At 63.6% G+C, this 57,671-nt stretch carries 49 protein-coding genes (1 of these 49 running past the window's edge); 24 read left to right on the top strand and 25 right to left on the bottom strand.

Going from position 1 to position 57,671, the window contains the following annotated elements; translation table 11 throughout:
* Nucleotides 1–584: 584 nt before the first annotated feature.
* The 5 genes from ACVJNE_RS12465 to ACVJNE_RS12485 all read left to right on the top strand — a co-directional run bounded on the left by ACVJNE_RS12465 (nucleotide 585) and on the right by ACVJNE_RS12485 (nucleotide 6,347).
* On the top strand, nucleotides 585–1,544 hold the full coding sequence (locus ACVJNE_RS12465; protein WP_499566471.1) for a GlxA family transcriptional regulator: 960 nt from the start codon (nucleotides 585–587) through the stop codon (nucleotides 1,542–1,544).
* Between the two features lie 99 nt (nucleotides 1,545–1,643).
* A complete protein-coding gene (locus ACVJNE_RS12470) occupies nucleotides 1,644–2,951 on the top strand; it encodes a M24 family metallopeptidase (RefSeq protein WP_499565973.1) in 1,308 nt (435 codons plus the stop codon).
* A complete protein-coding gene (locus ACVJNE_RS12475; protein ID WP_499565975.1) occupies nucleotides 2,948–3,631 on the top strand; it encodes an isochorismatase family protein in 684 nt (227 codons plus the stop codon). Before ACVJNE_RS12470 ends, ACVJNE_RS12475 begins: the two co-directional genes overlap by 4 nt.
* A gap of 18 nt (nucleotides 3,632–3,649) precedes the next feature.
* A complete protein-coding gene (locus tag ACVJNE_RS12480; protein ID WP_499565977.1) occupies nucleotides 3,650–4,588 on the top strand; it encodes an alpha/beta hydrolase fold domain-containing protein in 939 nt (312 codons plus the stop codon).
* A gap of 115 nt (nucleotides 4,589–4,703) precedes the next feature.
* Nucleotides 4,704–6,347: an ABC transporter substrate-binding protein gene (locus ACVJNE_RS12485; protein ID WP_499565979.1), complete on the top strand. Its 1,644-nt coding sequence runs from the start codon at nucleotides 4,704–4,706 to the stop codon at nucleotides 6,345–6,347.
* A gap of 18 nt (nucleotides 6,348–6,365) precedes the next feature.
* On the opposite strand, the gene ACVJNE_RS12490 is transcribed toward ACVJNE_RS12485, so the two are convergent.
* Both ACVJNE_RS12490 and wecC read right to left on the bottom strand, forming a co-directional pair.
* Nucleotides 6,366–7,730 (bottom strand): nucleotide sugar dehydrogenase, encoded by a 1,365-nt coding sequence (locus ACVJNE_RS12490; RefSeq protein WP_499566473.1) that lies wholly within the window; start codon nucleotides 7,728–7,730, stop codon nucleotides 6,366–6,368.
* 88 nt (nucleotides 7,731–7,818) lie between these two features.
* Entirely contained in the window at nucleotides 7,819–9,090 is a 1,272-nt protein-coding gene (gene wecC, locus ACVJNE_RS12495) for a UDP-N-acetyl-D-mannosamine dehydrogenase (protein WP_499565981.1), read from the bottom strand.
* A gap of 51 nt (nucleotides 9,091–9,141) precedes the next feature.
* Between wecC and ACVJNE_RS12500 the strand changes: the two genes are divergently transcribed.
* From ACVJNE_RS12500 to ACVJNE_RS12535, 8 genes are all read left to right on the top strand, one after another.
* Nucleotides 9,142–9,456 carry a hypothetical protein gene (locus ACVJNE_RS12500; RefSeq protein ID WP_499565983.1) on the top strand — a complete coding sequence of 105 codons (315 nt, stop codon included), beginning with the start codon at nucleotides 9,142–9,144 and terminating at the stop codon, nucleotides 9,454–9,456.
* A 42-nt stretch (nucleotides 9,457–9,498) separates the two neighbouring features.
* Nucleotides 9,499–10,524: a porin gene (locus ACVJNE_RS12505; protein WP_421929286.1), complete on the top strand. Its 1,026-nt coding sequence runs from the start codon at nucleotides 9,499–9,501 to the stop codon at nucleotides 10,522–10,524.
* Nucleotides 10,525–10,646: 122 nt separating this feature from the next.
* A complete protein-coding gene (locus ACVJNE_RS12510) occupies nucleotides 10,647–11,822 on the top strand; it encodes a serine hydrolase domain-containing protein (protein WP_499565985.1) in 1,176 nt (391 codons plus the stop codon).
* Between the two features lie 33 nt (nucleotides 11,823–11,855).
* A complete protein-coding gene (locus ACVJNE_RS12515; protein WP_499566474.1) occupies nucleotides 11,856–12,965 on the top strand; it encodes a pyridoxal phosphate-dependent aminotransferase in 1,110 nt (369 codons plus the stop codon).
* Between the two features lie 118 nt (nucleotides 12,966–13,083).
* Nucleotides 13,084–13,683: a TetR/AcrR family transcriptional regulator gene (locus tag ACVJNE_RS12520; RefSeq protein WP_499565987.1), complete on the top strand. Its 600-nt coding sequence runs from the start codon at nucleotides 13,084–13,086 to the stop codon at nucleotides 13,681–13,683.
* An 11-nt stretch (nucleotides 13,684–13,694) separates the two neighbouring features.
* The gene (locus ACVJNE_RS12525) at nucleotides 13,695–14,858 is read left to right on the top strand and encodes an isovaleryl-CoA dehydrogenase (RefSeq protein ID WP_499565989.1); all 1,164 of its coding nucleotides are present in this window, start codon (nucleotides 13,695–13,697) and stop codon (nucleotides 14,856–14,858) included.
* Nucleotides 14,859–14,910: 52 nt separating this feature from the next.
* The gene (locus ACVJNE_RS12530; RefSeq protein ID WP_499565991.1) at nucleotides 14,911–15,630 is read left to right on the top strand and encodes a flavodoxin family protein; all 720 of its coding nucleotides are present in this window, start codon (nucleotides 14,911–14,913) and stop codon (nucleotides 15,628–15,630) included.
* Nucleotides 15,631–15,649: 19 nt separating this feature from the next.
* Entirely contained in the window at nucleotides 15,650–17,257 is a 1,608-nt protein-coding gene (locus ACVJNE_RS12535) for a carboxyl transferase domain-containing protein (RefSeq protein WP_499565992.1), read from the top strand.
* A 50-nt stretch (nucleotides 17,258–17,307) separates the two neighbouring features.
* On the opposite strand, the gene ACVJNE_RS12540 is transcribed toward ACVJNE_RS12535, so the two are convergent.
* The gene (locus tag ACVJNE_RS12540; protein WP_499565994.1) at nucleotides 17,308–17,907 is read right to left on the bottom strand and encodes a DUF922 domain-containing Zn-dependent protease; all 600 of its coding nucleotides are present in this window, start codon (nucleotides 17,905–17,907) and stop codon (nucleotides 17,308–17,310) included.
* Between the two features lie 131 nt (nucleotides 17,908–18,038).
* Between ACVJNE_RS12540 and ACVJNE_RS12545 the strand changes: the two genes are divergently transcribed.
* Nucleotides 18,039–19,985, top strand: coding sequence for an acetyl/propionyl/methylcrotonyl-CoA carboxylase subunit alpha (locus ACVJNE_RS12545; RefSeq protein ID WP_499565996.1), 1,947 nt, complete (start codon nucleotides 18,039–18,041; stop codon nucleotides 19,983–19,985).
* Nucleotides 19,986–20,120: 135 nt separating this feature from the next.
* Here the strand turns inward: ACVJNE_RS12545 and ACVJNE_RS12550 are convergent, their stop codons facing one another.
* Nucleotides 20,121–20,378 (bottom strand): SEL1-like repeat protein, encoded by a 258-nt coding sequence (locus tag ACVJNE_RS12550; protein ID WP_173190324.1) that lies wholly within the window; start codon nucleotides 20,376–20,378, stop codon nucleotides 20,121–20,123.
* Nucleotides 20,379–20,793: 415 nt separating this feature from the next.
* Here ACVJNE_RS12550 and ACVJNE_RS12555 point away from each other — a divergent pair, with 415 nt between their 5' ends.
* The 5 genes from ACVJNE_RS12555 to ACVJNE_RS12575 all read left to right on the top strand — a co-directional run bounded on the left by ACVJNE_RS12555 (nucleotide 20,794) and on the right by ACVJNE_RS12575 (nucleotide 24,410).
* Nucleotides 20,794–21,135 carry a DUF2147 domain-containing protein gene (locus ACVJNE_RS12555; protein WP_499565999.1) on the top strand — a complete coding sequence of 114 codons (342 nt, stop codon included), beginning with the start codon at nucleotides 20,794–20,796 and terminating at the stop codon, nucleotides 21,133–21,135.
* A 247-nt stretch (nucleotides 21,136–21,382) separates the two neighbouring features.
* Nucleotides 21,383–21,541: a hypothetical protein gene (locus ACVJNE_RS12560; protein WP_173190320.1), complete on the top strand. Its 159-nt coding sequence runs from the start codon at nucleotides 21,383–21,385 to the stop codon at nucleotides 21,539–21,541.
* A gap of 11 nt (nucleotides 21,542–21,552) precedes the next feature.
* A complete protein-coding gene (locus tag ACVJNE_RS12565) occupies nucleotides 21,553–21,747 on the top strand; it encodes a hypothetical protein (RefSeq protein ID WP_499566001.1) in 195 nt (64 codons plus the stop codon).
* Nucleotides 21,748–21,833: 86 nt separating this feature from the next.
* On the top strand, nucleotides 21,834–23,336 hold the full coding sequence (locus tag ACVJNE_RS12570; protein WP_499566003.1) for an AMP nucleosidase: 1,503 nt from the start codon (nucleotides 21,834–21,836) through the stop codon (nucleotides 23,334–23,336).
* Nucleotides 23,337–23,402: 66 nt separating this feature from the next.
* Complete coding sequence (locus ACVJNE_RS12575; protein WP_499566004.1) at nucleotides 23,403–24,410, top strand: endonuclease/exonuclease/phosphatase family protein; 1,008 nt, start codon at nucleotides 23,403–23,405, stop codon at nucleotides 24,408–24,410.
* A 59-nt stretch (nucleotides 24,411–24,469) separates the two neighbouring features.
* Here the strand turns inward: ACVJNE_RS12575 and ACVJNE_RS12580 are convergent, their stop codons facing one another.
* The gene (locus tag ACVJNE_RS12580) at nucleotides 24,470–26,149 is read right to left on the bottom strand and encodes an electron transfer flavoprotein-ubiquinone oxidoreductase (protein ID WP_499566006.1); all 1,680 of its coding nucleotides are present in this window, start codon (nucleotides 26,147–26,149) and stop codon (nucleotides 24,470–24,472) included.
* Between the two features lie 296 nt (nucleotides 26,150–26,445).
* On the opposite strand from ACVJNE_RS12580, the gene ACVJNE_RS12585 reads away from it, so the two are divergent.
* Both ACVJNE_RS12585 and ACVJNE_RS12590 read left to right on the top strand, forming a co-directional pair.
* Nucleotides 26,446–27,042 (top strand): hypothetical protein, encoded by a 597-nt coding sequence (locus tag ACVJNE_RS12585; RefSeq protein WP_499566008.1) that lies wholly within the window; start codon nucleotides 26,446–26,448, stop codon nucleotides 27,040–27,042.
* 29 nt (nucleotides 27,043–27,071) lie between these two features.
* On the top strand, nucleotides 27,072–27,914 hold the full coding sequence (locus tag ACVJNE_RS12590; protein WP_499566010.1) for a uracil-DNA glycosylase: 843 nt from the start codon (nucleotides 27,072–27,074) through the stop codon (nucleotides 27,912–27,914).
* A gap of 2 nt (nucleotides 27,915–27,916) precedes the next feature.
* On the opposite strand, the gene ACVJNE_RS12595 is transcribed toward ACVJNE_RS12590, so the two are convergent.
* Complete coding sequence (locus ACVJNE_RS12595) at nucleotides 27,917–28,315, bottom strand: hypothetical protein (protein WP_499566012.1); 399 nt, start codon at nucleotides 28,313–28,315, stop codon at nucleotides 27,917–27,919.
* Nucleotides 28,316–28,493: 178 nt separating this feature from the next.
* Here ACVJNE_RS12595 and ACVJNE_RS12600 point away from each other — a divergent pair, with 178 nt between their 5' ends.
* Nucleotides 28,494–29,294 (top strand): helix-turn-helix domain-containing protein, encoded by an 801-nt coding sequence (locus tag ACVJNE_RS12600; RefSeq protein WP_499566014.1) that lies wholly within the window; start codon nucleotides 28,494–28,496, stop codon nucleotides 29,292–29,294.
* A gap of 9 nt (nucleotides 29,295–29,303) precedes the next feature.
* Here the strand turns inward: ACVJNE_RS12600 and ACVJNE_RS12605 are convergent, their stop codons facing one another.
* On the bottom strand, nucleotides 29,304–30,263 hold the full coding sequence (locus tag ACVJNE_RS12605) for a DMT family transporter (RefSeq protein WP_499566016.1): 960 nt from the start codon (nucleotides 30,261–30,263) through the stop codon (nucleotides 29,304–29,306).
* 58 nt (nucleotides 30,264–30,321) lie between these two features.
* Nucleotides 30,322–32,634 (bottom strand): xanthine dehydrogenase family protein molybdopterin-binding subunit, encoded by a 2,313-nt coding sequence (locus tag ACVJNE_RS12610; RefSeq protein WP_499566018.1) that lies wholly within the window; start codon nucleotides 32,632–32,634, stop codon nucleotides 30,322–30,324.
* Nucleotides 32,635–32,772: 138 nt separating this feature from the next.
* On the opposite strand from ACVJNE_RS12610, the gene pepN reads away from it, so the two are divergent.
* Together pepN and ACVJNE_RS12620 are read left to right on the top strand one after the other, a co-directional pair.
* The gene (gene pepN, locus ACVJNE_RS12615) at nucleotides 32,773–35,418 is read left to right on the top strand and encodes an aminopeptidase N (RefSeq protein ID WP_499566020.1); all 2,646 of its coding nucleotides are present in this window, start codon (nucleotides 32,773–32,775) and stop codon (nucleotides 35,416–35,418) included.
* A 171-nt stretch (nucleotides 35,419–35,589) separates the two neighbouring features.
* Nucleotides 35,590–37,920 (top strand): PAS domain-containing sensor histidine kinase, encoded by a 2,331-nt coding sequence (locus tag ACVJNE_RS12620; RefSeq protein WP_499566022.1) that lies wholly within the window; start codon nucleotides 35,590–35,592, stop codon nucleotides 37,918–37,920.
* Between the two features lie 30 nt (nucleotides 37,921–37,950).
* On the opposite strand, the gene ACVJNE_RS12625 is transcribed toward ACVJNE_RS12620, so the two are convergent.
* From ACVJNE_RS12625 to ACVJNE_RS12705, 17 genes are all read right to left on the bottom strand, one after another.
* Nucleotides 37,951–40,902, bottom strand: coding sequence for a bifunctional [glutamine synthetase] adenylyltransferase/[glutamine synthetase]-adenylyl-L-tyrosine phosphorylase (locus ACVJNE_RS12625; protein WP_499566024.1), 2,952 nt, complete (start codon nucleotides 40,900–40,902; stop codon nucleotides 37,951–37,953).
* Entirely contained in the window at nucleotides 40,899–42,308 is a 1,410-nt protein-coding gene (locus ACVJNE_RS12630) for a sensor histidine kinase (protein ID WP_499566476.1), read from the bottom strand. Before ACVJNE_RS12630 ends, ACVJNE_RS12625 begins: the two co-directional genes overlap by 4 nt.
* A 22-nt stretch (nucleotides 42,309–42,330) precedes the next feature.
* A complete protein-coding gene (locus ACVJNE_RS12635; protein ID WP_173190302.1) occupies nucleotides 42,331–43,005 on the bottom strand; it encodes a response regulator transcription factor in 675 nt (224 codons plus the stop codon).
* A 166-nt stretch (nucleotides 43,006–43,171) separates the two neighbouring features.
* The gene (locus ACVJNE_RS12640; protein ID WP_499566026.1) at nucleotides 43,172–44,722 is read right to left on the bottom strand and encodes a Do family serine endopeptidase; all 1,551 of its coding nucleotides are present in this window, start codon (nucleotides 44,720–44,722) and stop codon (nucleotides 43,172–43,174) included.
* A gap of 141 nt (nucleotides 44,723–44,863) precedes the next feature.
* Nucleotides 44,864–45,322 carry a cytochrome c-type biogenesis protein gene (locus tag ACVJNE_RS12645; RefSeq protein WP_499566028.1) on the bottom strand — a complete coding sequence of 153 codons (459 nt, stop codon included), beginning with the start codon at nucleotides 45,320–45,322 and terminating at the stop codon, nucleotides 44,864–44,866.
* A complete protein-coding gene (locus ACVJNE_RS12650; protein WP_499566478.1) occupies nucleotides 45,323–47,311 on the bottom strand; it encodes a heme lyase CcmF/NrfE family subunit in 1,989 nt (662 codons plus the stop codon).
* 18 nt (nucleotides 47,312–47,329) lie between these two features.
* A complete protein-coding gene (ccmE, locus tag ACVJNE_RS12655) occupies nucleotides 47,330–47,767 on the bottom strand; it encodes a cytochrome c maturation protein CcmE (protein WP_499566480.1) in 438 nt (145 codons plus the stop codon).
* Entirely contained in the window at nucleotides 47,767–48,894 is a 1,128-nt protein-coding gene (gene ccmI / locus ACVJNE_RS12660) for a c-type cytochrome biogenesis protein CcmI (RefSeq protein WP_499566030.1), read from the bottom strand. The genes ccmE and ccmI overlap by 1 nt, the downstream gene beginning before the upstream one ends.
* Nucleotides 48,895–48,982: 88 nt before the next feature.
* Nucleotides 48,983–49,429 carry an RT0821/Lpp0805 family surface protein gene (locus ACVJNE_RS12665; RefSeq protein WP_499566032.1) on the bottom strand — a complete coding sequence of 149 codons (447 nt, stop codon included), beginning with the start codon at nucleotides 49,427–49,429 and terminating at the stop codon, nucleotides 48,983–48,985.
* Nucleotides 49,430–49,543: 114 nt separating this feature from the next.
* On the bottom strand, nucleotides 49,544–50,926 hold the full coding sequence (locus ACVJNE_RS12670) for an ATP-binding protein (RefSeq protein ID WP_499566034.1): 1,383 nt from the start codon (nucleotides 50,924–50,926) through the stop codon (nucleotides 49,544–49,546).
* Between the two features lie 39 nt (nucleotides 50,927–50,965).
* Nucleotides 50,966–51,631, bottom strand: coding sequence for a response regulator transcription factor (locus tag ACVJNE_RS12675; RefSeq protein ID WP_421929257.1), 666 nt, complete (start codon nucleotides 51,629–51,631; stop codon nucleotides 50,966–50,968).
* 84 nt (nucleotides 51,632–51,715) lie between these two features.
* Complete coding sequence (locus ACVJNE_RS12680; RefSeq protein WP_499566036.1) at nucleotides 51,716–52,024, bottom strand: hypothetical protein; 309 nt, start codon at nucleotides 52,022–52,024, stop codon at nucleotides 51,716–51,718.
* A 58-nt stretch (nucleotides 52,025–52,082) separates the two neighbouring features.
* On the bottom strand, nucleotides 52,083–52,289 hold the full coding sequence (locus ACVJNE_RS12685) for a hypothetical protein (RefSeq protein WP_444725165.1): 207 nt from the start codon (nucleotides 52,287–52,289) through the stop codon (nucleotides 52,083–52,085).
* A gap of 40 nt (nucleotides 52,290–52,329) precedes the next feature.
* Nucleotides 52,330–56,232 (bottom strand): baseplate multidomain protein megatron, encoded by a 3,903-nt coding sequence (locus ACVJNE_RS12690; protein ID WP_499566038.1) that lies wholly within the window; start codon nucleotides 56,230–56,232, stop codon nucleotides 52,330–52,332.
* A 15-nt stretch (nucleotides 56,233–56,247) separates the two neighbouring features.
* On the bottom strand, nucleotides 56,248–56,706 hold the full coding sequence (locus tag ACVJNE_RS12695; RefSeq protein WP_499566040.1) for an NlpC/P60 family protein: 459 nt from the start codon (nucleotides 56,704–56,706) through the stop codon (nucleotides 56,248–56,250).
* Nucleotides 56,703–57,590, bottom strand: a complete 888-nt coding sequence (locus ACVJNE_RS12700) for a phage/gene transfer agent baseplate hub protein (RefSeq protein WP_499566042.1) — start codon at nucleotides 57,588–57,590, stop codon at nucleotides 56,703–56,705. Before ACVJNE_RS12700 ends, ACVJNE_RS12695 begins: the two co-directional genes overlap by 4 nt.
* On the bottom strand, nucleotides 57,587–57,671 hold the 3' portion of the coding sequence (locus tag ACVJNE_RS12705; protein ID WP_499566043.1) for a phage distal tail protein, Rcc01695 family. The gene runs 557 nt beyond the window's last position; 85 of the gene's 642 nt are visible here — the last part of the coding sequence; its start codon lies beyond the right edge, outside the window; its stop codon occupies nucleotides 57,587–57,589. Before ACVJNE_RS12705 ends, ACVJNE_RS12700 begins: the two co-directional genes overlap by 4 nt.

A 57,671-nucleotide genomic window follows, 5' to 3' on the forward strand; every position in this document is an offset into this window, starting at 1 on the left:
GCGCTTGAACTCGTCACTGAAATTGCCGGTCCCCATCATGGCCTCCTTGCCTCAAATTTAGGGAAGAAGGCGTCCACAAATCTAGGGGCTATTCAACCTGGCCTCGTAGAAGGCCATCGACTTACATCTTATATTGAGATCGCGTCCTTCTTTCGAAAGTGGCTCTTCCGTCGCCATCCGCAATGCCTCTGCCAAGTTCAATCAATGCCAACCTCGCGTTGGCAAGCTTGCTGTTCTCCAAGCACGGCGCGACCGAATCATCAACCCATGTGGAGTTGGATAGCGCCGGCTAAATGCCATCCTCGAACGGTGGATAGGTGGGCACCGTTCCATATCGTTGGACGGGCGACCATCGTGCCGAGCGTCTGAGCGAAGCGGCGAGCGCTATGCAAGTGGATAGATAACGGTGCCGTCATTCTATACGATCCATATGACTGACGGGATCTGCCAGCCTGCGCCGTAATGCCTTGACCAGCTTGCGGCAACGCATTTCCCGTGGCGTCCTCCGACACCGAAATTTACAAGCCATCGCGCGGCATAGCTATATGACACGTCCACTCCAGAACCCGAGCATGCCCGAAAGCATGGCAGCGGCGAGCGGGGAGACTACACTGCTGGTCGCCGCGTTCGTGTTTCCGGCATTTCCGATGATGGCGTTCAGCTCGGTCATCGAGCCGCTTCGCGCGGCCAATGTGCTGGCCAAACGTCAGCTTTATCGGTGGATCGTGGTCGGCCCTTCGAGCAAGCCGGTGAGAGCGTCGAACGGAATTCTGATCGCGCCCGACCATGGCGTGGCGGACGCTCCTATCGTCGACCGGGTCGTCGTCTGCTCGGGCGGCGATGCGGATCAGGTGGTATCGAAGGAGGCCACCGCATGGATCCGGCGCTGCCTTCGTCGCGGTGCCGCGATTGGGGCCGTGGCCGATGGCGCGTTCTTCCTGGCGCGCGCCGGCCTGCTCGACGGCCACGCCTGCACTTTGCACTGGACCAGCCAGGCGGCATTCCACGAGGCGTTTCCGGAACTCGACCTGAAGCGCGATCTCTATGTGGTCGACCGCAACCGCTTTACCTCGGCCGGCGGTGTCGGCAGCCTCGACATGATGCTCGAGATCATTTCCGGCGATCACGGTGCCGAACTTGCCGCCGGCGTTGCTGAATGGTTCGTGCATTCGCCGCTGCGCTCCAGCGTCGACCGACGGCTGATGCCTGTTCGGCTGCGGACCGGCGTGCGCGACGAACTGGTTCTCTCGGCAATCGCGATCATGGAGGAGGAGGTGGAGGGCCGGCTTGCGATCGCGGCGCTGGCCCATCGGCTGGGGGTCTCGAACGACAGGCTCGAGCGCGCGTTCCAGACGGAACTCTCCGTCGCGCCGAGCGCCTATTACCGGCAATTGCGTCTGCGCCGCGCCGCCGACCTGCTGGCGCATTCCTCGTTACCGATACGGGAGGTAGCGCTGGCCTGCGGCTTTGCCAGCATGTCCAGCTTCGCCCGCGCATTCCGCGAAACGCATGGCGCAACTCCCGGTGCCTATCGCCGCGCATGACTCCCGATCCGTCTCGCGGTTTCAGGGCTTTCTTTTGCGGAATCTGGCACAAACCAGCGAGCTGACCGGTATCATCATCGCCGCCTACAGGAGGCATGAATGAGCATCGTCGTATTTGATCCGGACAGCACCGAAGACGTCGACTTCAGGGACCGCATGCGCCATCCGGCGGCTGCGGACCCGGCGGGCGGCATGTGGCTCTCCGACACCGAACCCTCCTTCATTGACGCGAATGCCCTGCGCAAGGGACGGCTGACGAAGCTGCGCGCCTGGATGAAGGATGCGGGCTATGGCGCGCTGGTGCTGTTCGACCCGTACAACCAGCGCTACGCGACCGGTTCGCGCAACATGTTCGGCTATTTCCTGCGCAATTCGACACGCTATTTCTTCGTGCCTGCCGAGGGGCCGATCGTGCTGTTCGAATACCCCCAGAGCTACCATGTCTCCATGGTGCTCGACACCGTCGACGAGGCGCGGCCGTCGAAGCTGGTATGGTCGTCGGTCTCCGGACGAGACGACGAAACCGCCGGTCCCTTCGCCGATGAAATCGCCGAGTTGCTGAAGGCTCACGGCGGCGGCTCGATGAAGCTGGGGCTAGACCGCTGCAGCCACCTCCAGGCTCTGGCACTGGAAAAGCGCGGCTGCGAAGTGAAGGACTGCCAGGGCGAGATACTCGCCGTGCGCGCCATCAAGACGCCGGAGGAGGTCAAATGCCTCGTCGCTTCGATGGCGGGTGCGGAAGCCGCGGTCTGCGCGGTTCGCGAGGCGATCAAGCCGGGCGTGTCGGAGAACGAGTTGTTCGCCATCATGTATGGCGAGGTCATCCGCCAGGGCGGCGAGTTCATCGAGACGCGCCTGCTCACCTCCGGCCAGCGCACCAACCCGTGGTTCAACGAGGCGAGCGGCCGCAAGATCAGGCCGGGCGAACTGGTCGCGCTCGATACCGACACGATCGGCTGCTACGGCTACTACTCCGACTTCTCGCGCACCTTCCGCTGTGGTCCCGGCAAGCCGAGCGACTACCAGAAGATGCTCTACCGCATGGCCCACGATCAGGTTCAGCACAATATCTCGATCGTAAAGCCCGGCATGGCGTTTCGCGAGATAGCCGAAAAGGCGTGGAAGATTCCCGACCGGTTCGTCGATCAGCGCTACACCTCGGTCATGCACGGCGTCGGTATGCATGGCGAAACGCCCTTCATCGCCCATTCAATGGACTACGAAACCTACGGTCGCGATGGCATCATCCAGCCGGGCATGGTCGTGTCCGTCGAAAGCTATATCGGTGAGAAGGGCGGGAGCGAAGGCGTCAAGCTCGAGGATGAGATACTGATCACCGAGACCGGCACCGAGCTTCTGTCGCGGTTCCCCTATGAGGACGAGTTTCTGGCAGGTGGTGCAGCTTGAGAAAGCCGTTGACGATCGACCCCGCACAAAGTGCGCTTTTGTGCGTGGATCTGCAGGAAGAGCACCGCCAGGACAGCCGCTATCTGGTCGACGGCTTCGACCGCGTGCTCGAAAACGTCCAGCGCCTGCAGGCGACGGCGCGGGAGCGCGCCATCGCCGTTCACCACTCGGCCTATGTGGTGGATGCCGGTGCCGGAACGCACCGGCCCTTTCATCCGATGATGGAAGACGGCCGCTCTGCCTTCAGCGATGTGAACGATCCGCTGTCGGCAATCTGCCCGGAAGTCGGGCCGGCCGGCGACGAACTCGTGCTCGTCAAGACTGACGCCAGCAGCCTCGCGCAGGGCGATGTGCCTCTGCTTTTCCGCGCTCACGGCCTGCAATGGATTTTCGTGTGCGGTGTTTGGACCGAGGCCTGCATCGCCGCGACCGTCAAGGACGCCGTGGACCAGGGCTTTCGCGCAATCCTGGTCAAGGATGCCTGTTCGAGCGGCAGCCGCGCCATGCACGAGACGGCGGTCCTCAACATCGCCAACCGGCTTTATGGCGGCGCCGTCACTGACACCGATGGTGCTTGCAGGCTGATGGCCGGCGAGACGGTCTCCGCCTGGCAGGTAGTTGGCTCGGTGCCGCTGCGCTTCGCGTATGATGATGCTGCGGCACTTTACGATGCGTTGTAGGCAGCCCTGAGCCTCTCGATGTCCGCACTCGACCGATACCGTCACCTGCTGGATGCAGACCTCGCTGCATTCATAGAGGCGCACGAGCGGGGGTTCCCGCCTGATCTGGACGCGCAGCCGCTGGATCGCCAGAGGGCTGTCTACGAGGAGATGTGCCGCACCTTCCACGCGCCCACGCCTGCCGACATCGAAATCCTCGATACCGCACTCGAGTTTCCGGACCGGGCCATACGATTGCGCATCTACCGACCGCTCGGCCGGAAAGGCGTGGCCACGGTCCTCTATTTCCACGGAGGCGGGTTTGTCTTCGGCGACCTGGACAGCCACGGCGACATGTGCGCCGAACTGTGCAGCCGCGCCGATGTCGACGTGATCTCGGTCGACTATCGGCTCGCACCGGAACACCTTCACCCTGCGGCCTTCGATGACGCGATGGCCGCCTTTGCGTGGGCGGCGCGGACGTTTAGGCGGTCTCCGATATTGTTCGGTGAAAGCGCTGGTGGCTCGCTGGCCGCGGCGGTTGCTGCAGCGACGAGACGCCATTCGGAAAGGCCATGCGGGCTTGTGCTCGTCTATCCCGGTCTGGGTAGTCACGGCGACCTGCCGTCATTCAGCGAGCACGCCGAGGCGCCACTGCTTTCTGCCGCCGAAATCGGCCACTATCAGGCGATCCGTCTGCGCGAAGCAGGGGATGCGGCTGACCCGGCCGTGAACCCTCTGCGCGATAGCGACTACACGGACCTGCCACCTACCTTTGTATCCGTTCCTGAATTCGATCCGCTTCGGGACGAGGGGGAGCTCTATTGCAAACTGATCCGTGCAGCCGGCGGGAATGCAACTTGTGTGGTCGAGCCCCGACTGGTTCACAGCTTCTTGCGGGCGCGAACCCGTGTAGTCCGCGCGGCCAGCGCTTTCGACCGCATAGTCGACGCCGTGAAATCCATGAGTGCGTCCTAACGCGCGGCTGGACGCATATCATTTGCGGATTCATGCACACTCATGCTGCCACGATACCTCTACGATCCGCCGTGATAGCCATCCGGCCCCACCAACCAGATCGACGGAGAGCGACATGAGCAGGTACATGCTGACGAAACGACCCCTTCACCCTATGGCTGAAGCCGTTACCGGCAGCTTTCGCTCGGGCCGCATCGGCCGGCGCGAGTTCCTTGCTTCGCTAGCCGCTCTCGGCGTCAGCGCTTCAGGCGCGCGTGCGCTTGGCGGCCTGGCAGTCACTCCCGCCGCCGCGCAGGAGCCGCAAACGGGCGGAACGCTGCGCGTTTCAATGACCGTCAAGAACTGGCGCGACCCGCGCACCTTCGACGGGGTCGAGATGTCCAATATCGCGCGCCAGTGCAACGAGTATCTGGTGCGATGGAACAGCGATTTCACGTTCGAGCCCTGGCTGTTAGAGGCATGGGAAGTGAGCGATGACGCCCGCGTCATAACCTTGAAGGTCCGTTCCGGCATCACATGGTCCAATGGCGATGATTTCAACGCCGACGATCTCGTCCACAACCTGACCCGCTGGTGCGACAGCGCCGCCGAAGGCAATTCGATGGCGAACCGCATGTCCGTTCTGATCGACCCGGACTCGAAGCAGGCGATCGAGGGTGCGATCGAGAAGCTGGACGACATGACTGTCCGCCTGAACCTGCCCAAGCCGGACATCTCGCTGATAGCCGGCATGGCCGATTATCCCGGGCTCATCATGCACCGCAGCTACGACGGGAGCGAAGACCCGATTGAGGCACTGGCGATTACCACCGGCCCATGCGAACTGGTGTCGTGGAACACCGGCGAGAGCGCGGAGGTCCGCCGCAAGGATGCGCCCTGGTGGCGCGGTGACTTCCACCTCGACGGGATTCGCTGGATCGACTACGGCACCGATCCGAATGCGGCGCTGTCCGCCTTCGAGGCGGGCGAAGTCGATGTCAACCACGAGACGGCGGCCGAGCAGGTGGATCAGGTGGAGGGGATCGGCCTGACGACCTCGGAGATTGCCACCGGTTCCACAATCGTCGCCCGCTTCAGCGCTCGCGCGGAACCCTATGGCGACGCGCGCGTTCGTCGCGCCGCACAGCTGGCAGTCGGCAATGAGGCCGTGCTTCTTCTGGGCATCGACGGTCGCGGCAAGCAGGGCGAGAACCACCACGTCGGTCCGATGCATGAGGAATACGCCGACATTGGCCCCCACGTCCGCGATGTCGAGCAGGCCAAGGCGTTGCTTGCCGAAGCAGGCATGGAAAATCACGAATACGAACTGATCTCGGTGGATGTCGACTGGCAGAAAGCGACCGCCGACGCGATCGCCGGGCAGATGCGCGAAGCCGGTCTCAACACGAGGCGCACCGTGCTGCCGGAAGCGACGTTCTGGAACGACTGGACGAAATTCCCATTCTCGTGCACCGAATGGCTCGGCCGTCCGCTAGGCGTGCAGGTGCTGGCGCTCGCCTATCGCTCGGGCGGCGCCTGGAACGAAAGCGGCTACTCCGACGCTGAGTTCGACACCCTTATGGACGAGGCGCTGGCGACGCCCGACCCGGACGAGCGCCGCGCAATCATGGAAAAGATCGAATCCAACCTGCGCAACTCGGGCATCATCATCCAGCCCTACTGGCGTTCGGTCTTCCGTTCGTTCCAGGCCAGCGTGAAAGGCTGCGAGCAACATCAGTCGCTCGAACAGCATTTCGAAAACGTCTGGCTCGAAGCTTAGCCGGCAGCCCTGAGAGTCTTAAGCCTTGACGACGTTGGTGTTCGGCAGGTCCCGCCTGGCGCATGCGTTCCTGGTGTCGACGACGAGCTTTGCGTTATCGACAACGAGGGCGTAGTCGACGGTATCGTGATCGGTGGCGATCAGCACGGCGTCATAGCCCGCCACCTCCTGCGCCGTCAGCGCCACGGAGCGGCGTCCGGTCAGTGGCGCATGCTCGCGCGTCGGCGGGATCTGGGCAATGTGAGGATCGTGGTAGGCGGTCACCGCCCCGCGCTCCTCCAGAAGCTCGATCAGCCGCAGCGACGGGCTCTCGCGCATGTCGTCGACATTCTTCTTGTAGGCAATGCCAAGCACCAGAATCCGCGCGCCGTTGAGGCCGCGCTTGAGCCTTGAATCCATGGCCCTTGCCAACTGGCTGACCACGCGCTGCGGCATGGCCGTGTTGATCTCGCCGGCAAGCTCCACGAAGCGGGTGGAGATCTCGTATTCGCGCGCCTTCCACGTCAGGTAGAAGGGGTCGATCGGGATGCAGTGACCGCCAAGCCCCGGCCCCGGATAGAACGGCATGAAGCCGAACGGCTTGGTCTTGGCCGCGTCGATCACTTCCCACACGTCGATTCCCATCGCCTCGTAGACGACCTTGAGTTCGTTCACGAGCGCGATGTTGACGGCGCGGAAGATGTTCTCCGTCAGCTTCACCGCCTCGGCCGTCGCGGCGGACGACACCGGCACGGTCTTCGTCACCAGAGCACCGTAAAGCGTATTGGCCAGTTCCAGCGCGTGTGCGCCGTCGCCGCCCACCACCTTCGGGATCGTGGAGGTGCCGAAATCCGGATTACCCGGATCCTCGCGCTCCGGCGAGAAGGCGAGGAAGAAGTCCTGGCCGCTTTTCAGGCCGCCTTCTTCCAGGATCGGCCGCAGCACCTCGTCGGTGGTGCCGGGATAGGTGGTCGATTCCAGAACCACGAGCTGGCCGGCCCGCAGGCTGCCCGCGACAGAGCGCGCCGTGGCCACCACGAAGGAGAGGTCCGGTTCGCGATGGCGCGTCAGCGGCGTCGGCACGCAGATCAGGATCGCATCGACCTCTGCCAGCCGCGCGAAGTCGGCTGTAGCCTCGAACTTGCCCTTGGCGATGGCATCGCCCAGGAGCGCACCGTCGATATGCTTGATGACCGTCTCGCCGCGGTTCACCTTGGCAACGCGCTGCGCGTCGATGTCGAACCCGATCACGCCATAGCCGGCATTCGTCGCCGTCACCGCCAGCGGAAGCCCGACATAGCCGAGCCCCACGATGCCGACGCGCGCATCACGCGAGCCGATGGAAGACAGAAGCTTCTCATAAATCGCGCTGTCGGCCACTGCGGCCGCCGATCCCTTGTTCATTTCGTTCAAAACAAATCTCCTCAATAGAACCACGCGCTCGACAGCCTCCAGGCTGCAACGCAAGCTCGCTTGCGTTCCCGAACGCGCATCATGCCTTCCATATTCCCCTGGTGTCGACGATCCTGACGCGGTCGCGATCCGGCGTGCCGCCGAACTTGAACGCGTCGTGGTCCACCAGGAGCACGCAGATATCAGCCTTCGCGAAAGCGTCCTGCGGGGTCACGAGTGTGGCCTCGCCCAACCCTTCGGGCAGTTTCGCGATATGTGGCTCGACCACCATCAGGCGATCTCGCACTTTCTCGGCCAGCGCGCGAGCAATACCGAGCGCAGGGCTCTCGCGCAGGTCGTCTATGTTCGGCTTGAATGCCAGGCCGAAGCAGGCAACCATTGGTTTCAAGCCGGGATTTTCGGCCGTCCAGGCCTCGATTTCGGCATCCACCCTGGACAGGACCCAGCGCGGCTTCGAATCGTTGACTTCGCGCGCCTGGCGTATCAGCCGCGCCTGCTCGGGGGCAGCGCTGACGATGAACCACGGATCGACGGCAATGCAATGCCCTCCCACACCGGGGCCGGGCTGAAGGATATTGACGCGCGGATGGCGGTTGGCCATGCGGATCAACTCCCACACGTCGATGCCCAAGCGGTCGCAGATCAGCGACAGCTCGTTGGCGAAAGCAATATTGACGTCGCGAAAGCTGTTTTCGGTGAGCTTCGTCATTTCCGCCGTCCGGCAATCGGTGACGAAGCACTCGCCCTTGACGAACTGGCGGTAGAGTTCGACGGCGCTTGCCGAGCAACGCGGTGTCATGCCGCCGATCACCCGATCGTTCTCGACCAGTTCGCGCAGAACCTGGCCCGGCAGCACGCGTTCGGGGCAATGAGCGATCCGGACGTCCGATGCCTCGCCATGCGTCTGCGGAAACGTCAGGTCCGGCCGTTCCTCGGCAAACCACGCGGCCATCTGCTCGGTAGCTCCGACCGGCGAGGTGGATTCGAGCACCACGAGATTGCCCGGCCGCAGCACGGGCGCGATCATGCGGCTGACGGCTTCTATGTAGCTGAGATCCGGCTCGGGCACCTGCGACACGGTCGCGTCGCGGAACGGTGTCGGCACGGCGACCACGAAGGCGTCGGCCTCCTCCGGCGTCAGCGTGGCATGGAAGAAACCGTCCTTCACCACACGATGCACCAGAGCATCAAGATCGGGCTCCACGAAATGGGTCCCGCCGGCATTTATGGTGTCGACCACATGCGGGGCAACATCAACACCGATGACCTTCTTGTTGCGGCTGGCAAACACCGCCGCGGTGGGAAGTCCGATATATCCCAGCCCCACCACGGAGATACGTTCAAACGGCATCAATACCACTCTGCTGAAGCTTCCGCTCGCGGATCGGTCGCCAGAAGCCGGTTGAAGCCCCGCCGCCCCTTCGAAGTGCGTGCAGATAACAGCATTGACGCTGTTCATCAATCGACAGGAACCGAGCTAGAAGCTTTTTCATGGAAGGTCGCCCGGACCTTGCGCCGCAGGCGCCTCGGCATGCGGATTCAGCATCTGCCTATTCTTGCGCCATCGATTCGTAGCATTTCTGCAACACGCAACTTTCCCTCTGCAGTTGAAATCGATCCGTTCGATATTTCTGTTGTCCAGCCGGCCAAATTTCTGAAATCTCCACTTCATGACAAGCCTGAGCAGAGTCGTTTTATTTCCCACATCAGGCCATGACCAAAGAAACAGATACACCTTGTTCCGATTCGGAGATAATTCATGAAATTCCGCGGCGCCATCCTTGCATCTCTTGCGTCCCTTTCCGGTATCTCGGCAGTACATGCGGCTGACGCCGTTGTATATGCAGAGCCTGAACCTATGGAATATGTTCGCATATGCGACGTTTATGGCGCTGGCTTCTTCTATATCCCCGGAACCGAGACCTGTCTTCAGATCGGCGGCTATATGCGCTACCGGATGGACTATGTGAAGCAGGAAGGGCTGCCATACGTCTTCACGAAGACGGCCCGCTTCGCACCCAGCTTCGATGTTCGCTCCGAGACGGAGTGGGGCACGCTGCGCGGCTTCGCGCATCTCTTCTTCGAATGGAATTCGCTCGACGGCAATGATGTCTACGCCGACCAGCTCTTCATGGAGCTTCAGATGGGCAGCGGCACGCTGCTCGTCGGCAAGACAGACAATCCCTATGCACGGTTCTTCGGCGACTATGGCGCGCCGGGCGAGTTCGAGGGCGACTTCGCAGGCCAGATCTACAATAGCGGCGAGGTGTCCTATACCTACGAGGCGGCCAACGGCTTCTCAGCCGTCATTGCGGCTGTCGAGACCGGAACCGGTCAGTTCGAGCCGAATATCGAAACCGGCGCGATCTACCGCAAGGACTGGGGCTCGATCGGCGGCATGGTCGGCTACGACAATCCCGACGACTCCTGGGGTGCAAAGGCCGTGGGCCGCGTGAACTTCGACCCGTTCGCGCTCGGCGTGCACGTACTTTACAGCAGCAGCGAGAGCGGTACTTACGGGGCGGTCAATCCTGGGAGCGGCGAGACCTCGGAATGGTCGATCCTGGCGCATGCCGAGGTCAAGCTGAACGAGAAGATTGCCGTCAACGGCTATCTGCAGTGGTTCGATGCAACCACCAGCGGCGACAGCGCCTGGCAGGCAAAGGGCGGCCTCGCGCTGACCCCGATCGAGAATCTCGAAGTGCTGCCGGAGGTTCGCTACACGAAGGTTTCCGGCGGGGCCGATAGCTGGGAAGGCGTGCTGCGCGTGACCCGCAGCTTCTGATCCCGACACTCCACGTTCTTGAAAGCCCGGCGGGTGATCGCCGGGCTTTTTTGTTGACTCCGCCTGCCTGCCTGCCGCCAATCGGCGCGCGATTGCAAAGACAGGATTCGGGGGAGTTCGCGATGACCGACAGTTTCAAGCGTTCCGACATCACGCTTGCCGACTGGAGAACGCACCCGTTCAGCCGCTACAGCTTCCAGCACGTGGCCGAGTTCGTTCCAACCGCCGAGATTGCCCCGGCGTCCGGACACGAAGCCCCCTCGCCCGGCCCGGCGGGCCTGCAAGAGCTTTCCCTCGAAGACATCGACGGGGGATCCATCGGAGCACTGGCTCACATGGAACGCTCTCACACGGATCATCTGGTGGTCATGCGCGACGGTGCCGTGATCGCGGAATGGCTTGCGGAGAACGCCGATCCGGCACGGCCACACGTCATCTTCTCGATCAGCAAGTCGGTCACCGGCCTACTCGCCGGGATCGCTGCCGGCGAAGGTCTGCTGGACCCGGATGCGCTGGTTGCGCAATACGTCCCTTCGATGAAGGGCTCCACCTACGGCGATGCGCGCGTCCGCGACCTGCTCGACATGACCGTCGACCTCGATTTCGACGAGGAATACCTCGACGACGGCGGGGCGTTCGACCGCTATCGCCGCGCGATGTTGTGGAACCCGGAGCGCGGCGACAGCCAACCGGAAACGATGGAAGCGTTCCTCGCCACGCTCGGCCGGCGCGGGCACGGTCATGGCAGGCAGTTCTACTACGCCTCCCCTAATACGGACCTGCTCGGCCTCGTCGTCGAGCGCGCGACGGGCGTGCGCTATCATCTTTACCTGGCGAACCGCCTCTGGCGAGCAATGGGCGCGCGGGGCGCCGCCAGCGTCACGGTCGATCGGGTCGGCACCGCGCGGGCTGCGGGTGGCGTCTGCATCACCACACGCGATCTTGCCCGGCTGGGTCAACTCGTGATGAACGATGGTCGCACGGCCGACGGTACGCGCGTCATCCCGCGCGACTGGATCGACGACATGCGCACCAATGGCGACCGGCAAGCCTGGGTGGACGGCAATTTCGCAGACATGTTCGATAACGGGCGCTATCGCTCGTGCTGGTACGATGTCGGCGATGGCCGCGGCACGCTCGCTGCGGTCGGCATACACGGCCAGTGGCTTTGGGCCGATCCGCAAAGCCGCGTGGTCATCGCCAAGACATCGTCACGCCCCGATGCCAGCGACGACGATGCCACCGCGCTCGAAGTCACGATGCTTTCGCAGATCGCCAAAGCCTACGAAACGCTGTAAAGCGCAGCATCCGCAACCTGCTCAAGCCTCCCGATCATGAACCGCCCTGCCCTTACCGCCCTTGCCGCAACATTGCCCGCCACTGTGCCTTTCGTCGGCCCGGAAGCGCAGGAACGCCAGCGCGGGCGCCCTTTCCGCGCGCGCATCGGCGCCAATGAAAGCGGCTTCGGCCCCTCGCCCGCGGTCAAGGCGGCCATTGCCGAGGCGGCGGGCGACGTATGGAAATACGCCGACCCGGAGAACCACGACCTGAAGGCGGCACTGGCCGCTCATCTCGGGGTCGCGGCGGAAAACATCACCGTCGGCGAAGGGATCGACGGGCTGCTCGGGCTGGTCGTGCGGCTGTTCGTCGAGCCGGGGCAGCCGGTGGTGACCTCGCTCGGCGCGTATCCCACCTTCAACTACCACGTGGCGGGCTTCGGCGGCCGCCTGGTCAGCGTTCCCTACCTGGATGACCGCGAACATCTCCAGGGACTTGCCGATGCTGCGCGGCGCGAAAATGCGCCGCTGGTCTATCTCTCCAACCCCGACAACCCGATGGGCACATGGTGGGAGGCTGCGGAAATCTCGCGGCTGATTGAGGCCCTGCCGGAAACGACCCTGCTGGTTCTTGACGAAGCCTATGGCGAAACCGCGCCGGCCTCGGCCATACCGCCGCTCGATGTCGGGCGACCCAACGTCCTGCGGATGCGTACCTTCTCCAAGGCCTATGGCCTTGCCGGCCTACGCTGCGGCTATGCCATAGGCGAAGCGGAGACGATCCGGGCCTTTGACAAGGTTCGCAACCATTTCGGCGTCAACAGGATCGCGCAGACCGCGGCGCTGGCCGCTCTCGCCGATCAGGAATACCTCCACTCCGTGATCGATTCAGTCGCCGCATGCCGTGACCGGATCGCAGCGATCGCGGAGGCCAACGGCCTGAAGCCGCTTCCCTCTGCCACGAACTTCGTCACCTTCGACTGCGGCGGGGACAGTGCTTTCGCGCTCAAGGTCATGCAGGCGCTCATCGCGCGCGACGTGTTCGTGCGCAAGCCGATGGCGCCAGTGCTCGATCGCTGCATCCGGGTTAGCGTCGGCCCGGAGGCCGAGATCGACCTGTTCGAGCAAATGTTGCCGGAAGCACTCGCAGCCTCGCGCGGCTAGGCGAGCAATCCGCATATCCTAAGGTTAGGCTCATCGTGGAACCGAGCGCGGCGGCTTCACACCTGCCCCTTGAATTAATTGAACGTTCGTTTTATTATCTGACCATCCGGAGAAGATGATGGCGCGAACGGCAGGATCGGACGGTGAAAGGACGCAGGCGGCGATCCGCGATGCCGCCGTGAACCTTATCGCGCGCTACGGCTACGAAGCGGTGTCGATGCGCCAGCTCGCCGCCGAGGTGGGCGTACAACCGGCAGCGCTCTATCGCTATTTCCCGACCAAGGAAGACCTGCTCTACGACCTTATGGCGGCGCATATGAACGCGCTCGTCGCAAGCTGGGAAACCGCCCGGCCGGCTTCCGGGAATGCTACCGCCCTGCTTGCCGCCTTCGTGCGCAACCATATCGACTTCCATGTGAAGCGGCGGCACTCGACCCACGTCAACAACATGGAGTTGCGGTCGTTGTCGCGGGATCGCCTGTCTACGATCCTGCGCCTGCGCGCTGGCTATGAAAAGGAACTGCGGCAAATCCTGCGGCAAGGTGCCGATGCCGGGCTCTTCACGGTCGAGGACGTGACGCTGACAGCGATGGCCATCATCCAGATGGTCACCGGCGTGATCGTCTGGTTCCGCCCGGACGAACGCCTTTCCGTCGCCGAAGTGACGGATACCTATCACAAGATGACGATGCGCCTCGTCGGCGCGCGCAACGCATAAGGGGAGAGACGATGTACGACCATTCGATGAATTTCGGCCTCGGCGAGGATATCGACGCGATGCGCGACATGGTGCGCCGCTTCGCCCAGGAGCAGATCGCGCCGATCGCCGGCGAGATCGATCGTTCCAACGAATTTCCGGCCCATCTGTGGGGTGAAATGGGTGCGCTCGGCCTGCTCGGCATGACGGCCGACCCTGACTTCGGCGGCACCGGCATGGGTTATCTCGCTCATGTCATCGCGATGGAGGAGATCAGCCGCGCGTCCGCGTCCGTCGGGCTTTCCTATGGCGCGCACTCCAATCTGTGCGTCAACCAGATCAACCGTTGGGGCACGCAGGAGCAAAAGGAAAAGTATCTGCCTTCGCTCTGTTCGGGCGAGGCTGTCGGCGCGCTGGCGATGTCGGAGACCGGCTCGGGATCGGACGTGGTGTCGATGAAGCTGCGGGCCGACAAGAAGAACGACCGCTACGTGCTCAACGGCTCCAAGATGTGGATCACCAACGGCCCCGCGGCAAACACTCTGGTCGTCTATGCCAAAACTGAGCCGACGATGGGTTCGCGCGGCATTACCGCTTTCCTCATCGAGCGCGAGATGAAGGGGTTCTCGGTCGCTCAGAAGCTCGACAAGCTGGGCATGCGCGGCTCCGACACCGGCGAGCTGGTGTTCGAGGATGTCGAGGTTCCGTTCGAGAATGTGCTTTACGAGGAGGGCAAGGGCGTCGAGGTGCTGATGTCCGGGCTAGACTACGAACGCGTCGTGCTGTCGGGCGGGCCGCTCGGCATCATGGCAGCCGCTCTCGATGTTGCGATCCCCTATACGCAGGAACGGCGCCAGTTCGGCAGCGCGATCGGCGAGTTCCAGCTCGTGCAGGGCAAGCTCGCCGACATGTACACCACGATGAACGCCTGCCGGGCCTATGTCTATGCCGTCGCGGCGGCCTGCGACCGCAAGGAGACCACGCGCAAGGATGCGGCCGGCTGCATCCTCTACGCGGCCGAGAAGGCGACGCAGACCGCGCTCGACGCGATCCAGCTTCTCGGCGGCAACGGCTACATCAACGACTACCCGACCGGCCGCCTGCTGCGCGATGCCAAGCTCTACGAGATCGGCGCGGGCACGAGCGAGATCCGCCGCTGGCTGATCGGCCGGGAGATGATGGGGGAGTCTGCGTGACGTCGGGCCTTGGCGCTCTAGTTCTTCATTTCCAACAAAATGGAGGCACGACATGCCGCTTGAACAACGCCAGAAAGAGCTCATTTCCGGCAACCGGGCCGATTTTTCCGGTCTGCGCGCGCTGTTCATCAACACCACGTTGACACCCACCGAACAAGGCCGGTCGCACACCGAGACGCTCATGCGCGACGCGATCGAGATCATGTCGGGTTGCGGTGTTTCGACCGACTATCTGCGCGCGGCTGACCACCGGATCGCCTTCGGCGTCCAGCCGGACATGCGCAAGCATGGCGCTGAAGTGGACGATTGGCCGGACCGCATCTGGCCGAAGGTGCGCGACAGCCATATCCTCGTTATCGGCACGCCGATCTGGCTCGGAGAGGAAAGTTCCATCTGCCGCATGATCATCGAACGGCTCTACGCGCATTCGGCGCAGAAAAACGACAAATGCCAGTACATCTACTACGGCAAGGTGGGAGGCTGCATGGTCACCGGCAACGAGGACGGCATCAAGGCCGTGTCCAACACGGTGCTCTATTCGCTGCAACATGTGGGCTACACGGTGCCGCCCCAAGCCGATTGCGGCTGGATCGGCGAGGCAGGCCCCGGCCCCTCCTACGGCGACACGATGGACGACGGGAGCCAGGCCGGCTTCGACAACGACTTCACCCGCAAGAATCTGACCACCATGACCTTCAATCTCATGCACTTCGCGCGCATGCTGAACGATGCGGGCGGCGTTCCCGCCTACGGCAACACGACCGCGCAATAAAAAGCTCACGGGAGCCGCAATGCCCATCATCAAGTCCGAACTCTCGCCCTCCTCCGACGCCTTTAGGGCAAATGCCGAGCGGATGCGCGAGCTCGTCGCCGACATCTCCGACAAGGCCGCGACCGTCGAGCTCGGCGGCAGCGAGGAGGCCCGCGAGCGTCACGTCGCCCGTGGCAAGCTCCTGCCGCGCGAACGCCTGGCCCAGCTGCTCGACACCGGCGCGCCTTTCCTCGAGATCGGCCAGTTCACGGCATGGGGCATGTATGGCGAGGACATCGCCTCGGCCGGCATGATCTGCGGCATCGGGCGGATCGAGGGCACCGAGTGCATGGTCGTCGTGAACGACGCGACGGTGAAGGGCGGCACCTATTATCCGCTGACAGTGAAGAAGCATCTGCGCGCACAGGAGATCGCGTTGCAGAACAATCTGCCCTGCATCTACCTCGTCGATTCAGGCGGTGCCAACCTGCCCAACCAGGACGAGGTGTTTCCAGACCGCGAGCATTTCGGCCGCATCTTCTTCAACCAGGCCAACATGTCGGCTGCCGGCATTCCGCAGATCGCCTGCGTGATGGGGTCGTGCACGGCGGGCGGCGCCTATGTCCCTGCAATGTCGGACGAGACGATCATGGTGCGTAAACAGGCGACCATCTTCCTCGGCGGGCCGCCGCTGGTGAAGGCGGCGACAGGCGAGGACGTAACGGCCGAAGAGCTTGGCGGCGCGGACCTGCATACGCGCGAATCCGGTGTCGCCGACCACTACGCCACCGACGACACGCATGCGCTCGCGATCGTCCGGCGCATCGTCAAGAACCTGAATCGGAACAAGCGGATAGGCGTGACGCTGCGCAAACCGATTCAACCGCTTTACGCACCGGAAGAGATCTACGGCGTGGTGCCCACCGATCTGCGCCAGCCCTACGACGTGCGCGAAGTCATCGCACGCCTGGTGGACGGCTCGGAGTTCGACGAGTTCAAGCAGAACTACGGAACCACACTGGTTGCCGGCTTTGCCCACCTGCACGGCATGCCGGTCGGCATCCTCGGCAACAACGGGGTGCTGTTTTCCGAAAGCGCGCTAAAGGGCGCGCATTTCATCGAGCTGTGCTGCCAGCGCAAGATCCCGCTGATCTTCCTGCAGAACATCACCGGCTTCATGGTCGGACGCAAATACGAGGCAGGCGGCATCGCCAAGGACGGCGCCAAGCTGGTGACGGCGGTGGCGACCGCGCAGGTGCCGAAGCTCACCGTCATCATCGGCGGCTCCTTCGGCGCGGGCAATTACGGCATGTGCGGACGCGCCTACTCGCCACGCTTCCTGTGGATGTGGCCCAACGCGCGCATCTCCGTGATGGGCGGCGAACAGGCAGCGACCGTCCTGGCGATGGTCAAGCGCGAGGGTTACGAGCGCAGAGGTGAGGACTGGTCGGCCGAAGACGAGGCGAAATTCCGCAAGCCGATCCTGATGAAGTACGAGCATGAGGGGCACCCGCTCTACTCGTCCGCCCGGCTGTGGGACGACGGCATCATCGATCCGGCGAAGACCCGCGATGTGCTGGCACTGTCGCTGAGCGCGGCGCTCAACGCGCCGGTGCCGGATACGAAGTTCGGCGTGTTCAGGATGTGACGATGCAGGCTGGCATCCCAAAAGCGAGACGGGCTGCGGGTGCGACCGCCCTATCCGCCGTTCACCAGCGCGAGCACCAGCCGGTGGACGTTGCCGCCGTCGGTCAACTCGACCTGGTCGAATTCGCGGCTGCGACGGCGCTGCTCCTGCGACAGCGGGCCGAGACGGCTCTGCAGCTCGGCGCGCACCTTCTGGCAGTCGGGATCGTTGGGCGCGGACAGACCGACCGAGGTGGCCTCGATCGCCTTGACGAGATCGACGATGAACTCGCCATGGACCTTCTCATGCGCGGTCACACCGGTGACGAAGGTTTCCCACAAACGCCGTGTCGCCGCCGGCATGTCGCCGGACGCCTTCGGCAGGCGATAGATGATGGTCAGGCTCGGACGCGCGGATACCAGCGTGCAGGAGCCGTCCGGCTGCGGACGATAGTCGCGCGACCACAACAGCTTGAAGTCGGTGAACGCGATGGCGCGTCCGACGCCGACCTGCGGCCCGTTCTCACCGATGGACCGGTAGAGATCGATGCCCGAGCTGCCCGATACCCGGTAGTGCTCGATCTTCTCCACCGGCTTCCAGTCGGCATGGGCAGCCGCCGGCATCCATACAATCGCTGCCGCCGCGGCCAGCAATCGCAAACCTCTCGTCATGGCATTTCCTCGCCTGCCTCGCTCGCGCGGCAAGGTAGGGGCAAAGCACCAATCTGCACAACCGCATTCGGCATGGCTATCGTCACGGAGGGCCAACGCCGTTGCAGGATTCCCGTTTCCAGGAGAGCTTCATGTTCGACAAGATCCTGATCGCCAATCGCGGCGAGATCGCGTGCCGCGTCATCCGCACCGCGCGCCGAATGGGCATCGCGACCGTCGCCGTCTATTCGGATGCCGACAGCCGCTCGCTGCACGTGGAGATGGCGGACGAAGCCGTGCATATCGGCGCGTCTCCCGTCGGCGAGAGCTATCTGGTGGCGGCGAAGATTATCGAGGCCGCCAAGGCCACCGGAGCGCAGGCGATCCACCCCGGCTACGGCTTCCTGTCGGAAAACCCCGATTTCGTGGAGGCGGTGGAAGCAGCCGGTCTCGTCTTCATCGGTCCATCGGCGGCATCGATCCGTGCCATGGGGCTGAAGGACGCTGCCAAGCGTCTGATGGAGAAGGCCGGCGTGCCGGTGGTGCCCGGCTATCATGGTGAAGGCCAGGAGATCGTGATTCTCGCCTCCAAGGCACGCGAGATCGGCTACCCCGTGCTCATCAAGGCGCGGGCCGGCGGCGGCGGCAAGGGCATGCGCAAGGTCGATGATCCGGACGCCTTTCCCGAGGCGCTGGCTGCGGCAAAACGCGAGGCCAAGGCGGCGTTTGGCGACGACCGGGTTCTGGTCGAGAAATATGTCGAGAAGCCCCGGCACATCGAAGTGCAGGTGTTCGGCGACAACCACGGCAACGTGGTCCACCTCTTCGAGCGCGACTGCTCCGCGCAGCGGCGGCACCAGAAGGTGATCGAGGAAGCCCCCGCCCCCAGCATGCCCCCCGAGATGCGCGCGGCGATGACCGAAGCCGCCGTGACTGCGGCGCAGGCCATCAACTATTCGGGTGCCGGCACGATCGAATTCATCGTCGACGCCTCGGAGGGGCTGCGGCCCGACCGCTTCTGGTTCATGGAGATGAACACGCGACTGCAGGTGGAACATCCGGTGACGGAGATGGTCACCGGCGTCGATCTGGTCGAATGGCAGTTGCGGGTGGCAAGCGGCGAGCGGCTGCCGAAGCTGCAGGACCAGATTTCGCTGTCGGGCCATGCGTTCGAGGCACGGCTTTACGCTGAGGACGCGGCTAAGGGGTTCCTGCCGGCGATCGGCACCCTGCATCATCTGCATTTTCCGCCGGCAACGGCGGCACTTCGCGTCGAAACCGGCGTGCGCGAGGGCGATTCGATCTCGCCTTTCTACGATCCGATGATCGCAAAGCTGGTGGTTCACGGACCCGACCGCGGTGCCGCACTGGAGGCGTTGGGCGAAGCACTCGCCGCCACGGAAATCGCGGGCTCGGTGGTCAACACTGCGTTCCTCGCAGCACTTGCCAGCGACGTGGATTTCGCAGCCGGCGACGTCGATACCGGGCTCATCGAACGCAAGCAGGCGGAACTGACAGCTTCACACGCTCCGACAACAGGCCAGCTTGCAGCCGCTGCCATTGCAGCCGCCGGAGTCGAGACCAACCCGCAGGCGGTGGACCCTTGGGCATCGCTGGCCGGCTACGCGCATTTCCATGCGCCCGTGCGGCAGGTGCGTCTCTCACATGAGGGCAACGAGATCGTCGCAAAGCTCGCCATCGCAGCCAACGGCAACGCGGCCGTCACCATCGACGGCGCCACGACAACGCAGCCGCTCGCGACCGCCAGGCGGGCCGCACGTTGGCCCGGCCATGTTACGGTGTTTGCCGGTGCGGCCAGCCACACCTTCGCGGTGGCCGATCCGTTCGCCGAAGCCGAAGCGGCGGCGGCTGGCGGTGACGCCCTGCGTGCGCCGATGCCGGGGCTGGTCAAAGTGGTGCGGGCGGCTGTGGGCGATGCGGTCGCCAAGGGCCAGCCGCTATTGGTGCTGGAAGCGATGAAGATGGAGCACACCATTTCCGCGCCGCATGATGGCATCGTCGAAGAGATCGCCACCGAAGGCGCACAGGTTACCGACGGGACCGTGCTGGTGCGGTTCCAGGAGGAAGCCGAGGCCTGAGCCGAAAAAAGCGAAGGCCGCGCCGGCTGTTCCCGCCGGTCGCGACCCTCGCTCATGGTCAAGCCCCGGTGCGCCCGCACCCAACTCGCCATCCCTGTTCATTCCATGAGGCGCGAACGCCGCGCCTCGTAAAACTCAGTGCACGGTCATCCATTCACGGGCCGCGCGAAGCGCCCTTGCGATGTCCTGCTTGCTCATGGTCGCGGCAAGTTCGGCCCGCAGCCCGGCAGCACGATCAGAACCCTTGATCGCGGCAATGTTGAACCATTTGTGGGCGGCGACGAGATCGACGTCGCAGTCGCGTCCGGTGGCATACATCATGCCGAGTTCGAAAAGGATTTCAGCCTGTGCGGTGGAGCCGATGCCGGCTTCAAGCATGTCAAAACGTGCCATGTTCCAGTCCCCTGTGTGTCTCCCGAGAGCCCTTGTTTTGTGCGGGTCCCGTCGTGTGATCCGATGGTTTGGAGAATGCAGCGGAGGCTTGAATCCGTCGTTAAATGGCTTGCTTAATTTGCGGAAAACAAAACTAAAACAAGAAGTAAAGCTCGGATTTCGTTAAGGATAGGAAGCGCGGAGTTCTCCGCATTTCGCCGAAAAGTCGTTGAAAATTGTCCTGCGCCCGCGAAAGCTTTCGCTAACCACGCTCCGGCTTCTTTCGACGATTGCGCGACCGCATGGCGCAGAAAGTCGCGCAATCCTGCCGTGCATGCGGGGTCTTTCGCGGCAACACGAATTCGTTTACGTTTACGTTTGCGTAAGTAACAAGCCCGCGCCGGGATATGAGCCCGTCCGGGATGGGAGGAAAAACATGCTTCGCAGAATTACAGCCACAGCCGCACTGACCCTGATGCTCGCGGGCACCGCGCTTGCCGATCCCATCGAGGGGAACTGGAAGACAGACAGCGGCGCCATCGCCCAGATCGCTGCGTCCGGGGGCAGCTTCATGATTACGCTGCGCAGCGGCGAGCATAATGGCAAACGCATCGGCCAGATGCAGCCGGCCGGAAGCGGCAAATATAAGGGGAAGATCACCGACCCCGCGAACGACAAGACCTATTCCGGCAATGCCACGCTGAACGGCAACAGCCTTGCCATGCAGGGCTGCGTAGCGGCCATCTTCTGCCGCACCCAGAACTGGAAGCGGCAGTAGCTCACGCTGCCGCCGGCGGTCCCGCATGACGCTGGACCGCCGGTCGGGCTCGCGTCCAGCAGTACAATCCTTCGACGGCATGGCTAGGAAAACGTTCGTGCTGGCCTCCCAAGCCGGCGCAAAGCCGCACCAATCAATACCTGCAAGCTTTCGTTAAGGTCGCTGAACGGCAGATGAATGCACATCTCAGCCATGGTTCAGCCGGCTTCTGGCATCTTTCGGTCACAAACGAAGGACACCGCCAGAGATGCTCAGCCGCCGCTTCACAATCGTATGCCTGCTCGTCGCCTCGTTCGGCATGGCGCTCTCCATGCTTGTCGCAGAGGACAGCCGCGCCAACCACGTGCGCCCGACGGGCTTCCTGAGCTGCGATGCCAGCGGCTGCGCCATCCCGGCCCGTCACTGAAGAGGCGACCGATGAACCAGATCGCAAACGCTTTCCCAGGCCTGTTCACCGCGGCATTGCGCGTGACCCTGCTTTTCATGCTGCTGTTCACGCCGCTGCTCGCGATACAGTCCGTGCAGGCCGGTTCGGCCAGCATCATCGAAAGCGCCGGCTCGCCGCAGAAGGGCATCGGTTTCGTGCTGGTCACGAGCCTGCGCCGCCTGTGAATGTCAGGCAGACCGCAAAACAGCTTCAAATGGAAATTGGAGGTGGGGACCCTCGAAACGTCATGACCAAGTCTCTATAATAGGTCATGGAAAAGCGAATCTACCCACAACCCATCGAATCGGTCTCCACGCCGGAGCCCTATGCCCGCCAGAGCTTCACCGACGCGCGCGAGGCCGTCGATGCGCTCAAGGCCCTCTACGACCGCAACACGAGCTTCCTGAGGGACTCGTTCGACAAGCTCGGCGAAAGTGTCGACCAGCAGCGCCGCTATCGCGCCTTCTATCCCGAGGTCGGTGTCTCGACCTCCTCCTACACCCAGATCGACACGCGGCTTTCCTACGGGCACATGGCCGCGCCGGGGCACTACTCGACAACCATCACCCGCCCCGATCTGTTCGACAGCTACCTGACCGAGCAGCTTCGGCTGCTGATGCGCAACCACGGCGTGCCGGTGACGGTGGGCGAATCCGAAACACCGATCCCGCTGCATTTCGCGTTCCTCGAAGGCACGCACGTGGATGCCGGCGTGGCCGACCGCATCCAGCGGCCGCTGCGTGACCTCTTCGACGTGCCCGACCTGAACGCCACGGACGACCACATCGCCAACGGCACCTACGAGCCGCTGCCGGGCGAGCCGATGCCGCTGGCGCCGTTTACCGCGCAGCGCATCGACTATTCGCTGCACAGGCTGTCGCACTACACGGCCACCAGCCCGAACCACTTCCAGAATTTCGTGCTGTTCACGAACTACCAGTTCTACATCGACGAGTTCTGCGTGCTGGCGCGCGAGCTGATGGCCAAAGGCGGCGATGGCTACGAGGCCTTCATCGAGCCCGGCAACGTCATCACGCGTGCCGGCGAGACCATGCCGCACGAAGGCTCGACGCTGACCCGTATGCCGCAGATGCCGGCCTACCATCTGTCCAAGCCGGGCCATGGCGGCATCACGATGGTCAATATCGGCGTCGGCCCTTCCAACGCCAAGACGATCACCGACCATATCGCAGTGCTCCGCCCGCATGCCTGGCTGATGCTCGGCCACTGCGCCGGGCTGCGCAACACCCAGGCACTGGGCGACTATGTGCTGGCTCACGCCTATGTGCGCGAGGACCACGTGCTCGACGACGATCTGCCGGTCTGGGTGCCGATCCCGGCGCTGGCCGAAATCCAGGTGGCGGTGCAGGAGGCGGTGGCCGAGGTGACCGGGCTTTCAGGATACGACCTGAAACGCATCATGCGCACGGGAACGGTCGCGACCATCGACAACCGCAACTGGGAACTGCGCGACCAGCGTGGCCCCGTGCAGCGGCTCTCGCAATCGCGCGCCATTGCGCTCGACATGGAATCGGCCACCATCGCGGCCAACGGTTTCCGCTTCCGCGTGCCGTACGGGACATTGCTCTGCGTCTCGGACAAGCCGCTCCACGGCGAACTTAAGCTTCCGGGCATGGCGACGGAATTCTACAAGCGGCAGGTGTCCCAGCACCTGACCATCGGCATCCGCGCCATGGAAAAGCTCGCCGAGATGCCGGCCGAAAGGCTGCATTCGCGCAAACTGCGCAGCTTTTCGGAAACCGCGTTCCTGTAAGTTCGACGCTCAGCAGAGCGGCGCGGCTGTCTTGATCGCGCCTCAATCTTCGACCATCCGAGCGCCATGGACCGCCTGAGGGGATCAATCATATTGCGGCTGCTGGCCGTCACCACGCTGCTTGGCATCGCGGCTGCGCTGGCGTTCGGCTATCTCGGCTGGATCCATTTCGCGTTCGATTCCTTCTCGCACCTGCGCATTCATCTGGCTGCGGGCCTGCTCGTCTGCGGCGTGCCGTTGCTGGTCTTCCTGCGCTACTGGCCGGAGGCGGCCTTCGCTGCGCTTTTCGGCGCGACGGCAATTATTCAGACCATAGGGCTTTCCGGCCATGCGATGAACGTGAACGCCGCTTCGGCCGAACCGGGCGGCAGTGTCTATCGTTTGGTGCAGCTCAACCTGCGCTACGACAATCCGCGGCCCAACGAAGTCCTGTCGATGATCGGGCGGGAAAAGCCGGATGTGATCACGCTCAACGAAGTCTCGGCCTACTGGATCGAAAAGCTGATCGTGCTCAAGGCCGCCTATCCGTATCAGCTCATCTGTCCGCCGCCTGCCTATATCGGCGGCTCGGCCATCCTGTCGCGTCGTCCGTTCGCCGCAGATTTCGAGCCAGACTGTGGCGATCGGGGCTCGTTCGGCCACGTGATCCTCGACATGAACGGACGGCGGCTGGAGGTTGCGGCGGTACATCTCGGCTGGCCGTGGCCATTCAGCCAGCAATGGCAGGTTCCGCTCATCGAGCCGCTGCTCGCCGAGATCGGCAGCACCGCCATCGTCGCCGGCGACCTGAACGCCGTTCCCTGGAGCCAGACCGCCCAGCGCGTGGCAAGGGCCAGCGGCACGGAGATGATGCGCGGGATCGGGCCGACCTATCTGGACCGCCGCCTGCCGGCCTGGATGCGCCCGTCAATGGGGCTGCCGATCGACCATGTCATGGTCAAGGGTGGCGTGGTGCCGGTCAATGTGCGGAAGCTCGAAGCGGTCGGGTCGGATCACCTGCCGCTGCTGTTCGAATTCATGCTGCTGCCGCAGGAACAGCCGGCAGCCGTGTTGCAGGCGTCGCTGAGCGGTTAGCGAACAGGTTGGCGCGCACGCTACGGCCGGCAACCCCCTATTCGCTGTTCCCCATTCGCTCACATATTCGGATAGACCGGCCCCTCGCCGCCCTGCGGCGGCACCCAGTTGATGTTCTGGTTCGGGTCCTTGATGTCGCACGTCTTGCAGTGGACGCAGTTCTGGGCGTTGATGACGAAGCGCACGTCTATGCCCATGCGGTCGGCGGCCGCGTTGCCGTCGGCATCCACCCATTCATAGACGCCGGCCGGGCAGTACCGTGACGATGGTCCGGCATAGACGTCGTGCTCCGACTGCTTCTGCAGTTCCATGTCCTTGACCTGGAGATGGACCGGCTGGTCCTCCTCGTGGTTGGTGTTGGACAGGAACACCGAAGACAGCCTGTCGAAGGTCAGCACGCCATCCGGCTTGGGATATTCGATCTTCTTGTGCTGCGCGGCGGGCTCCAGCGCGGCCGCATCGGTCTTGCCGTGCTTCATGGTGCCGAAGGGCGAGAAGCCGAACAGCGTATTCAGCCACATGTCGAGACCGCCGAGCCCGACGCCCAGCCACAGGCCGAATTTCGACCACAGCGGCTTGACGTTGCGGACCCTCTTCAGGTCCTTGCCGATGTCGGTGGCGCGCCAGGCTTCTTCATATCCAGCCAGTTCGTCATGCGCGCGACCGGCCGCAACCGCCTCGGCGACATGCTCGGCCGCCAGCATTCCCGACAGCACGGCGTTGTGCGAGCCCTTGATGCGCGGCACGTTGACGAGCCCCGCCGAACAGCCGATCAGCGCGCCACCCGGGAACGAGAGCTTCGGCACAGACTGGTAGCCACCCTCGGTGATCGCGCGCGCGCCGTAGGACAGCCGCTTGGCGCCTTCGAACGTGCCGCGGATCGCCGGATGCGTCTTGAAGCGCTGGAACTCTTCGAAGGGCGCGAGGTAGGGGTTCTTGTAGTTGAGGTGGACGACGAAGCCCACCGCGACCTGGTTGTCCTCGAGATGGTAGAGGAAAGAGCCGCCGCCCGTGCTGCCGCCGAGCGGCCAGCCGAACGAGTGCTGCACGAGGCCGGGACGATGGTTCTCCGGCGCGACCTGCCACAGCTCCTTCAGACCGATGCCGAACTTCTGCGGCTCGCGCCCCTCGCCCAGCGCATATTTCGCAATGAGCTGCTTGGCGAGCGAGCCGCGCACGCCCTCGCCGATCAGCACATACTTTCCGAGCAGCGCCATGCCGGGAGCATAGTTCGGCCCGTGCGACCCGTCGCGCTCGACACCCATGTCGCCGGTGGCCACGCCGATCAGCGATCCGGCATCGTCATAAAGAACCTCGGCCGCGGCGAAGCCCGGATAAATCTCGACGCCGAGCGCCTCGGCGTGGCCGGCCAGCCATCGGCAGACATTGCCGAGCGAAACGATGTAGTTGCCGTGATTGTTCATCAGCGGCGGCATCAGGATGTTGGGCAGCCGGACCGAACCCGCAGGCCCGAGGACGAGGAAATGGTCGTCCGTGACCGGGGTCTTGAACGGATGGTCGCTTTCGTCACGCCAGTCCGGCAGCAGGCGGTCGATGCCGATCGGGTCCACGACGGCGCCGGAAAGGATGTGCGCGCCGACTTCTGCGCCTTTTTCGAGGACAACGACCGACAGGTCGGGATTGAGCTGCTTGAGGCGGATCGCTGCGGCAAGACCGGCCGGCCCTGCGCCGACGATCACCACATCGAACTCCATGCTTTCGCGCTCAATCTCGCTCATAAATCAATCCTCCGCGTCCGCCCGTCGGCACTCAAGCTAATACCCTTTGCGCTCATAGCGCATGTTGGAGAGCGGCGAAACCGCCCGCGACCCAAGGTCTCAGCCTGCGATTTGCCGTCACTCGCCGAAATTAAGCGACGTTAACGTAAACGTCAATCATTGTGAGCTGACTGTCAGTGCCCTGACGCGGGTCGCATGCGCGCTTCTCGCGTGACCCGATCGGCGCTAGAATGCCAAAGGGCAGCCAGCTCCAGAACGGCCAAGATGCCGGCGCCGCGCTGCCGTCGGGAGGATGCATGGCAAGACGCTTGCCGATCCTGCTAACCTTGGCTCAGTCGGTCGCTGTGCTTCCAGCGCTTGGCGCCGACGATCTCGGCCGGTGGCACGCGGGGCCCTACTCCTTCTCCGACGAGATGGGCGGCTTCGCGATCCGCGAAATCTCGGGCACGGGAAGCCCCGAGGACCCGGTGGTGCTGATCCAGGAGCTGGAATCGGCCAGCCCGGTCACGCTGGTCGTCCGCGCGGAGAAGCCCGTTCGCGCCCGCGACTTCTCCGGCAATTACGCGCATGGCTTCATCCAAATGCAGATCGTCGCGCTCAACAACAGCGGACTGCCATGGCTGGAGTTCGAGTTCGAACTGCAGGAGATCGCCGGCGAACCGAGCACCTTCGGAGACGGTCTTTCCTTCGACCAGCGCCGGACGGAGTCGAGCAACATTTCGTCGGACCGATACGCGGAATACAGTCGCGACTTCGAGCCCTATGACCGCCTGATCTTTCGCAACGGATTTACCGATCCGCTGCAAACGGTGACGTTTCGCATCTTCATCACGGATTTCACGCCGCGCTGGGAGTTCTTTCTGGTGCAGGACCCGACCGTGCCCTTCTCCTGAGGCCGGCGCTCGCATAAGATCGAGCTGTGATGTCGATCGCCGACCCGAACCAGCCCCTGCCCGACCTTGCCGATCTGCTCCGCTTCTACGCGGATGCGGGCGTCGACGAGGCGCTGTCCGAGGATCCGGTCGACCGGTTCGAGGAATCGGCGGCGACAACGGCGAGCGCCCGGGCTCCGCAACGGACCGAACCGCCGCCCCGGGAAGCTGCCGCGCAGCCGGCCCAGGCAAGACCGGTTCCCGCGATGGCGGTTCCGGACGAAGCCCAGGCGGCTCGTGCGCGCGAACTCGCGCGGGAGGCCAAGTCGCTGGAGGAACTGCGCGAGATCGTTTCGGCCTTCGACGGCTGCAACCTCAAATTCACCGCCAAGCAGACCGTATTCTCCGACGGAAACCCGCAGGCCGACCTGATGCTGGTCGGCGAAGCGCCGGGGCGCGACGAGGATATAGAGGGATTGCCCTTCGTCGGCCGCTCCGGCCGGCTGCTGGACCGGATGCTGGCGGCGATCGGCGTAGATCGGACCAGCGCCTATATCGCCAACGTCATTCCGTGGCGCCCGCCCGGCAATCGCACGCCGACCCCACTTGAAACGGAAATCTGCCGTCCGTTCATCGAGCGACAGATCGAGCTTGCCGCACCCAAGGTGCTGGTGACGCTGGGCGGACCGTCTGCAAAGGTGCTGCTGCATGCGAGCGAGGGCGTGTTGAGGCTGCGCGGCAAATGGAAGACGCATGCAACTGCTTCAGGCACCGAGATCGCCGCGATGCCGACGCTGCACCCGGCCTATCTGCTGCGAAATCCCGCCCACAAGAAACTTGCGTGGCGGGATCTGCTGGAAGTCAAGGCGAAGCTGGAGACGCTTCGCGGGTAGGCTCATGCCATTGCCGGGCGGGCCTGGCGCAGCGCGGCATACTGGAGCACCGCGAAGAACGCCACCGCGAGAGCCTGTGCCACCACGAAGGCCACACCCAGCATGTTCGGCTCGACGTAGCCAAAAGCGACGATACCGATGCTGGCAAGAACCCAGGCGACGTTTACCAGCACCACGTCGAGCAGCACCATCCGCGACAGGCTCTGGCGGCGCGAAAGCACCACGAGCAGCGCCACCCAGGGCAGCAGAACGATGCCGGCCCAGAACAGCAGCGAGACCGGCAGGTTCAGGAACGGCCCAAGCAGGCCGGCGCCGGCTGCCATCAGCACGGCGGCTGCACCCGAAACGACGGCGTCGAGCAGGAGCGTGTTCCTCAGGAAAGAGTTCATCGGAATGGTCATGGTCGTTCTCCCTTGGTTGAAACTGTGGGCTGGCCTGCTGTCTTGAGCCGTTGGCCAACCCGATGGCCGGGAAGATGACCGCATTTCCGATCGCTGGCGATTACGCATCAGGTAATAGGAAATCGCACCTCGGACGGATAGATTTCGATGACCAACGACATCATCCGGGGAAGAAGCGATGAACACGATGCAGCCGGGCGCGGGTACGCTGATCAAGGAATGGCGGCAGCGCCGCCGCATGAGCCAGCTCGATCTTGCGCTCGAGGCCGAAATATCCCAGCGCCATCTCAGCTTTCTGGAAAGCGGCCGTTCATCGCCGTCGCGCGAGATGGTCCTGCGGCTTGCCGAGCGGTTGGCCGTGCCGCTGCGCCAGCGCAACCAGATGCTGGTCGCTGCCGGCTTCGCGCCGATCTACGGCGAGCGCAACCTGGAGGACGACTCCTTCAAACCGGCACTGGCGGCGGTCGAACTGGTGCTCAAGGGCCACGAGCCCTATCCGGCCATCGCCGTCGACAGGGGCTGGAACATGGTGCTTGCCAACGCCGCCGTCGGACCGCTGCTGGCGGGCATCGAAGACCAGTCGCTACTCGCACCGCCTGTCAACGTCTTGCGGCTAACGCTTCACCCTAAAGGGCTCGCACCACGGGTCGTCAACCTCGACGAATGGCGCAATCATCTGATCGAGCGCCTAAATTTGCAGATCGAGGCCTCAGCCGACCCGGCGCTCGAAGCGCTGGAAAAGGAACTCTCGGCCTATCCGGGCCGCTCGCGCGGCAACGGCAAGGCGTATGACGCGGCCGCCAATGTAGCAGTGCCGCTGCGCCTGCGCGCCGGAGACGAGGTGCTGTCTTTCATCAGCACGATAACGGTGTTCGGTACACCGCTCGACGTGACGCTGTCGGAGATAGCTATCGAATCATTCTTCCCCGCGGACGCGCGCACAGGCGAGCTTCTGCGTGCGCTCGCTTCCGGCGGGTAGGCCTGCGCCCTATTGCGGCGGCGCGACCTTGCGCGCCCTGCCCCGCTCGAGCCCCAGTTGCCGCTCGCGCCAGATGATGAAGATGCCGGCGGCTACGACGATCAACCCGCCGACGATGGTGTAGACAGTAGGCAGATCGCCGAAGGCCAGATAGCCCACCGCGATGCCCAGTATCATGGACGAATATTCGAACGGCGCGACAGTGGAGGCTTCCGCGTAGCGGTAACTCTCCGTCATCAGGATCTGGCCCAGCCCACCGCAAATGCCCGCTCCGACGAGCAGCGCAGCCTGTGAGGCCGAGAGCGCGGCCCATCCGAAAGGCAGCGTCAGCAGCGCCATGAAAGAGGCCGTCAGCGAAAACCACAGCACGATGGTCGCGGTTTTCTCGGTCTGGACCAGCCGGCGCACCAGCAGCATGGCAACCGCGGAGACAGCAGCGCCGACAAGGGCAGCCGCGACACCCAGCGCCTGCTCGCTCTCCATGCCAGCCGCGCCGGCGAACAGCGTCAGATTCGGCCAGGAGATGATGACCACGCCGAACAGGCCGACGGCGACCGCCGTCCAGCGATAGACGCGGATCGTCTCGCCCAGAAACAGCGCGCTGAAAACGACGACCAGCAGCGGCTGGGCGTAGTTGAGGGTGATTGCCTCCGGCAAAGGCAGCCGGGTCAGCGCGAAGAAGCCGAGCCCCATGGCGCTGACGCCAACCACACCACGCGCGATATGACCCAGAGGATTGGACGTGTGCAGCGCAGTGCGCAGTTCTTGACGCCAGGCCAGCATGGCCAGAATCGGCAGAATGGCAAAGAACGAACGGAAAAAGACGATCTGCCCTGCCGGCAACTGCCCCGCCGCCTTGATGAGCGCGGACATGGCCACGAACACCGAAACGGAAACGATCTTCATCGCTATGCCGCGCAGCGGATTGGTGCCGCCGGCAACGGCCGACGAAGATTGTTGTACGGCCATGGCGGATCAGACCGGCCTGTCAGGGCCGGCGGAACAGGATATGGGCATCAACAGGAACTCATCTGGACGAGCGGGCCTCGGCGAGCGCCTGCCATACGCGCTGCGGCGTGGCGGGCATTTCGATATGGCCGATTCCGCACGCCCTGTGAAGCGCGTCGGTCACGGCATTCATCACCGCCGGGGTCGCGCCGATGGTTCCGGCCTCGCCTGCGCCCTTGATGCCGAGCGCGTTGGTGGTCGAGGGCACGTTGCGGGTCTCGAAATGGAAGGACGGCACGATGTCCGCGCGCGGCATGGCGTAGTCCATGAAGCTGGCCGTCAGGAGCTGCCCGTCTTCCGAATAGACCGTGTCCTCGGTGAGCGCCTGGCCGATGCCCTGAACCACACCACCATGGACCTGCCCCGCGAGCAGCACCGGGTTCACGGTAGCCCCGAAATCGTCGACGATCGTGTAGTTGACGATTTCGATCTGGCCGGTCTCCGGCTCGATCTCCAGCTCGCAGATATGCGTGCCGTTCGGGTAGGTCGCCTCGTCCTGGACGAACTCGCCGAAGCCCTTGACGTCGTCTGGCGACTTGGCGGCCTTGGCAATTGCGGAGAAGTCGATCCGCCGGTCGGTGCCGACGATACGCGCCTCGCCATCGACGAGTTCTATGTCGGCGGCCGCCGCTTCGAGCTCGTCGGCTGCTATCTTCCTGATCTTTTCGGCGAGATCCTCGCCGGCCCGCGCTGCCGAAACGCCACCCAGCGGGATCGAGCGCGAGCCGCCCGTGCCGCCGCCCTTGTCCAGCCGGTCGGTGTCGCCCTGGTGCATACGCACCTGCGTCACGTCCAGTCCGAGCTTGTCGGCGATCAGTTGCGCATACGCGGTCGCATGGCCCTGACCGTTGGACTGGGTGCCGATCAGCAACGTCACGACGCCGTCGTCCCCCAACTCCACATGGGCGGGCTCTGAACCGGCAAAGGCGCAGGCCTCGATATAGGTCGCCATGCCGATGCCGCGCAGCCGGCCCGATGCCTTCGACTGCTCGAGGCGGGCTTCGAAGCCCGCCCAGTCGGCGCGCTCCATCGCCTGGTTCATATGGCCTTCGAATTCGCCGACATCGTAGTTGCGGCCGGTCTGTGTCCGATAGGGAAACTGGTCCGGCCTGATGAAGTTGCGTCGCCGGATCTCATGCGGCGAGAGATTGAGGTCGCGCGCGCAGGCATCCACGAGCTTTTCGACCAGGAATGCCGCTTCCGGCCGTCCCGCACCGCGATATGCGTCTACCGGGCAGGTGTTGGTGTAGACGCCGGTGATCGCCACATCGAGCGCCTCGATGTCGTAGACGCCGGTGGACATGCTGGCGCCCACATAGGGGATGAACGGCCCGAACTGATGCGTGTAGGCGCCCATATTCGCCGCCAGTCGCACGCGAAGCCCGAGAAAACGACCGTCAGCGTCCATCGCCATCTCGGCCTCGACCACATTGTCGCGGCCTTGCGCATCCGTCAGGAAATGCTCGGTGCGGTCGCCCGTCCATTTCACAGGTCGCCCGAGCCGCTTCGCTGCCTCCAGTACCAGCGGGTATTCGCGGTAGACGAAAACCTTCGGGCCGAAGCCACCGCCGACGTCGGGGGTGATGACACGCAACTTGTCGTGCGAAATGCCAAATACCTGGTCCGCGATGATGCGCTGCATCGAATGCACGCCCTGGGACCCGGTCGTCAGGGTCATACGTCCGTCGGCCTCGTTCCACTCGCCGATCGCGGCGCGCGCTTCCATGTAGTTGCAGACCAGACGATTGTTGGCGAATTCGATGCGCGTGACATGTGCGGCACCCCCAAAGGCAGCATCGGCTTTGGTCTTGTCGCCAATGGCGTATTCGAACGCCTTGTTTGTGCCATGCTCGGGCCAGACCAGTTCCGCGCCGTCGTCGAGCGCCTCGGCGGTGCCGGAAACGGCGTCTTCAGCCTCGAAATCAATCTCGATGAGTTCCGCGGCATCCTGCGCCTGCGCCCGCGTATCGGCAACCACAAAAGCAACCGCATCACCGACATAGCTGACGCGATCACGGCACAGGATGGGAATGTCGCGGCCGGGCGGACGCGAGCCGTCGGGCTGTTTCTGCATGCCCCCGGTCTTCAGGTCGCCCAGATGTGCAATGTCAGCGCCGGTCAGGACCAGATGCACGCCTTCCGCAGCGCGCGCCGCCTCGACGGATCCGATCCGGAACGTCCCCTTCGCAATCGGTGAGCGCAGCACGTATCCATGGACAGTGCCGTCGGGCGAGATATCGTCCGTATAGCGGCCCTTGCCAGTGATGAAAGCCTCGTCCTCGACGCGCAAAACGGACGCGCCCATTCCGAACTTCGGAGTCATAACGTTCATGACGATTTCCCGGAAACGATCTGTCGACCATTGTGAGATAGGTTCGCTGTCAGTTTTGTCGAGCGTCGGGATCATGTAAAGAGCACGGCACCCGATTGTTGCGCGGTCAGGCCGCGCCACCAGCAGGAACGACAGCGCATGCGCAAGGACACAGGCCAGATTTTCCGGATCGAGGACTATCGGCCCAGCGATTTTATCATTCCCACCACGCGACTTACCTTCGTGCTGGACGGCGACGCCACCGTTGTGACGGCAGAGCTGGAGATCGAGCGCGGCGAAGGCGCGACTGCAAATGCGCCGCTGGTGCTCGAAGGCGACGAGTTGGTGTTTGAGAGCCTGGCCGTAGACGGAAAGTCAGCGGACGCGTCGTCGTTCGAGGTGACGCCACAGCGGCTGACCATCGCCCGGCCTCCCCAGGCACAGCGCTTCAGCGTGACGATCAAGACCAGGCTGGACCCAGCCCGCAATAGCACGCTGATGGGTCTTTTCCGCTCGAACGACGTCTATTGTACCCAGTGCGAACCCGAGGGCTTCCGCCGGATCACGTATTTCGTCGACCGTCCGGATATGCTGTCCATCTATACGGTGCGGATCGAAGCGGACCGGAAGGACGCGCCGCTACTGCTGTCGAACGGCAATCTGGTCGAAAGCGGAACACTGGATGGCGGGCGCCACTTCGCCGTCTGGCACGATCCCTTCCCCAAGCCGTCCTATCTCTTCGCTCTCGTTGCGGGCGACCTGGCGGTGCTGCGCGACGAGTTCGTCACGGCATCCGGCCGCAAGGTCGCGCTCGGCATCCATGTGGAACATGGCAAGAAGGAGCGCGCCGCCTACGCGATGGATGCCTTGAAGCGCTCGATGAAATGGGACGAGGAGGTTTTCGGGCTCGAATACGACCTCGACATCTTCAACATCGTGGCCGTGTCCGACTTCAACATGGGCGCGATGGAAAACAAGGGGCTCAACATCTTCAACGACAAGTATGTGCTTGCCGACGAAGAGACCGCCACAGACGCCGATTTCGCCAATATCGAGGCGATCATCGCTCACGAATACTTCCACAATTGGACAGGAAACAGAATCACTTGCCGTGATTGGTTCCAGCTTTGCCTGAAGGAAGGGCTGACGGTCTTCCGCGACCACGAGTTTTCGGCCGACCAGCGCTCCCGCGCGGTCAAGCGCATCGCCGAAGTGCGGACGCTGCGGGCCCACCAGTTCCCCGAGGACCAGGGGCCGCTCGCGCATCCCGTGCGTCCGCGCAGGTACCGCGAGATCAACAACTTCTACACGGCCACGGTCTACGAAAAGGGTTCCGAAGTGGTGCGCATGATCCGCACCGTGCTGGGAGCCGACGATTTCCGGAAGGGCATGAAGCTCTACATCAGCCGGCATGACGGCGATGCGGCGACGATCGAGGATTTCCTGAAGGCCTTCGAGGATGCATCGGGACGCGACCTCTCACAGTTCGCGCTCTGGTACCATCAGGCCGGCACGCCGAACCTCTCGATTTCCAGCGTTCATGATGCGGAGCGCGGGGAGTTCCGCATGGAGATCGAACAGTCCGTGCCGCCGACACCGTCGGAAAGCCGCAAGCGCCTGATGCATATTCCGCTCGCGTTCGGTCTTGTCGGAGAGGATGGAAAAGACATCGAACCAACGAGCGTCGACGGCGCCAGCGTTGAGGATGGCGTCATCCATGTGAAGAAGCGGCGGCATCTCGTGCGCTTCCATGGCGTGAAGAGCCGCCCGGTGCTATCGCTCAATCGCGGCTTCTCCGCGCCGATCACGCTGTCGGTCGAGCAACGCCCCGAAGACCTGCTGTTCCTTGCGCGCAACGACAGCGACCTGGTTGCCCGCTGGCAGGCACTGACGACGCTGTTCACGCAATCGCTGATACAGGGCTTTCGCATGGTGCGCGGCCAGAAGCAGCCGGAGTTCGACGGCAGCCTGGTCGAAGCAGCCGGCGAGATCGCCGCCGACCGGACGCTGGAGCCAGCCTACCGCGCGCTTGCGCTCACACTGCCGGCGGAGGCCGACGTTGCCCGCGAGATCGGAGCCAACATCGATCCGGACGCGATCTTCATCGCCCGCGAAGCGTTGACGGATGCGATAGCACGGCAAAACCGCGAAACCTTCCGCAGGCTATATGCCGAACTGGACGATGGCTCCACATTCAGCCCCGATGCGGAAAGCGCCGGCCAACGGGCTTTGCGCAACACCTTGCTCGGCTATCTCTCGGCTGCGGACGACGATCCAGCGCTTGCCGCCGCACAGTTCGACGAGGCAACGAACATGACCGACAAGGCGGCGGCCCTGACAGTGCTCGCGCACAGGTTCGCCGGCCATGACGCGACGAAGCGGGCGCTTGATACGTTCGAAGCGCAATATGGCGACGACCCGCTGGTGCTCGACAAATGGTACCAGACGCAGGCAACGGTTCCCGGCGAGGCTGCGCTCGACCTCGTCAAATCGCTTACACGCCACAAAGGCTTTTCGCTCGCCAATCCCAATCGCGTGCGGGCATTGATCGGAACGTTCTCGACGCTCAACCAGACCGGTTTCCACCGCGCCGACGGTGAGGGCTACCGCTTTTTCGCCGAGACGGTGCTGGAGATCGAGAGGCGGAACCCGCAGCTGGCGGCACGACTGGCGACGGCGCTGCGCTCGTGGCGCTCTCTCGAACCGAACCGGCAGGCAGCAGCCCGGGAAGCGCTGCTTGCGATTGCGGCGCCGAAGGACCTTTCCAGCGATCTGCGCGACATTGTCGAGCGGACCCTGGCGTAGGTGTTCGCGGGATGCTGACGCGACACGCGATCTAAGCGCAGCCGACAGGTAACGAATTCGTAACTTTCGGCGCGCGGCCACTAGACAGCGCGAATCACGTCTGATTCTTTATGCATGATTCGGGCGTGCGGCGTTGCCGGATCATTTGAGGGACAGATCGGGGAGCCATTCATGGCAAAGGCGGACGCGTGGAACGCGGCCGAGGGGATTATGCATGCCCGGCACAAGGTTGCCCGGCGTGCGCGCGGACAGTTGACCGGCCATGCACGCATGATCGCCGCGCCCGCCTACCGCCAGCTTCTCGCGGCAGAGCCGATCCTGAAACGCCTCATCCCTATCCTGATCGTGATCTTTCTCATCATCGTTGCAGGCACGCGCTGCATGTCGCTGCTGGCTCAGCGGGACGACGTCGAGCGTTCGGCAAAGGGGTTGCTGGGACTGGCCGCCGGCCACCTCACCCACGCCATGTCCGTTGCTCAGGCAGAGGGAGAACCTGACAGGGAGACTTTCGACGCCCTGATCAGCAATGTCGCCCTCTACGGTTCCATCAGCAGCAGGCATGTCATGGTCGTCACCGACGACCGCTTCGTCATCGAAGCCGCCACGCCCGCCGGCGCCCAGTGGGTCGGGCGCTCGCTGGAAACGGTCCTGTCCGGCGCGCAGCCGCTCTTCCTGTTCGGCGAACGCGCCGGCGTGATGGAAGTCCGTGTCGGCGACCAGACCTGGTACGCGGCCATGGGCATAGACGACAGCCGCCTCGGGGCAGCCCTTGCGATGATCTCGCAGGACGATGTGTTTGCCGAATGGAACAAGGCCGTCACCCTCAACATCACCCTGTTCGTGGCGACGGCCGGGGTGTTGATCGTGATACTCTATGCCTATTTCGGCCAGGCAGCGCGGGCGCAGGCCGCCGATCGTCTGTACCTGGAAGCGCACGAACGCGTGGACCTGGCTCTAGTGCGCGGCAGGTGCGGGCTGTGGGACTGGGACATGGTGCGCGGTCAGATGTACTGGTCACGCTCGATGTACGAGATGCTCGGTTATGAGCCGTCCGAAGCCATGCTGTCGTTCGGGGCTGTCGCGGAAATCATCCATCCGGACGATGCGGATCTTTTCGAACTCGCAAACCGCATCGTATCGCGAGAGGTCGGCCAGGTCGACCACGTGTTCCGGATGCGCAACGCGGCCGGTCAGTGGGTCTGGATCCGCGCCAAGGCGCAGGTCAGCGACCCGGATGCGCCAGAGGTGCATCTGATCGGCATCGCTGTCGACGTGACCGAGCAGCGCACACTCGCCCAGCGCTCCGAGACGGCGGACATGCGGCTGCGCACCGCCATCGAGAGTATCTCGGAATCTTTCGTCTTGTGGGATTCCAGGCAGTGCCTGGTGATGTGCAATTCCAAGTACAAGCAGGATAACGGCCTGTGCGACGAGGACATCATCCCCGGCACTCCTCGCGCCAGCGTCGAGGAGCGCATGACAGCGCCGGTGCACCAGCGCCGCCTTGCCAACCCCAACGGCCCATCCGGTGGTGCGACCTATGAACGACAACTCGTCGACGGACGGTGGCTGCAGGTCAATGAACTGCGCACCCGTGATGGTGGCATGGTGTCGGTCGGCGCCGACATCACGCAGATGAAGCTGCATCAGGAGAAGCTCGTCGATAGCGAACGCCGCCAGATGGCAACGATTCACGACCTGAGCCTCGCCCGCAAGGCCGAGGGTGAGCGCACGGCGGAGCTGGTCGAGCTCAATCGCAAATACATGAAGGAAACCGAGCGCGCGGAGGCTGCAAGCCGTGCGAAGTCCGAGTTCCTGGCCAATATGAGCCATGAACTGCGCACGCCGCTAAACGCTATCATCGGCTTCTCGGAAATGATGCAGCAGGCCTATTTCGGACCGCTCGGGTCGGACAAATACGACGAATACGTCAAGGACATCCATGCCAGCGGTTCCTACCTGCTGGGCGTCATCAACGACATCCTCGACATGTCGAAGATCGAGGCAGGACAGTTCTCGATCGATCGCGAGGGTATCGACCTTCATCCGCTGATCACCGAGACCGTGCGGGTGGTCGCGCTCCAGGCTGCCGAGAAGTCGATTACGCTCGATACCAAGATATCGAACCAGATGGTGCTGCATGCGGATCGCAGGGCCATCAAGCAGATTGTCATCAACCTGCTGTCCAACGCGGTAAAGTTCACCGGCCAGGGGGGGCACATCTCGCTGCGCGCGCGCAAGGTCGCCGGCGCGGTGATGCTGACGATCGAGGATACGGGCTGCGGCATTCCGAAGGATGCCCTGAAGAAGCTCGGCCGCCCGTTCGAGCAGGTGCAGAACCAGTTCTCGAAGAACCACACCGGCTCCGGGCTGGGACTTGCGATCTCCCGCTCGCTCGCCGAACTACACGGCGGCGCTCTCAAGATCCGCTCGACCGAAGGCGCAGGCACCATCGTCTCTGTGCGCATTCCCGTCGGTAAGAAGCTGAAGGCGGCCGCCTGATAAGCGGCACGCCAGCCGGAGCTCTTTACGTCAGCCCGCGCTCAGCAGCGTCCTGAAATGCCCTTCGACGCGCTTCGAGGTCTCCTTGATATGCGCTTCCAGCACTGAAAGTTCAGGAAGATCAGTGCTACGCAGGAGCAGATCGGCAAGACCCGGCGGCACATCTTCGGGCTCGAACGGACCTGTCAGGCAAAGCCGGATGATCTGCGTCAGCGACAGGTAGAGCCCATAGGCCGCCTGCAACTCCTCACGCGTCTGCGCATCGCAAAAGGCGGGAGTCAGCCTGGCCAGACCGTCACCGGTCGACGTCGGCGGCCATCGATCGGGCTCGATGTTGTCCGTAAGGCGTGCGCATTGCGCGATGAACTCCAGATCGATCTGGCCACCGGGGATCAGCTTCAAATCCCAGATGTCGCGCGCGGGCTTTTCCTGCGCGATCGTCTCGCGCATCTCGACGGCATCGCGAAACACCTTTGCCCGGTCGTGCGGATGGTCGAGGATTTCGGCCACCTCCGCCTCGACAGCGTCGCAGAATTCGGCATCGCCGGCTACGGGCCGGGCGCGCGTCAAAGCCATGTGCTCCCAGGTCCATGCCTCTTCGCGCTGGTATTTCCGGAAGGCCTCGATATGGGTGGCAACCGGCCCCTTGTTGCCAGAGGGGCGCAGGCGCAGATCAAGTTCATAGAGCACGCCTTCCGCTGTCGGTGCGGAAACGGCTGCGATAAGCCGTTGCGTCAGCCGTGCGTAGTAGTGCGAAGGCGCCATGCCCTTCTCGCCGTCCGACTCGTCGGCTTTCGGGTCGTGATCGTAAAGAAGGATCAGGTCGACATCAGAGCCTGCCGTGAGTTCACGGCTGCCCAGCTTGCCCATGCCGAGGATTGCCACCTGCCCGCCTGACACGTGCCCGTGCCGCACAGCGAACTCGTCCTTCACCGCCTCCAGCGCCGCGCCGATGGAGAGGTCGGCAAGATCCGAGAACGCCTTGCCGGCGCGCACCGCGTCGATCGCACCGGTCAGCAGACGCACGCCGATCAGGAATTTCTGCTCGGCAGCGAAGATGCGCAGCCGGTCGAGCTTTTCCTCGTGCAGGTCGGCGCCTTGCAGGAAAGCCTCGAGCCGGCTCGCCAGGTAGGCCTTGTTGGGCAGCTCCGACATCAGTCCCGGGTCGAGCAGTCCGTCAAACACATGCGGCCTGCGCGTGATGATGGCGGCAAGCCGGGGGGCCGCCCCCATGATCGTCGCGATCAGATCGAGCAAGGCGGGGTTCGACTGCAGCAGCGAAAAGAGCTGGATGCCGGCGGGCAGGCCGGAGAGAAACTCGTCGAAGCGCAGTAACGCCTCGTCGGCGCGCCTGGTTCGCCCGAAGGTTTCCAGCAATGCCGGCGTCAGCTCGGTCAAACGTTCGCGCGCCTCGGCAGATTGAGTGGCGCGGTAGCGGCCGAAATGCCAGGTGCGAATGACGCGACAGATGTCGCTCGGCCGGGAGAAGCCGAGTTCGTGGAGCGTTTCCAGCGTACCCGGATCATCGACATCGCCGGTGAAGACCAGATTGCCAACGCCGCGCGACAGTTCCGGCGCTGTCTCGAACAAAGCTGCGTAATGCTTCTCCACAAGATGGAGCGAGCCCCGGAACTTTGCCGAAAACGCCTCGGCATCCTCGAAGCCCAGCATATGCGCGATGCGCTCGAGCCCCTCGTCGTCTTCCGGCAGGTTATGGGTCTGTTCGTCGGCCACCATCTGGATCGCGTGCTCGACATCGCGCAGGAACCAGTATTGCGCGGCCATCGCATCGCGCACCTCCGACGTGATCCAGCCGCGCGCAGCCAACTCGCCAAGCATCGCCACCGTTTCGCGGCCGCGCAGCTCGTGGAAGCGGCCGCCTGCAATGAGTTGCTGGGTCTGCACGAAAAACTCGATCTCGCGGATGCCGCCGCGCCCGAGCTTCACGTTGTGGCCCCTCACCGCCACTTCGCCATGACCCTTGTGAGCATGGATTTGGCGTTTGATGGAATGGACATCGGCAATGGCCGCAAAATCCATATACTTGCGCCAGATGTAAGGGGTCAGCTCCTTGAGGACAGCGGCACCGGCCTTCAGGTCACCCGCCACCGGACGCGCCTTGATCATCGCGGCGCGCTCCCAGTTCTGGCCACGGCTTTCGTAATAGTGAAGCGCAGCCTCGACCGGGATCGCCAGCGGCGTAGAGCCGGGATCGGGACGCAGGCGCAGATCGGTGCGGAAGACGTAGCCGTGCTCGGTGCGGTCCTGCAGGGTGCGCACGAGCCGGCGCGTGAGGCGCGAAAAGAGATCCGTTGCCTCAAGGGGATCGGCGATGGCCGCACTTTGTGGCTCGAAGAACACGATCAGGTCGATGTCCGACGAGAAATTCAGTTCGTGCGCGCCAAGCTTGCCCATGCCGAGCACAATCCAGCCAGAGCCGACGCCCGGCTTGGCAGGGTCCGGCAGCGCGATCTTGCCGGCGCGGTGCGCATCGCAAAGCAGGAAGTCGACCGCTGCCGAAACGCAGCTATCGGCCAGCCGGCTGAGCCGCTGCACGGTCATCTGCGCGTCCGCTGCACCCGCAAGGTCGGCCAGCGCGATGAGGAAATGCGCCTCTCCCTTCAGGCCGCGCAGCTCGGCCATCAAGCCGGATTCGCTCTGATCCTCGGCACGGCCCAGGCCACCGATGCGGTCGATAACTGCATCGAGGCGTTCGTCCAGCGGCTGGTCGAACAACGCATCCAGCGCCTCAGGCCGGCGACGAGCACAGTCGCGCATGAAGGGCGACAGGTCGAAGACAGTTCCGAGAAACGAAGCGAGCGGACTCTGTGCCGCCGCCAGCTTCGTCAGTCGTTTCAGGCCATGTTCGTCGGCTGTCTCGGCGAGATCGCGCAGCTCGGCGGCGGCATTGTCGGGGTCTAGCGGTTGAAGCGCTGCAACGGGCGCGCCGAACCATGCTTCGCCTGTGTCGATCTTGCTCATGCCTTACGCGAATCCCCCGGAAAGACCATCCGCACCGATAGTCCGGGGTTTCTGCCTGAAAGTTCAAGCCCGCCGCCGTGAAATTTCATCACCGCCTTGGCGAGGCTCAGCCCAAGCCCGGATCCGGGCTGCGACCGGCTTTGCTCCAGCCGCACGAACCGTTCGGTGACCCGCTCACGATCGTCCTCCCCGATGCCCGGCCCGTTGTCGGCAGCCTCCATGACCACGCTGTTGGCCTCGCGAAGCAGTGAAACCACCACCTTGGGCGCATCCCCGCTGCCGGCGGAATATTTGATCGCGTTGTCGACAATGTTGGAAAGAGCCTGCGCTACGAGCTCGCGGTTGGCCGGAACGATCGCGGCACTCGGTACCGTTGCTTCGAGGATGACACCCTGCTCCTCGGCTACCGGCTCGTAGAGCTCGACCACATCTGCAACAATCTCGGCCAGATCGACCGGCCCGGTCTGCTCCGCAGAATAGCCCGCCTCGAGCCGGGAGATCATCAGGATGGCGTTGAAGGTACGGATCAGATGATCGGACTCCGCTATGTTTGCCTCAAGCGCCTCGCGATATTCGGTGGCGGTCTTCTTGCCTGACAGCGTTGCCTCAGCCCTGTTGCGAAGCCGGGTCAGCGGTGTCTTCAGATCGTGGGCGATGTTGTCGGAAACCTGCTTAAGCCCGTCGTTGAGCTTGGCGATGCGTGCCAGCATCCTATTCAGGTTTTCGGAAAGCCGGTCGAACTCGTCGCCGGAACCGGTCACCGGCAGGCGACCGGACAGATCGCCGCCCATGATGCGGCGGCTCGCCTCAGACACGTTATCAATGCGCTTCAGGGCGCGGCGGCCGACGAAGAACCAGATCAGCAGGGCGCCGACGCCCATCATGCCAAAGGCAACGATCAGTGCGCGATTGATAATGTCGCGTACGATCTCCGGTTCGCCAAGATCGCGACCCACCAAAAGGATCATCTGGTTGGGGAGGCGAAGCACCAGCGCGACCGCGCGGTGCGCGAGCCGCGAAGTACCTACGGGATCGTCGCCGTTAGCGGTGCCCCTTACGCCGAACCGGCGATATTCGAATGCCTGCTCCGTCCACCCATCCGTTTCGAGCACGCCGGGGTCCAGGCTTTCAACGTTGCCGGAAAGAATGCGCCCGTTGGGATCGGCCACCAGATAGAGGTTTGCGCCCGGCTGGCGCGAGCGCGTCTCAACGAAACGGACCAGCAGAGGAAGTCCGCCGCGCTGATAGGCGCGCCCGAGCACCTGCGCTTCGGCGGCGACCGTTTCCTGCGTCTGCGTCGTCAGCATGCGCACCGACAGCGACGACATGTAGAAGACCAGCACAGTCGCACAGAGCGCGAACAGGACAAGAAACAGCGCGGAAAGCCGCGCCGCCGTGGTCTTCATGATCGCGGTCAATGCCGCCACGTCATCCCGCCTTCAGCATGTAGCCAGCGCCGCGGATCGTATGCAGGACAGGGGCGTCGAAGCCCTTCTCTATCTTGGAGCGCAAGCGGGACACGTGCACGTCGATGACGTTTGTCTGCGGGTCGAAATGATAGTCCCAGACATTCTCAAGCAGCATGGTGCGCGTGACGACGCGACCCGCGTGGCGCATCAGATATTCGAGCAGGCGAAACTCACGCGGCTGGAGAACGATCTCCTTGCCCGCGCGCTTGACGGTGTGGGACAGGCGGTCGAGCTCCAGATCACCCGCCCGATAAACGGTTTCCACGTCCTTGGTGCCGGCGCGACGGCTGAGCACCTCTATGCGCGCCAGAAGCTCGCTGAACGCATAGGGCTTGGTTAGATAGTCGTCCCCGCCGGCACGCAGGCCGGTGACACGGTCATCGACCTCACCCAGTGCCGAGAGGATCAGTACGGGCGTTTCCACGCCGCGTGCGCGCAACCCTGCAATTACGGAAAGCCCGTCGCGTTTCGGCAGCATCCGGTCGACCACGAGCACGTCATAGTCACCGTCGCCTGCGAGCGTGTACCCGGTTTCGCCGTCGCCGGCGACATGGGCGTTGTGACCGGCCTCGCCGAGGGCCTTCTCAAGATACTCGGCAGCTTCGCGGTCGTCTTCGATAACAAGAATCTTCATGGGCCGACTATACGCAAAAACACGGCGTGGCGAGACGGCGAAGCGGCGACGGCCCTTCAAGACCGTCGCCGCCGGAACCCCGTTGCCAAAACCAGACGCAGGCTTGGGGCTCCAAGGTCCCTTTCCGGCAGGCGGGGGACATGTGCCTGCCGGAACGAGAACGACGTCAGCCGCTGGTAATGGGAAGCGCCACGAAGCGATTGCCTTCATCGCGACTGATCTGCACGAGGACAGCCTTGCGGCCGGCCCCCTCCGCTTCCGCCACCGCCTTGGCGACGTCGTCGGAATTGCTGACCGCCATGGAATTGACGCTGACGATCACGTCTCCGGCCTGGATGCCGCGATCGGCAGCCGCGCTGCCAGCCTCGACATCGGTCACGACCAGTCCATCGCCTTCCTCGGCCCGCGTCACCGTGAGGCCGAAATCCTCCAGCGTAGTGTTGTTCGACGAGGGTGCGGGCGCCTCACGCGAAGCCAGCTGGTCCTCACCTGGCAGCTTGCCGAGCTCAACGCTCACCTGCTGCTGGGAACCGCCGCGCCACAGGGTCACGTCGACCTTGGTGTCCGGCGCGTAGTTGGCAACGATGCGCGCCAGCTCGCGTGGCGAAGCAACCTCGCGATCGTTGACCGCCGTGATCACATCGCCCGCCTGGATACCGGCGTCACGCGCGGGGCCGTCTGCCTGGGCGTCGGAGACCAGCGCGCCCTTCCCGTTCTCCATGCCGATCGATTCAGCAATCTCGGGCGTAACCGGCTGAATCTGGACGCCGAGCCATCCGCGCAGAACGGCCCCGCTTTCCATCAGGCTCGTCACCACGTCCTGCGCGGTCGAGGCGGGGATCGCAAAGGCGATACCGACATTGCCGCCGGACGGGGAGAAGATTGCCGTATTGATGCCGACCACCTGGCCCGAGAGATTGAAGGCGGGGCCACCGGAGTTGCCGCGATTGACCGCGGCGTCGATCTGGATGAAGTCGTCGTAGGGGCCGGCGCCGATGTCGCGGCCGCGAGCCGAAACGATGCCTGCCGTGACGGTGCCGCCAAGGCCGAACGGGTTGCCAACGGCGACGACCCAGTCGCCCACGCGGACCTTTTCGTCATCGGCGAAGCTCACATAGGTGAATTTGCGTGCTTCCTCGACCTTGAGCACTGCCAGGTCGGTTCGCGGGTCGGTCCCTACAAGCCGGGCATCCAGTTCCTCGCCGTCATCCATTACCACGGTGAAGGTGGAACCACCCTCGACGACATGATTGTTGGTGACGAGGAAACCGTCTTCCGAGATGAAGAAGCCCGAGCCCTGCGAAACGGGACGTGCGCGTTCCCGACGTTCGCGACGGTCGAAACGCTCGCCGCGCTGTCCGCCGTCATTGCGCCATTCGCGATCGCCACGGAAGTCGCGGAAGAAGCGATATAGGGGATGATCGCGAGGCAGGTCCTCGAAACCCGGCATATCGAAAGAGAAGTTGCCGTCGCCACGGTCGGAGACGGGCTCGACCTTGGCCTGTACGCGCACGCTGACGACAGCGGGCGTGACCTGCTCTACGACATCGGCGAAGCTTGGTGCCTGAACGCCCTCAACACGGACGGCTTCTGCCATGACCGGCACGGTGCCGGACGCGACTGCACCGAGGCCGATCGCTCCGGCGAGAGCGACGGAAGCTGCTGTTGCCAGGAGACGCTTGCGGGTTTTCGACCCGGTATTGGTGCTGTTTGCCATGACTATGGAATCCTTTGTGAAATCCTCTTGGATGCGGATGGCTCGCATCGCTGGATACACAGATAGGAACGCCAACCTTACGGCGCTCTTTCCGGCACATGAAACTTTGGTAATATTGCCGACGCCCCTGCCGCTGGCAGACTATTCAGAGCCCTTCAGGATGTCACGAAGGCGGCTTTCTTCCTCGTCGCTCAGGGTCGACGGCGCCACACGCCGCCGCCGTGAGGCGTAGATCATCAATGCGCCGCCGCCTAGCAGAAGCAGTATTGCGGGCGTAGCCCATAGCATTGCGTTGCGCATGCTGAAGCGGGGCCTGAGCAGGACAAATTCGCCGTAGCGCGAAACAACGTAATCGATCACTTGTTCGTCGGTCTCGCCGGCAATCAGACGCTCGCGCACCAGCACGCGCAGATCGCGAGCCAGTTCGGCATCGGAGTCATCGATAGACTGGTTCTGGCAGACCATGCACCGCAAGCCGGCTGAAAGGTCGCGGGCCCGCTTCTCAAGGACCGGATCATCCAGCACCTCGGACGGTTGCACGGCGAAGGCCGGCATCGCCAGCGCAGCACAAAAGATAAGTGTCGTCAGGAAGCGCTTCATTCAGCCGCGGCCTCGGCCGGGCGGGCAACGCGCTCGCGACGGGCCGCTGGGGGCACCGATACGCAATCGACGATCGAGAAGCGAGACGGTACCACCGGCCATCATGACCACGCCGCCAAGCCAGATCAGCAGAACGAGCGGCTTCCACCACACCCGCACGACCACACCGCCATCGGCGGTCGGATCGCCCAACGACACGTAGAGCTGGCTGAAACCACGTGTTGCTATGCCCGCCTCCGTCGTCGGCATCTGGCGGGCGGTGTACAAGCGCTTTGAGGACACGATTTCACCGACCCGCCGGCCAGCGGCATCGAAATAGACAAAGCGGCCCTGATCTTCCGTATAGTTCGGGCCCCTGTAGGGAGAAATTTCCTCGAAACGCAGCGTGTATCCAGCAGCCGTCAGAGTGTCGCCCGGACGCATGACTGCGATCTCTTCAACTTCGAGCGAGGTGACGGCAACGATGCCCAGCGTTGTAATGCCAAGGCCAAAATGCGCGAGGGCCGTGCCAAAGACAGAGCGCGGCAGGCCGACAAACCGGCGGACTGCGATCCTCGCCCCGACATTGCCGATGCCAGCCTTGAGCGCCAAGTCGGTCAACGCACCCAGCATCAGCCACACAGCCAGGCCGATGCCGAAAGCAGCCAACACCCCGGTGCCGTCAACAAGGAAAAGCGCAATCATGATAGCCAGCAATGCACCACCCGCGGCTGCAAAGAGACGCTGGGCGACACCAGCAAGATCGCCACGCTTCCAGGCAAGCAGCGGCCCGAACGGTACCGCGAGTAGCAAAGGCACGACCAGCGGCACGAATGTCATATTGAAGAACGGTGCGCCTACCGAAATCTTGTCGCCCGTCACTGCTTCAACAAGCAGCGGATAGAGCGTGCCGATCAGTACGGTTGCCGTTGCCGTCGTCAGAAACAGGTTGTTGAGGACCAGCGCACCCTCGCGGGAGATCGGCTGGAAAAGCCCGCCCTGCGTCAGCGACGACGCGCGAAGTGCAAACAGACTCAGCGAACCGCCAATGAAGAACACCAGGATTGCGAGGATGAACAGGCCACGCGATGGGTCGGTCGCGAAAGCGTGGACCGAGGTGAGCACGCCGGAGCGTACGAGGAACGTACCGAGCAACGACAGCGAGAAGGTCAGGATCGCAAGCAGCAGCGTCCAGATCTTCAACGCCGAACGTTTTTCCATGACGATGGCTGAATGAAGCAACGCGGTTCCCGACAGCCACGGCAGGAACGAAGCGTTCTCGACGGGATCCCAGAACCACCATCCTCCCCAGCCCAGTTCGTAGTAGGCCCAATAGGAGCCCATCGCGATACCGCCGGTCAGGAATATCCAGGCTGCGAGCGTCCAGGGCCGAACCCAGCGCGCCCACGCCGCATCGATCCTGCCCTCGATGAGGGCTGCAACCGCGAAGGAAAAGCATACGGAAAAGCCGACATAACCCAGGTAAAGCAACGGCGGATGCACCGCCAGACCGATGTCCTGCAGAATGGGATTGAGGTCGCGTCCCTCGATCGGAGCCGGGTTGATCCGGGCAAATGGATTGGAAGTGGCGAGGATGAAAAGGAGAAATGCCGCCCCGATCAGGCCCTGTATCGATAGCACGTTCGCCCGAAGCGTCGCGGGAAGATTGCCGCTGAACCAGGCGACCAGTGCGCCGAAGAAGGTTAGGATGAGCACCCACAGTAGCATCGAGCCTTCGTGGTTGCCCCAAACCCCGGTCACTTTGTAGAGCATTGGTTTCAGCGAGTGGGAATTCTCCCAGACATTCGCAACCGAGAAGTCGGACTGCACGTAGGCGATCGTCAAGGCGGCGAACGACAAGACGACCAGGGCGAACCCCGCGATCGCTGCCGGGCCACCCACCGCCATCAGCCGTGCATCGCCCGAGCGACCGCCGATGAGCGGCACGGCAAACTGAACCAGCGCCAGCGCAAAGGCCAGCACAAGAGCGAAGTGGCCGGTTTCGACGATCAAAGTTTACGCGCCCTCTTAGTTTTCGTCCTGCCAAAGTCCGGTGGCCTTCAGGCCGTCGGCCACTTCCTTGGGCATATAATTCTCGTCATGCTTCGCAAGGACGCTATCGGCCACGAAGACACCGTCCTGTCGCAGTGTTCCCTCAGTCACGACGCCCTGCTCCTCCCGAAAAAGATCGGGCAGGATGCCGCTATAGGCCACCGTGACCGAACCGACCTGATCGGTGACCGAAAACGAAATGTCCTGTCCCTCACCGCGAAGAACAGTGCCTTTCTCGACCAGCCCGCCGAGCCTGATCCGCTGGCCCGGCTCGATTTGCGCTGCGACAAGTTCGGCAGGCATGTAGAAATACGAAGTCTTCTGGCCAAGCGCATAAAGCGTCAGACCGGACGCCAGCGCGAGAAAGACCATGGCCCCGCCGATCACCGCAAGTCGCTTCTGTTTGCGCGTCATCATTCCGCCTGTCCGTTCAGCGTCACGCCTCGTTCGGCAGCGAAGGTTTCAAGCGACGCTGCCGGCTGACTGGGCCGACCCAGCGCGTCAAGTCCACGTTGAAGCGCGTCGCGTGCATCGTCCAGTCTGCCAAGAACCACATAGGACTGCACCAGCCGCTGCCACCCTTCCGCGTCTTGCGGATTGTCGCGCAGACGCTGGTCGAGCCCTGCAACCATATCCTCGATCATTTGAGCCCGGTCTTTGTCCGACATCAAGTCTGCGGCCTCGACGTCCTCTGCGGAGGGTCCCGGTATCGCCGGCTGCTCCCCCAGACGGGCAATCGATTGTTCCACCGCGCCGCGCCATGGCGAGTTTGTCGGCAAACCCGCAAGCATCGATCGCCAGGCCTGTGAAGCTTCGGCGGATTTGCCTTCCTGTGCCAGAGCGGTTGCCAGCAGGAATTGCGCTTGCGGGTTCTGTGGCTCCAGCACCAGGGCCCTTTCCAGTGCGGCTTGCGCCTCGACGGTGATCGTACCGCCGGCATTGGCCGCGATCGCTTCACCAAGCCCGAGCTCCCGGGTTACGCTCGAACCCTGCAGGAGGATCGCATTGCGGTAGGCGACGACGGAATCGTTGTAGCGCCCCATGCGATAGTAGATTGGCGCAAGGACGTCCCAACCCCGGCCATCCTCGGGATTGGCGGTCAGATGCCCCTCCGCACGCGCCACCAGCTCCTCTATGCTGTTTTCGGCGGGATTGGCGGTGAGCCGCTCCTGCAGCGGCTGCCCCGGCAGCTCCGGCGAGCCGGTAACCGCGTAGATACCCCAACTCGCCAGCGGCACCGCGAGGATAGCGAGCGTAGCAACCGTTCGACCTGTTCTCGAACTTTTCGAAGAGCCGGTGCCCCGCCCCTCGCCTGCAATCCGCAGTATGCGGCGGCCGATCTCGGCTCTGGCCTGTTCCGCTTCGGTCTCGCCGATCACGCCACGGCCAACATCACGCTCAAGCTCGGCGAGCTGGTCCCGGTACACCGCAAGGTCGTGATCCGCGTCCGCGCTCGCGTGTCCCTTCACGCGCACCATCGGCACGAGAATCGCCAGGCAGGCGAGCAGCGTCAGAAGTGCGGCAACGATCCAGAACAGCATGAACCCCAGATACCCGCTGCATCACGGCAAGCCAATGACCGGCACGTGCGGCTTTTTGGCGACTATCGGTTCCTGCGTCCGCAACAGCCTACGCGAGCGGCGTCCAGCTTCCGTTCGGATTGCGGCACGCTGTCCCGCGCGCGGAATTCGCCTGCCCGCCGACGGTGACGGTATGGACATACTGTCGACAATCCTGAGAGCCGACACGATAGGGCGAACCGGCGACGACCTCGCCGAAGCGGCGCCCACCTTCCTTGCCCCATGCAACGGCCTGTCCGGCAGGCGTGTATTCCAGCGCCTTGTATTCCGCTTCCAGCGCGCGGCGGCGCTCTCTCTGGTCAAGGTTTGTACCGATCTGGCCGCCGATCAACCCACCGCCCATGGCGTCCACGATTGCAGCGGCAACAGGTTTCTCGGCGGGTCGGCTATCCTCTGCAAAGGCCTGCACGACCGAACCGGAGCCGCCGCCCGTCGTCGAGCATGCCGACAGAACTGCCATCGCCAACAGGCCTGCAAAGCCAGTCTTCCAGCCCATAATCTTGAACGCCTTTCCGCTATCGCCGGCAGGTAGATCTGCCCTGCCGGCCCTCAGTTCAAGCCTTCTTGCCTGCGACTTTGGCGCATAAATGGCACGACGGCAATTTAAGCATCATTCCTGGGCACGGCGCAGCATCACCGACACCTTGAGCCCGCCCAGCTCCGAGCGGGACAGATGAAGGCTGCCACCATACTCCTTGACCAAATCAGCGACGATGGCGAGACCAAGTCCCGTGCCCGGTTTCGTTTCGTCCAGGCGCCGCCCGCGTATCAGGGCGTCGCGGGTCTTCTCCTCTGGAATGCCAGGCCCGTCATCCTCGACGATCAGGCTGAAGCTGCGATGCTGGCCTTCTTCCGGCGTCGCCTCCAGGCCAATGGAAACCGTCTTCCGACCCCATTTCATGGCATTCTCAAGTAGATTTCCGACAATCTCCTCGAGATCCTCTCGCTCGCCTGCGAATACGAGCTCGTCTTGCGGAAAGTGTGTCAACAGCCGCGTCTGCGGGTTGAGCTTGCCCACGACACGGACCATTCGCTCAAGTGTCGCTTTTACCGGCGTACGGAAAACGATCGTGTCGCGCTGCGCGGCCATCCGGGCCCGTTGGAGATAGTGCTCGACCTGCTGGCGCATGGAAGCGGCCTGGTCCGCGATCAGCCCACCTTTCGCGCCGCCGATGGCACGCGCCTCATTCGTCAGCACGGCCAGAGGTGTTTTCAGAGAGTGCGCGAGGTTACCCACCTGCGTCCGCGATCGCTCGACGATGCGCCGGTTGCTGTCGATGAGTTCGTTCGTCTCGTTGGCAAGAGGCGCGATTTCGACCGGAAAGTTGCCGTCGAGCCTCTGCGCCGCGCCAGCCCTGATCTCGGCCAGCGATCGGCTCACACGCCGCAACGGATCGAGACCGACGATGATGGCAAGCGCGTTGATTGCAATCATGCCGGCGCCGAAGATCGTCAGGTAAAGGTATAGGCGATGTTCGAAATCGGAGATGTCGGCTTCAAGTTCGGTGCGATTACCCATCACGCGGAAGCGGGCGATGCTGTTGTCACCGTCGAGCACGAACTCGCTCTCGAACACCTCGATCGTCTCACCTCCCAGCCCGTTGGTGACATAGCTGCGCTGGAACTCGCTGCTGAACGGCACTTCGGTCGAAGGCGGTGACGGAACCGGCTTCGTCAGCGACAGCGAGCTGAGCTGACCGCTGACGCCCGACACCGGCTCGACCGACCAGTACCACCCCGATTGCGGCACCGTGAATCGCAGATCGCCCAGATTGGGCGTTCCCTCCAGCCTGCCGCCATCGCCAACGCCCACGGAGCTGATGAGATTGAAGAGATGCGCCGTCAGCAGGCTTTCGAAGCCACGTTCGCTGACCTGCCGGAAAAGTGAGGAGATCACCGTCGAGATGACAACGAGCGCCACCACGGCCCAAAGAGTCGAGAAGGCGACAACTCGAAACGTAAGGGAGTTGAACCGGCGTCTCAGCGATGACATCGCCGCCCGCCGATCAGGTCTTGCGCTCGCGCGCGCCGGTCAATCCTGCGCCTCGCGCATGCGATAGCCCATGCCACGCACCGTTTCGATGAGATCGACACCCATCTTCTTGCGCAACCGGCCCACAAACACTTCGATCGTGTTGGAATCGCGATCGAAATCCTGGTCGTATAGATGCTCGACCAGCTCGGTGCGCGACACCACCTCGTCCATATGATGCATCAGATAGGCGAGCAGACGGAACTCGTGCGACGTGAGCTTGAGCGGCACGCCATTCACGTCCGCCTTGGAGGATTTGGTGTCGAGACGCAGCGGGCCGCAGCTCAGTTCGGAAGACGCATGGCCGGCAGCGCGGCGTATGAGCGCGCGCAGCCGCGCCAGCACCTCCTCTATGTGGAAAGGTTTGGTCACGTAGTCGTCGGCGCCTGCGTCGATGCCGGAAACCTTGTCACTCCAGCGGTCACGCGCCGTCAGGATCAGAACCGGCATCTTGCGGCCGTCGCGCCGCCAGCGCTCGACCACGCTGATGCCGTCCATCTGCGGCAGCCCAATATCCAGTACCACTGCATCGTAGGGCTCGGTATCGCCAAGGAAATGCCCTTCCTCGCCGTCGTAGGCGCGATCGACCACATAGCCGGAATCGGTCAGCGCGTCGGCGATCTGCCTGTTCAGGTCCTTGTCGTCCTCGACCACGAGTATGCGCATGGGGTTTCCTGTCGGATAAAATTGACCCTCGGCGGATATTGCCGGATTCGGGCATACCGGCAAAGTGGCTGCCGGCTTCTGTCTTCAGCCCATCGGCACGACGATCTCATTGCGCCGCGGGCGCTGGCCATCCCGCGCCGGCATCAGCACCACGATCACGCAGACCTGCTGGCCTCCGCGCACCTCCGGCGTGGCCCGGGCAAGCTGGCCGCCTACCTGGGCTGCCTGTTGCATTCCGATGGCGTAGCAGTCGCCCGCAACCGGAACAACCAGGTTGGGCGCGCCCGGCACTGACGGCACCGCAAGGGGTGCCGCCACAACGGAGGATGCGAACATGCCTGCCATCGAAATGCCGATGGCCGCTTTACGCAGAAGGGTTCGGAACTGGGTCATGGCGTGTTTCTAACCCAACGCGGCTGAACACGGAATGAACAATTGCTATATGGCCCGCTCAGTCGATCCGGGTGGTCGCAGCCAGTCGCCCGAAGATGGCGGCAACCCCGGCGACGGCGGCGACGGCCTGCAGGATTGCGTCGACGATCGCCTGCGTCTCGCCTTCCTCGACCGAGACCCCGAATGCACCAGCCGTCGTCGCGCCAACCATTACGAGCGCGGCCCAGATCGTTCGTGAAAGATACCACGGTTTGCGGATTTCCATGCACTACTCTCCTTGTTGATTGCGATTATTGCGAGCCGGTTCACGAAATCAGGAACGCCCGGGTCACCGGCATTCCTGCCCCGGCCGTAGCGCTGATCTGCCGGACGGTGATTTCGATGCCCGCCGGCAGGGCTGGAAGATCGGAAGCGATCCACGCCGCGTCGTAAGTCCAGTTCGCGGCAGCCGTTTCTGCCGTGCGAACCATTGCACCACCCGCGTCCCGCACCTCGACACGGTAGCGTTCGTATTCCTCGCCCAGCGGTATCTCCTCGGACAGCCAGCTATCGGCATCGATCCGGCCGCGTCTTGTCCATGTGACGATTGCATCGCCACCGGATTGCCTGGCAAGGCGCAGATGCACCGGTGCCAGAGGCAACCGCGCCCTGATGCCGCCTGCCGTTGCCAGTCCGACATGCGTCGGCCCGCCAAAGTCCTGGCCGCTTGGTCCGACCATCCAGTTCAGGGCGAGCCCCGCGTGCTCGGGCGGCAGACCGGCCTTGACGACGGCGTGGTCCAGCAGAACAAACGGGGCGCCCGCGGAGACGCCGGCAGCCAGCGCATCTCCGGTTCCCTGCTGGCCGCGCAGCAGCCTGGTCAGCCGCCAGACCGATGGCGCTATTTCTTCCGCATCGCCGAACTGGATGATTTCCCAAACGCCGTTGTCGGCGCGGATGGCGGCCATGTTTGCGCCGTTGAGAAGCTGAAGGGTCGGTACGCTAGCCATCGCGCCATCGAACAAGGCGACAGTGATCGACCCTTGATGGTCCAGTCTTCCTTCCGGCCCCTGCCCCTTCGCCTCCACCAGTTCGCCGATGGTCGCCTGGGCGGCGATGCTGGCGGTAAGGGCGAAACCGGTTTCCTCCGGTGAGGCATAAGCTGCCTGGGTTCGCCACGGGGAAGCGTAGGCGGCAACACGGAACTGGTCTTCCGGTGTGGTGCTACCCGGCAACATCGGCAAATCCAGCAGAATCACATAGGGCGCCCCGGGAACGGACGGACGCGTGTCGGCACCTGCCAGGCTGGTGACATGCCACGGCGTCGGCGCGGAGCGTACGACCTGCCGTGCCGAAACCCGTCGGCTTAGGCCGATCTCCACTTCGTTTACGACATACTCGCGTTCGCCAGTCTCGTCGGCCATTGAGATAAGCGTCCCCGGAGCGATGTCGACCTGTCCGGGTGGCACCGAAAATGCGATACTCTCCCTTCCATTGCGCTGTCGTGCCAGCCAGTCGTCCAGCAAAGCGGATGCGGCCCCGATCTCGAGACATCCGGGAATGCTGAGCGCGCGGCTTCCGCCCTTGGCGGCACCCGGCGAAGCGGCTCGCGCAAGCGCCGGCTGATAGCCCTGAAACGGGTCGGCGAAGGCGAGCTCCGCTTCCGTCGCCAGCTCGCGATCGGGAAGGCGGACGCGCTCCAGCGTCGCCGCCTGTTCCTCAACGATCATCTCGGTGATCTTGACGGAATCGGCCTCGAACGCGTTCGCATCCTGAAAGCGGATTGTGCCGGCCTCGTCGCGCACGGAAAGGCTGCACAATTCCACCAGCGGTTCAAGCGCCGCGCGCGCCGTGGTCGGCGCCTCGAGCATGTAGCCTGAAAGCGTACCACTCACGCGCGTCGCGTCGACATTGGTGAAACCGTGATCGGCCAGGATTGCCCGAACCAGATCGCTCAGGGCAATGCCCGAGAGCCGGCCATTCAGCCAGTGCCCCTTGTGCCAGTTGATCGCATCCTTCCAGAGCGCCGAATGCGCCGGAAACGCAGGAAAAGGACGCGCGTCCCAGGCCCAGATATACAGCCGATCCGCATCGACCATCCGGCCGCCATAGATCGGCGAGAGAGGATTCTGTACCGAATCGAAGACGGCGCTGGCCGGGTTCCAGTGGTCGAGATGCGCCAACAGGAACTGCCGTTGAGCGTCATCCGAACGCCCGCCCGATGAGAAATGCGGCAACGCCGCCTCTGACGACAATGCGTCGGGAAACACGTTCGGTTGGTTCGGCCCCTTGTCGACCGCTGGACACCCTATTTCCGTGAACCAGACAGGTTTCGAACCCGGTACCCAGTCCGTCGGCACGCCCGCTTCGACGCCGCCGATCCGGTTGTAGTGATGGTTCTCCCACCACGACCTGATGTCCTTGAACCGGAAGACCCAGGGTTTTCCGTAAGCACCATCTGTAATCGGCGACCGGTGTCGGTCGGCACGGCCAGCATTGCTGGCATAATACCAGTCATATCCTTCCCCGGAGGCGATCTGCCCGCGCAACCCGTCCGCATCGTACGGGCTGCGGAACCCGTCGGGATTGCCTCCGGCGTAGTCCTCGTCGCGCCAGTCGGAGAGCGGCATGTAGTTGTCCATGCCCACCGCGGTTATGGCAGAATGCGACCAAAGCGTATCAAGGTGGAAGAAAACGTCGCCGGACCCGTCGGCCGGCTGGTGGCCGAAGTATTCCGACCAGTCGGCCCCGTAGGTGATGGCCGCCTCCAGACCCAGCAAATCCCGCACCTCCCCGGCCAATTGGCAAAGCGCTTCCACGAAAGGAAACGCATTTACCTCGTCGCGCAGCGTCGTCAGCCCGCGCATTTCCGATCCGAGGAGAAAGCCGTCGATCCCGCCGGCGGCAACCGCGAGATGCGCGTAATGCAGGATTAGCCGTCGATAGCCCCAGTCGCCGCTGTCGCCCGCATAGGCCAACGCACCGCCATTGATGGAAAAGTCGTCGACGGCGGCGTCCCCGCAAAACGCGTCCACTTGCGCGCGGGCTGTTGCGGTCTTGTCCACGCTTCCCTCGGTTCCGGGCGCCGGATCGCAGGTAATGCGCCCGCGCCAGGGGAACGCCGGCTGGCTTTCACCACCATAGGGATTCGGAAGGACGTTGTCCGGCGGTACGTCCATCATGACAAACGGATAGAGCGTCGCCCGCAGGCCGCGGTTCCTGATCTCCCCGATGCACTCAATGACGGAGCGATCGGAGGGCGTTCCCCCAAACGACGCGTGTTCGTCCACGGTGCTGACCGTGGCCGCGCCGGCGCGCGTTGTGCCTCCGACGTTCCACGGTTCCGAATAGCCGGAAGGATCGCCGTGCATCACCCCCGGCCGCACCTTGCAGGCGCCCGCACGCAGGTCGTCGCCGAACCAGGTGACGACGATGGCGATCTCCTCAAGGTTCGGGCAAAGCGCCTGCAGCTCGTCGAGCGACGCGACGAGATCCGATGCCCGGTGAAGCATGTTCCTGTTGATCTGCTCGGTCACGCCCGGCCGAGGGGTGCGGGTGACAGCGCGCGGCAGCAGGCCGTATTCCGTTGAACCGGGCAGCAGCACGACCGCTTTTACCTTGTCGTTCAACCAACCCGTCGCCCGCATCACCTCAAACTGGAATTGTGGAATGCGATTGCCGTACTCCGAGAGCGGAAACCGCTCGAAGACCACATAGGCCATGCCGCGATAGGCGGGCGCATTGCCCTCTCCCTGCTTGGCGGCAACCAGCGGATCGACGGGCTGGTCCTCGCCACCTCGATAGACGCGCATCGTAATCTGCTCGAGGTCCAGTTCCTTCCCGTCCGCCCATATGCGGCGCACGCCGCTGATCTCTCCCTCGCACAGCGCAAACGCCACATTGGCGAAATAGGAATAGGTGGTGACTTTCGGTCCGCCCTTCGCGCCCTCGCGCCTCGACTGGCTGCTTTCCTCGAAGCGCGTTGCCCAGATGACGTTGCCGCCGGTTCGTACCGTGCCGTAAACGCGCGCGACCGGCGCGCCTTCCTCGGCCATGAACGGGCGCATCGAACTCAGGCGCGGACCTTCCACATGCTGGAAGCTCTGTAACAGGCTGCGATCGAGCATATAGCCGGCCATAGCGCCGGCGGCGGAACCGAGCGCCGCGCCAACAGGGCCGAGAATGCCGCCGAGAAAAGCTCCGGCAGCCTGAAGGACAATAGTCGCCATGGTCGAGATGCTTCCTCAGTGCTGCGGAAGGTAGGGGAAGGCGAAAACGCCGGCGATCCGGCGGCGCCATTGCGGTATCAGCGCCGACACCATCACTGCGTGCCCCTCATAGGCATGCAGGAAGCGGTCCTCGCTGATGAGGATGCCCACATGCTTGGCCGCGTGATGCGCCCGCCAGCGGAAGACGAGCAGATCGCCGGGCAGTGCCTCACGGGCATGCTTTTGGGCACAGTGGCGGCGCGCGGCCTCCAGCAGGCGGTCCCGTCCTCCCGCTTCCGCCCAGTCCGGTGCATACGGTCCCGGTGCTTCCGGTTCCATGCCGTAGACGGCACGCCATATCCCGCGAACGAGGCCTAGGCAGTCGCATCCCACGCCCTTGGTCGATCCCTGGTGGCGATATGGCGTGCCGATCCATGTTACCGCTTCGGCCAAAACTGCTGCAGCCGCTTTACGGTCTTCCAGTTCAGCGTTCATTCTACGATTGGGCCCCCATCGAAATTCCCGCCTTCTGAGACATAGCCGTAGGCCGCGTCATTGCCTGGCAAATGCGGGAAGCCACGAAAGTTGATCGGGTTGGAGAACTTGGCCTTGCACGTCGCGAAACGCTTGTCGCACCCGGCAAGCACGGTGAACGCATCACCCGGCGCCGGCTGACGCTCCCCGGACGGCACGGCCAACATCACGGTGCCGGATGCGTTGCGGTGATCGACGATCGCCGACGTTCGTCCGGCAAGCTCGCCGCTCGTCCAGGTGATCTCGCCGAACGAGAACCAGCCCGCCACAAAATCCGTCAGGCCGCTCACACGCAACGTGCCCGGCGCTGTCACGGCTACAACGGCGCCACTGCCGTTGAACTCGGCGGCACCCAGATCCACCCCACATCGCGCATCGCCCAGACGCGCGTCGCAGCCACGGCGCAGATAGCGCCCGCTGGGCCGGTCGAGGCTCGCTGCGACGCTTTCCAGCTCCGCCAAGAAGCGACCGTCGGCGCGTGTCATCTTGCCGACGACCGCGGTGCGGATCGTTGCGAACTGTTCCGGTTCGCACCAGTTTACGAGCAGCGTCTCGACCGTGGCGCCATCGAACAGTCCCGACTGGATGTCCTCCTCCGTCAGCCGATCCGATGAAAGCGCGCCTTCCACATCGACGCTGTCCGGCGCCATGCCGAGCGACGTGCGCGCCTCGCTCTGGGCGAAACCGCTTTCGGGTTCGAAGGTCTGGCCGTCCACGGTCAACGCCCTGTCGTGGTCGGTAAAGCCATAGGTCTGGCCATCGCGCCGCGCGACGCGCCAGCAGTGGCAAAGCGTCGTGCATTCACCATCGAGATGCTCCCGAAATGCGGGCGAGAAGCTGCTCACGGTTCGATCTCCACGATCGGGATGGACGGGATCTGCCCGGCCTTGAAGGCGCTCAGGCTGATGGCGATGCGCTCGGTGTCG

Source organism: Mesorhizobium sp. DxT (genome assembly GCF_058448885.1).

Coding starts and splice junctions, on each gene's coding strand:
- ACVJNE_RS12465 (WP_499566471.1), top strand. CDS start 585: ATGGCAGCGGCGAGCGGGGAGACTACACTGCTGGTCGCCGCGTTCGTG.
- ACVJNE_RS12470 (WP_499565973.1), top strand. CDS start 1,644: ATGAGCATCGTCGTATTTGATCCGGACAGCACCGAAGACGTCGACTTC.
- ACVJNE_RS12480 (WP_499565977.1), top strand. CDS start 3,650: ATGTCCGCACTCGACCGATACCGTCACCTGCTGGATGCAGACCTCGCT.
- ACVJNE_RS12485 (WP_499565979.1), top strand. CDS start 4,704: ATGAGCAGGTACATGCTGACGAAACGACCCCTTCACCCTATGGCTGAA.
- ACVJNE_RS12490 (WP_499566473.1), bottom strand. CDS start 7,730: ATGAACAAGGGATCGGCGGCCGCAGTGGCCGACAGCGCGATTTATGAG.
- wecC (WP_499565981.1), bottom strand. CDS start 9,090: ATGCCGTTTGAACGTATCTCCGTGGTGGGGCTGGGATATATCGGACTT.
- ACVJNE_RS12505 (WP_421929286.1), top strand. CDS start 9,499: ATGAAATTCCGCGGCGCCATCCTTGCATCTCTTGCGTCCCTTTCCGGT.
- ACVJNE_RS12510 (WP_499565985.1), top strand. CDS start 10,647: ATGACCGACAGTTTCAAGCGTTCCGACATCACGCTTGCCGACTGGAGA.
- ACVJNE_RS12520 (WP_499565987.1), top strand. CDS start 13,084: ATGGCGCGAACGGCAGGATCGGACGGTGAAAGGACGCAGGCGGCGATC.
- ACVJNE_RS12525 (WP_499565989.1), top strand. CDS start 13,695: ATGTACGACCATTCGATGAATTTCGGCCTCGGCGAGGATATCGACGCG.
- ACVJNE_RS12530 (WP_499565991.1), top strand. CDS start 14,911: ATGCCGCTTGAACAACGCCAGAAAGAGCTCATTTCCGGCAACCGGGCC.
- ACVJNE_RS12535 (WP_499565992.1), top strand. CDS start 15,650: ATGCCCATCATCAAGTCCGAACTCTCGCCCTCCTCCGACGCCTTTAGG.
- ACVJNE_RS12540 (WP_499565994.1), bottom strand. CDS start 17,907: ATGACGAGAGGTTTGCGATTGCTGGCCGCGGCGGCAGCGATTGTATGG.
- ACVJNE_RS12545 (WP_499565996.1), top strand. CDS start 18,039: ATGTTCGACAAGATCCTGATCGCCAATCGCGGCGAGATCGCGTGCCGC.
- ACVJNE_RS12550 (WP_173190324.1), bottom strand. CDS start 20,378: ATGGCACGTTTTGACATGCTTGAAGCCGGCATCGGCTCCACCGCACAG.
- ACVJNE_RS12555 (WP_499565999.1), top strand. CDS start 20,794: ATGCTTCGCAGAATTACAGCCACAGCCGCACTGACCCTGATGCTCGCG.
- ACVJNE_RS12560 (WP_173190320.1), top strand. CDS start 21,383: ATGCTCAGCCGCCGCTTCACAATCGTATGCCTGCTCGTCGCCTCGTTC.
- ACVJNE_RS12565 (WP_499566001.1), top strand. CDS start 21,553: ATGAACCAGATCGCAAACGCTTTCCCAGGCCTGTTCACCGCGGCATTG.
- ACVJNE_RS12570 (WP_499566003.1), top strand. CDS start 21,834: ATGGAAAAGCGAATCTACCCACAACCCATCGAATCGGTCTCCACGCCG.
- ACVJNE_RS12575 (WP_499566004.1), top strand. CDS start 23,403: ATGGACCGCCTGAGGGGATCAATCATATTGCGGCTGCTGGCCGTCACC.
- ACVJNE_RS12580 (WP_499566006.1), bottom strand. CDS start 26,149: ATGAGCGAGATTGAGCGCGAAAGCATGGAGTTCGATGTGGTGATCGTC.
- ACVJNE_RS12585 (WP_499566008.1), top strand. CDS start 26,446: ATGGCAAGACGCTTGCCGATCCTGCTAACCTTGGCTCAGTCGGTCGCT.
- ACVJNE_RS12590 (WP_499566010.1), top strand. CDS start 27,072: ATGTCGATCGCCGACCCGAACCAGCCCCTGCCCGACCTTGCCGATCTG.
- ACVJNE_RS12595 (WP_499566012.1), bottom strand. CDS start 28,315: ATGACCATTCCGATGAACTCTTTCCTGAGGAACACGCTCCTGCTCGAC.
- ACVJNE_RS12600 (WP_499566014.1), top strand. CDS start 28,494: ATGAACACGATGCAGCCGGGCGCGGGTACGCTGATCAAGGAATGGCGG.
- ACVJNE_RS12605 (WP_499566016.1), bottom strand. CDS start 30,263: ATGGCCGTACAACAATCTTCGTCGGCCGTTGCCGGCGGCACCAATCCG.
- ACVJNE_RS12610 (WP_499566018.1), bottom strand. CDS start 32,634: ATGAACGTTATGACTCCGAAGTTCGGAATGGGCGCGTCCGTTTTGCGC.
- pepN (WP_499566020.1), top strand. CDS start 32,773: ATGCGCAAGGACACAGGCCAGATTTTCCGGATCGAGGACTATCGGCCC.
- ACVJNE_RS12620 (WP_499566022.1), top strand. CDS start 35,590: ATGGCAAAGGCGGACGCGTGGAACGCGGCCGAGGGGATTATGCATGCC.
- ACVJNE_RS12625 (WP_499566024.1), bottom strand. CDS start 40,902: ATGAGCAAGATCGACACAGGCGAAGCATGGTTCGGCGCGCCCGTTGCA.
- ACVJNE_RS12630 (WP_499566476.1), bottom strand. CDS start 42,308: ATGAAGACCACGGCGGCGCGGCTTTCCGCGCTGTTTCTTGTCCTGTTC.
- ACVJNE_RS12635 (WP_173190302.1), bottom strand. CDS start 43,005: ATGAAGATTCTTGTTATCGAAGACGACCGCGAAGCTGCCGAGTATCTT.
- ACVJNE_RS12640 (WP_499566026.1), bottom strand. CDS start 44,722: ATGGCAAACAGCACCAATACCGGGTCGAAAACCCGCAAGCGTCTCCTG.
- ACVJNE_RS12645 (WP_499566028.1), bottom strand. CDS start 45,322: ATGAAGCGCTTCCTGACGACACTTATCTTTTGTGCTGCGCTGGCGATG.
- ccmE (WP_499566480.1), bottom strand. CDS start 47,767: ATGACGCGCAAACAGAAGCGACTTGCGGTGATCGGCGGGGCCATGGTC.
- ccmI (WP_499566030.1), bottom strand. CDS start 48,894: ATGCTGTTCTGGATCGTTGCCGCACTTCTGACGCTGCTCGCCTGCCTG.
- ACVJNE_RS12665 (WP_499566032.1), bottom strand. CDS start 49,429: ATGGGCTGGAAGACTGGCTTTGCAGGCCTGTTGGCGATGGCAGTTCTG.
- ACVJNE_RS12670 (WP_499566034.1), bottom strand. CDS start 50,926: ATGTCATCGCTGAGACGCCGGTTCAACTCCCTTACGTTTCGAGTTGTC.
- ACVJNE_RS12675 (WP_421929257.1), bottom strand. CDS start 51,631: ATGCGCATACTCGTGGTCGAGGACGACAAGGACCTGAACAGGCAGATC.
- ACVJNE_RS12680 (WP_499566036.1), bottom strand. CDS start 52,024: ATGACCCAGTTCCGAACCCTTCTGCGTAAAGCGGCCATCGGCATTTCG.
- ACVJNE_RS12685 (WP_444725165.1), bottom strand. CDS start 52,289: ATGGAAATCCGCAAACCGTGGTATCTTTCACGAACGATCTGGGCCGCG.
- ACVJNE_RS12690 (WP_499566038.1), bottom strand. CDS start 56,232: ATGGCGACTATTGTCCTTCAGGCTGCCGGAGCTTTTCTCGGCGGCATT.
- ACVJNE_RS12695 (WP_499566040.1), bottom strand. CDS start 56,706: ATGAACGCTGAACTGGAAGACCGTAAAGCGGCTGCAGCAGTTTTGGCC.